Here is a 57,671-nt window from a genome sequence, read left to right as displayed (position 1 = left end):
TAAAAATTATTTAGAAGGCAATCATGAGATTGATTATCTTATATGCCCTGAGCCAAAAAATAAGTTCAATAACATTACATACCAATTTACATCTCATAGTTTTATAGATAAGATAAAATCAAAAATCTATAAAAAATCACATTTAAGTGCACTAGCTGCATTGAGTAAAATAGTGAAAAATGATGGAAAATACATTATTCAAGTAATAGACAATTATAAAATAGTGCCTGATATTGTTTCACTTCTACAAAAATTAAAAATTAGAGAAAATTGTAAGATCCAGTTTTTTTATCATGGTTTTCCACCTTACTTGGATAAAGAAAAGGGATTAGTTTTTTTTCAAAATATTGACGAATTAATTCTACTGACTCAAGATAGTCATAAGGCGCATCTTCGTTATTACTCTGATTTACCTTGTATGGTTTCCATTTTGCCCAATGCAATTGATGCTAATAAATTTTATAAACTCGATACAGTTGAAAAAGAAAATCAAAAGCAAATATTAAATATAACTGGGAAACAAGTTTTTCTTTGGTGTTCACAAGATCGGCCAAAAAAGGGGCTTCAAGTAGCTTTAGATTTATGGAATGCGATTTATGAGCCCAACAGAATTCTCCTAATAATCGGAAGTTCAAGAACCGAACAAATTCCTGGGGTTATTTTTTTAGGCAAAATTCCCAATTCGGAATTGCCAAAATACTATCAAGTTTCAGATGTATATTTATTCCCTACACTTTGTGAAGAGGGTTTTGGATTGAGTTTGATCGAAGCGCTTAGTTGTGGGTGTTATTGTATCGCCTCGGCTTTAGGAGGTGTGCCCGAAGTGTTGCAATATGGAAAATATGGAAAATTGATTAATAATCCATTGGATAGTTCAGAATGGGAATTGGCTATAACAGAATATTGTACTAACCCAATTGCTTTTGAAGAATTGCCAAATAATTTATATACTTTTGAAACTTGGCGAAGTGGCATGAATCGTATAATTAACGAAGCAAAGGTCTTTTAATTTGAAAAATATAGCAATAATACCTGCAAGAGGCGGTTCTAAAAGATTGCCCAACAAGAACATTCTTTCTTTGGGAGGGATTCCATTGTTGGTACATAGCATAAATTATGCTCTTGCAAATAAAGATATTATTGATGCAGTTTTTGTTTCAACAGATGATGCTTTAATTAAAGAAATTGCCTTGAAATATGGAGCGCAAGTAATTGATCGCCCAAGTTCTATTTCTGGGGATTTAGAGCCTACGATTACTACGCTTCAACATGCTTTAAGCGTCTTAAATACAACTGTTGAACATGTTTTTTTGCTGCAACCAACGAATCCGTTGCGGCCAGAAAATTTATTAAAAGATTGTTTTGAAAAATATCTAAGCAATAATTGTGACAGCCTTTTTTCTGTGAGTTCTAATCATCATAAATTAGGTAAAATAGATGCTAATAAATTCATTCCTTTCAATTATCAAATAGGGCAGAGGAGTCAAGATTTAGAGCCGCTTTATTTTGAAAACGGACTTTTATATATATCCAAAGCTTCAATCATTTTAAAAGGTACACTAATAACAGAAAATGCATTTCCGTATTTCGTGGATCATGTTTTTAGTAAAGTAGATATTGATACGAAAGAAGATTTAGATTATGCAGAATATTTATTTCTTAATAGTAAATAACTAGTAATGAATAGTTTTATAGAAATCGCTGGCAGAAAAATAGGTCCAGATTATCCCCCTTTGGTAATTGCCGAAATAGGGATCAATCACGAAGGGTCTCTTGCTGTTGCAAAAGAAATGGTAGACGCTGCCCATCGTGCAGGTGTGGAAGTGGTAAAACACCAAACGCACATTGTTTCCGATGAAATGAGTGGTGCTGCCAAAAAAGTGATCCCAGGCAATGCTACTGTTTCTATTTATGAAATTATGGAGCGTTGTGCATTAAGTGAAGAGGAGGAATTTGAACTTAAAAATTATGTTGAAAGTAAAGGGATGATTTTTATCTCTACACCATTTTCGCGTGCCGCTGCCAATCGATTAAAGAAAATGGATATTCCTGCTTATAAAATTGGTTCGGGAGAATGCAATAATTATCCATTATTGGAACACATTTGCACTTTTGGGAAACCAGTAATTTTAAGTACGGGTATGAATACCATAGAAAGTATAAAAAAAGCTGTTGCCCTATTTGATAAGCACAAAATACCGGTTGCTTTATTACATACCACTAATTTATATCCAACACCAACTCACCTTGTGCGCTATGGTGCGATGATGCAAATGCATGAGGCTTTTCCGGATAAAGTATTTGGTCTTTCTGATCATACATTAAATAACAATGCTTGTCTTGGTGCTGTGGCCCTTGGCGCAAGTATTTTAGAGCGTCATTTTACCGATCATATGCAACGTACCGGACCCGATATAGTGTGTAGCATGGATGAAAAAGCGTGTGCAGAATTGATTGTGTCTTCTAATGAAATTTGGCAAATGCGAGGCGGTGTTAAAGAACCTGCCAAAGAGGAACAGGTCACCATTGACTTTGCTTTTGCAACAGTATGTTCAATTGCTCCAATTCAAAAAGGTGAAAAATTGACTAAAGAAAATATTTGGGTGAAACGTCCTGGAACAGGTAAAATTTTGGCCGAGCATTTTAATGATATACTCGGAAAGACAGCAACTCGAACAATCGAAAATGATGAACAATTAGATTTTGATGATTTTGAATAAAAAGAAAATAGTATTCTTAACAGGCACTCGTGCAGATTTTGGTAAAATAAAATCTCTGATTTCAATTTTGGAAATGAATTCCGAATTTGAAGTTTTTGTTTTTGTTACCGGTATGCATTTGCAAGAAGAATACGGTTTGACTTTAATTGAGATTCAGCGTTGTAATTTCCAAAATGTACATACTTTTCAAAATCACACACACGAAACTACTATGGATTTGACTTTGGCCAAAACTATAGAAGGGTTTTCTACTTATTGCAAACAAGTTCAACCCGATTTAATTGTGGTTCATGGCGATCGAGTAGAAACCCTTGCAGGCGCGATTGTTGGGTCATTAAATAATATTTTAGTAGCGCACATTGAAGGCGGTGAATTATCTGGAACGGTAGATGAGTTGCTGCGTCATAGCGTGAGCAAGCTGAGTCATATTCATTTTGTTTCCAATACAGATGCTGCCAATAGATTGGTTCAAATGGGCGAATTACAGTCTTCCATTTATACCATTGGTTCGCCCGATGTAGATATTATGTTTTCCAAAAACCTACCCGAACTTACTATTGCTAAAGAATACTACCAAATTGATTTTGAAAAATATGCAATCGTAATGTTTCATCCAGTCACTACTGAAGTAGCCGAGATGGAAAAATACGCCAATGATTTTGTTGCCGCTCTTCTTGATGACATGCACAATTACATTGTAATTTATCCAAATAACGATTTAGGAAGTCAACAGATTATCTCTAAATATTCCGAATTAACAAATAATTCCCGTTTTCGAGTTTTTCCATCCCTACGATTTGAATACTTCTTAACACTTTTAAAATATGCTCAATTCATTGTTGGTAACAGTAGTGCTGGTGTTCGTGAGGCGCCTTATTATGGGGTTCCGACAATAAATATTGGAACCCGTCAGCATAATAGAGTTTTAGATTCTGAAATAATAAATGTTGATTATGATTTTGATTCAATTTCAAATTCCTTGAAAATAGTTGATTCTCATGCTCCTCAAAAAGGGAACTTTTCTTTTGGAGAAGGAAACAGTGCTTCATTGTTTTTAAATACTTTATTAGATCCAGCTATTTGGAATACCAATCACCAAAAACAATTTAGAGATAATTAATTCATCCGAATGAATAATGTATGTTAGCACAACCTAATTTAAATTACAACAGTTTTAATTACTTCATTTCCGGTGAGATGAGAAACTGTAAATTTATTTTAGATAACCATACTACAGAAAATTTAAATTCATTTGATATAATAATCGAATTTGAATCTCCAATCATTAGTTTCAGAAATCACGATTACACTTGGGTTGCTATTTCTCAAGACCGAATTGCGAATGATTTTTCACCCAAAGCAATTCGTTTGCAAAACGGAATGTATGTTCAGGCCAATTGCAATTGGGGTATTTGGGAATTAAATGCAAAAAACACAAAGCAATTGCTATGGCGATTTAACCCCGATTTTGCTGCTCCAATTACTCAATATAGTAATGAAAATAATATTAAAAAAATAGTTTCAGCAACGCCTGATTTTAATTTTTCTGATAACTTAGAGTTGTTGATTTCTGATAAGGGAATAGTAGAAATTAGTCGGTCACCAATTCCGTTTTCTGCAATTGCTTGCTTTACTGATCATTGCGATTTTGATACTGCAGAAAATTTAAAGATTCAAAGAGAGTTTTTTAAAGAAAAGAATATTAAAATCACTAAAGGTTTTTTCTTGAATCATTTTTCCAAAAGAGAAGAAAATGCTTCTTTTGAAAGAGATGAACAGGAACTCGAAAAATGGATAGCAGACGGACATGAATTGGCCTACCATTCGTTAACCCAATCCATCCGAAATCAATCTGAGGCAATAACAGAATTTACTGATTTTAAACCGCCATTTTCAAATGTTCCGGTTTGGATTGATCATGGTTTTCAGCCCTATAATTTTTCTTTGTTTCAAAATAACGGCATACCAAAAGAGAAGTATGAAGCCCTACTTGAAGAAAAAAATATTTCGATTCTTTGGAATTACATCGACTCCGGAACTTCAACTAATGAGGTGATTAATCAATTGGATTACAGTCAATTTAATTTAATAAGCTATTATAATTTTTTAAGTGAATTTTCGTTTTCAAAACGAATAGCATCAATTGTAAAAGCCATTATTTTTCATTATGATAACAATGAAAATAGAATCCGAAATTATATTGAAGTAGTTTCCTGCTTAAAGTCAATTTCCAACAAAAAAGACATTTCGGGAATTGTTAAATTAATTAAAAACCTGCTGCTACTTTCCTTGTTGTTATTACGAGTAGTTTTAAAATGGAATTCAGTTAAGAAAGCTACATTTAAGGCTGCCAAATACAGTCCGGTGTTTTTTAAGCATAAAATCAAAAATAAAAATTTCACCATTTTTCAAACTATTGAAATGGTTGATTTTAATTTGGCTTTAGCACCCAAAAATATTGATAATTTGATTGATGCTTCTGGATTGTTTATTGCGCATACCTACTTTTCGGTTAATTCAAAAAAATATTCAGGGAGCCTCTTTAATTCAGATGCAAAAAGCAATCTAATTGCGGCATCAAACTTTAGTTACTTGTCGCAAAAAATTCATAATGATTCTATTTGGAATCCTACATTAAGTCAGTTGCTAGCTTATTACAACAGCTTTCAAAACACCCTTTTTGATATGGATGCCAACGGAATTATTTTTATTAATAACAATAACAATATTCCTTCAAGAAGCGCAATATGATAAGATCTTTTTTTACCAAAGAGCAAAGCTGGCTAGTTGAATGGGATAAGTTTCTTCAATCAACGGAAAGAGGGTTGTTTAATCAAACATCAATTTGGTTGCAATCATATGAAGTGTATGGTTTTGATTTTGAGGTTTTTATAATTACCGAAAATGATTTTATTGTGGGAGGTTGTGCATTAGTGTTTGCAAAATTTTCAATTTTTAAGTTTTTAATTGTTCCTTGCGGGCCCGTTTTAATAGAAGCGCAAGAACATTTAGTTGATTCGGTTATTAATGAACTAAAAGAGTATGCTCTTAAGAACAATTGTTGTTGTTTTCAAATCAACTTACCTTTCATTAAAGACGGCACTACTTTTCATAATTACACTTTAAAAAACATTTCATCGGATAGTGTTTATTTTTCGGGATTAGAAGGAATAAAATTCAAATATGTGATTCCTCTATTGGGCTTTCGATTGATTGATTTATCTAACAAAACCTATGATGAGGTAGCGCAAGATTTTAGTTCCAACCATAAAAGAAATATTAGTAAAGCAAGTTCATATGATTTCAAATTTGAGCAGGCAACTGATGAAAAGTCTATAGCTGAGGCATATGAATGTTTTGTTCAAAATGCTCAAGGCAAGGGGTATTCATTACGTTCCTATGAATCAATGAAAAACACGTTACATGCCTATGTTTCTAAAGATCAAGGGGTAATTGCAACATGTGTATATCAAAATAAGATAATTGGTTCTATTTTTGTGATTAAGTGTGGTCAACGATTGACCTACATCAACGGTGGGACGCTCCAAGACTACCAAGACTTACCAGTTCCATTTTACTTGCATAATGAATTAATTAAATACGCGCTTCAGAATGGCTTTAAAAGTTATGATCTTTCTGTAGGAGGTAGCGATGGAGTTATTCGATTTAAAAAAGGTTTTGGCAGTGAATTATATATTTTTGAAAACACTCGTTATTGGGTATTCAAGTCTTTTCGCTTTAAAATATTTGTTTTGATTGAAAAAAGGTTAAAGCCATACAAACAAACTGTAGCTAAATTATTAACAGTAATTAAAAAGGTTTTTAGGTAGAAATTGATTTAGCAGGATAGTTGAATAGTTTTTATTAATTTTATCGACTACGTTAAAAGTAAACTCATGCAAATTGAAAATAAAGAATTCTGGGAAATCGGAAATGTAATTGAAGTTCAAGACAGGGAAAAAGCAGCAAGTGATCATGAATTATTTTTGTTTGAAAAGGCAAAAGCTGTATTTGGTTCAATAAGTTCTATAGATACCATTAAAATATTTGGTTGTGGAACGGGTAGAGAAATTAATCAAATTGCAAAATTTTTTGAGCCTAGTAAAATAATTGCTTCAGATATTTCCAAAAACATGATTGAGAAATGCAATGAAAATTTGCAAGTTTGGAATATCAATGATATCACAGAAACTTTAGTTGTTGATGCAAAAGATTACACAGAGCCTAAAAATAGTTTTGATTTAGTTACTATTTTAAATAGTATGTTGACTTATGTTTCGGATAAGAAATCTAGAACTCAAATTTTTAGTAATGCGTATCAAATTTTGAAACAAGATGGTGTATTGATTGGAACGGTTCATAATCAAGAAGGGACTTTTTTGAAAACAACATATTTTAAGTTAAAAAGTATGTTTTCTTTTTATTACGGAGAAAAAGTTGGAAATAGAATGACGGGTTATAACGGTTTTAAAGTTCAAGGTTATTATTATTCCAAGAAAGGATTGATGGAAGATATACAATCAGCCAACTTTAAAAACATTGAAATTTATTCTTTAGAAGAATACTATCAATTAATTGATATTAAATATAATAGAAAAAAAGGGTACAATAATTTAATTTTTATTGCTCAGAAATAAATCGATTTTATTTAAAGAAAAAATATGAAAATAGTGTTGTTGGTGCCTGACGGTGTTGCGGTTCGAAACTATATATATTCCGACTTCATAAAAGAGTTGCATCAGGCGCATTTTGAAATTATACTATATCATCAAATTCCTGAACAGGCAATACAAGAAATTCAGAATGTACAAGGAAATAGGATTTCCCAATTTCATGTTATTCCAGGATTTAAAGAAGGTGTTTTGGCTAGAGTGGTTAGAGAGAGCTGTTCTTGCGCTCGAATTAAGTATAATGCCACAGTGCTTCAAAACAAAACTATACCGAAGTTTTGGAATGGAAAATCTACAAATATTAAGCGCTTTTTGTTGTTGCGGATAGCGGAATTAATAGGTTCAATTATCTCAAAAAAGTATTCATTCATTCTAAAATTCGAAAAATGGTACGACTTATTGATTTCGAAGAATTCAATTACTAAATCACTAGAAATAGATCTTTCTAAATTACAACCAGATTACATTTTGAATTTGCATCAGCGTGCAGTAAATACCGCCCCGATTATTGCTGCTGCAAATAAATTATATATAAAAACGGGTACCGTTATTTTCTCATGGGATAACATTCCGAAAGCGAGATTGGTTTCAAGATACGATTCGTATTTTGTTTGGTCCGATTTGATGAAATCAGAGCTAAATACATTATATAAAGAAATTCAATATCCATCTATTCAAATAGTTGGAACTCCTCAATTCGAGTTTTATTTTAATAATAATTTTCAAATAAATAAAGAAGATTTCTTTAAATTTTTTAATTTAAATCCTAATAAAAAAACGGTTTGTTTTTCTGCCAATGATGCCACTTCTCCATATGAAGCAAATTATTTAGAAGATTTGTGTGAGGAGATTAGTAAGATAGATGAAGTGAATCGCCCTCAAATTCTTTTTAGAAGATGTCCGGTAGATTTCTCAAATAGATTTGACAAAGTGATCAATGCATATCCAAATCTTTTGTTTCCTGTAAGTCCCGATTGGCGAATTGCCTCAGTAGATCAGAAAGCTTTTATTGAGATTTTTCCTGGTTTTTCAGATATTAGTTTGTTGGTAAATACAGTTTTGCATAGTGATGTAGTTGTAAATCTAGGAAGTACTATGGCGCATGATTTTGCGGTTTACAATAAACCCTGTTTGTATCTAAATTACGATCCAGTTGAAAACTCTTCGTTTAAAGTATGTGATGTGTTTGCTTTTCAGCATTTTAGAAGTATGGAGAAACTTGATGCTGTTGGATGGATTAATAGTAAAGCGGTTATAATGAACAAAGTCCAACAAGCTTTAGATAGGCCAGAAAGTATTGGTTCTGATCGATTGAAATGGCTTCAGAAGGTTGTGAGACATCCTTTAGAGAATAATAGTCGTACTTTAGCTAATGAAATAATTAATTTATGCACCTCTGTTTAATTACACACGAATATCCTAAGACTGGTTTTGCACATGGCGGAATAGGAAGTTTTTTAAAAACTTTTGCTCCCAAATTGGTTGCGCAGGGGATTAAGGTCACGGTTGTGGGATTAAGTTATGACTATTGTGAAGATTATGAAGAAGATCAGGGTGTTCAAATATTTCGTCTTGGCAGCAAAAATGTAAAAGGATTAAGTTGGTATTATGGAATGCAAGTGATGAATAAAAAAATTGCTCAAATCCATAAAAACAATCCAATTGATGTGATTGAATCTGCCGAATTGGAATTGGCTTTTTTGAATAAGCTTCCCGGAATAAAATATGTAATTAGATTGCATGGAGGGCACCATTTTTTTGCGGAAGCAGAAAAGAGAAAAATCAATTTTTGGAAAGGGTATCAAGAGCGTTTGTCTTTTAAAAAAGCAGATGCTTTTGTTTCCATTTCAGAATATGTTAAATTCCAAACAAACAATGTTTTAGGTTTTTTTAATAAATCCATTACTTTAATTAATTCTCCTATCGATATTGATTTTTTTTCATCAAAAAATAGTGAAATAAAAAAACAAAGTATTGTATTTGTGGGAACTGTTTGTGAAAAAAAAGGAATCCGTCAATTGATTCAAAGTTTCCCATTCGTTAAGGAAAAATATCCTCAGGCCACTCTAGAAATTTATGGTCGTGATTGGAATTATCCAAATGGAAAATCCTACATTGAAATGCTTCAAGAAACTGAAATACCTCAATTAGGTGAGGCATCTCAGGATGTTTATTTTCATGGGCCGGTAAAATATGAGAATATTCCAGAGGTATATGCCCAAGCACAACTATGTGTTTTTCCTTCTCATATGGAAACTCAAGGATTGGTGGCGCCAGAAGCTATGGCGATGGAAAAATTGGTTATTTTCACCAATCAAGGCCCAGGACCTGAAACGATAACTAATTTTGAAAATGGGTTATTATGTAACCCTTTTGACCCAAAAGACATTGCAGAACAAATAATTTGGGTATTTTCAAATGAGGAAAAAGTTGCCGTAATTTGTAAAAATGCGAGGCAAAGTGTAATTCAAAAATATGCTTCAAACAAAATCATTCAAGAAAACATAGATTTTTATAAGAAGTTAATTTCCAAATTAAAGTGAAATTTTTAATAGTAACCCATGTTGTACATACCAAAAAAGGCAATGATTATTCTGCCTATTCACCTTATGTAAATGAGATGAACATCTGGTTGCGTCATGTCGATTCGGTTACTATTATAGCTCCTTTAAGAAAAAAAGATGTACTTGAATTGCAACAAAATTACATTTCGAAATCCATTCATTTTATTCCAGTTCCTCAATTTTCTTTCACCAACTTTTATGAAAGTTTAAGAGCACTAGTTGTAATTCCAATTGTAATTTGGAAGTTATTTAGGACTATGTTTTATGCAGATCACATACACTTGCGTTGCCCGGGAAATATGGGTTTGTTAGGTGCGTTTGTTCAGATTTTTTTTCCGACAAAAAACAAAAGTGCTAAATATGCAGGAAATTGGGATCCAAAATCAACACAACCCTTAAGTTACCAATTGCAAAAAGCAATCTTAAGAAATACCTTTTTCACCAAAAAAATGCAGGTACTAGTTTATGGTAATTGGAATAATTTTACTAAAAATTGCACGTCTTTTTTTACAGCAACCTATTCTAAGACAGAAGCACTTCCCGTAGAAGAGAAAAAATGGGAAGATAAAATCAAGTTTGTTTTTGTAGGCAGTTTAGTGAATGGAAAACAACCAATTAAGGCAATTCAATTGATTGAAAGCTTAATGATGAATTATCCAAATGTAGAGTTATCCATTTATGGCGAAGGACCTGAGTTAGCGAATTTAAATTCATATATAACAAAACATTCGTTGCAGTCTAAGGTTTTATTAAAAGGTATTTTAGATAAAGAAGCCCTGAAAAAAGTATATCAAAACAGTCATTTTTTAATATTGTGTTCTAAAAGTGAAGGTTGGCCCAAAGTGGTTGCTGAAGCAATGTTTTGGGGTTGTTTACCAATTGTGAGTCCAGTTTCTTGTGTGCCAAATATGCTTGATTTAGGTAAAAGAGGAATTGTTTTATCAAATGATATTAACGAGAATAGGAGATTAATTTCCAATTTAATTGAGGATAAAACGGAATATGAAAAACGTCGTGTTGCAGCCCTTAATTGGTCTCGAGAGTATACAATTGAGAAATTCGAAAGTGAAATAATTAATATTTTGAAGCCATGAGAATAGTACAACTTATCGATTCTCTGGATTTAGGGGGTGCAGAAAAAATGGCAGTTACCTATGCCAACTCGTTGGTGGATACTGCTGAATTCTCTGGATTGGTTGTTACTCGAAAAGAGGGTGCTTTAAAAAAAAATATTCACAATGGAGTTTCTTATTTGTTTTTAAATAAAAAGAAATCCCTTGATATAAAAGCGATTTTAAAATTAAAAGAATATTGTAAAACAAATAAAGTGCAATTTATTCAGGCACATTCGAGTTCGTTTTTCTTGGCTTGTTTGGTAAAAATAGTTCATCCAAAAATTCAAATTATTTGGCACGACCATTATGGGAAAATGGTTTCGACAACTCGTGAAAATTCTTATATTATCCGTATTTTTTCTATTTTATTTTCTGGTGTAATTGCAGTCAGTGAAGAGTTGGAGGCGTGGTCTAAGAAGAATTTGTTTTGCAAACACATTCTTTATTTGCAAAATTACATTCCAATTTCTAGCAATACAATTCAAGGAACTAAGTTGCACGGAAAAGAAGGCAAAAGAGTAGTGTATGTGGCTAATTTAAGACCACAAAAAAATCATTTGTTATTATTAGAAGTGATAAATTTAATTCATAATGAATTTCCAGAGTGGACATTTCATTTGGTTGGAAAGGATTTAAATGATGGCTATTCCACTTCAATAAAAGACAGAATCAAGCACTATCAATTGGAGGAGGTGGTATTTATTTATGGCTCAATAGAAGATGTAGAAAATTGTATTTCTCAATCTGAAATAGGAGTTTTCACTTCAATCTCAGAAGGATTGCCAGTGGCATTATTGGAGTTTGGAAAGCAAAGTAAGCCTATAGTTGCTACCAATGTTGGTCAAATACCGCATTTGATAATTCACAATGAATCGGGATTATTATCAGAAAATAATTCGGTTTTGGAATTTGCAAAAAATCTCTCCATTTTGCTTGAAGACGAGCAATTAAGAGTTAAATTTGGAAAAAATCTCCATCAAACTATTGAACAAAGTTATTCAGAATCTATAGTTATACGTAAATATAAATCTTGGCTAATCAATTTAAGTAGGTAATTTAAATGTCAACTAAAAACTATTTAGCGTTTTTAATTTCACATTTTCTTTTTGGAATAGGAGTTTTTTATTTTCCTTTTCTAGCTAAGATTTATAGTTATTTGATAATAATTGTTGGTCTTTTTCTTGTAATTAAAACACAAAATAAGAATAATACCGTACTTTATGTTTGTTCCTACATTGTAGGGAGTGAAGTTTTTTTAAGAATGACAGATGCAGCTCCAAATCACGAATTTGGAAAATATTCCATCATTGTTTTCATGATTATAGGGATGATGTATTCGGGTTTTTCTAAATTGGCGACTCCTTTTTGGATTTTCTTAGCACTATTGATTCCTTCATTAATAATTGCAACTGATACCATTTCTTATGATATGGATTTTAAAAATAAAATAGCTTTTAATATTTCGGGCCCTATATGTTTGGGGGTTGCATCTATTTATACTATTGGGAAAAGAATATCAATTTTGGATGTTGGTAATTTACTATTGCTAGTAGGATTGCCAATTCTGTCAATGGCTGTTTATACCTCACTGTATACCGAAGATATCAAATCGGTTTTAATTGGGACAGGTTCCAATAAAGAATTATCTGGAGGGTTTGGACCAAATCAAGTTGCAACCATTTTTGGCTTGGGTATGTTTGTTTTTTTTGTTAGGAGCGTTATGTATTCTAAATCCATTTTATTATTTTTTATTAATATTTCAATTGCATTTTATTTTAGTTACAGAGGATTTTTAACTTTTTCAAGAGGTGGAATGATGACTGCTTTTGCTATGATAGCTGTATTTATTGGGTTTATATACATTCATTCAAGGTGGAGCGGTAAATTAAAAATCAATATACTATTAATCATTTTTAGTGTGTTATTTTTTATTACCTGGACTTATACTTCTTTCTTGACAGATGGGTTGATAAATAAAAGATATGCGGGTCAAAATGCTTATGGAATTGAAAAGAAAGATAAGTTTTCGGGTAGAACTGAATTGGCTTCTGATGAGATTGATATGTTTTTAGATAGTCCCTTTTTTGGAATTGGAGTTGGGAAAGGAACCGAAATAAGATCCGAAAAAAATGGTTATTTAACGGCATCTCACAATGAAATAACCCGAATGATGGCGGAGCATGGATCACTTGGTATCCTTGGCTTACTTATATTATTCATTACTCCAATTATTTTGTATTTTCATAATCGACAGAATATATTTTTATTTTCATTTATAATTTTTTGGCTACTTACAATTAATCATGCGGCAATGCGAACTGCTGCCCCTAGCTTTATGTATGCTCTAGCTTTGCTAATTATTCGATTTGATGAAAAATAGAAGGATAATATATATTGGGAATAATTTATCTGGAAAGGGTTACTCCGCAACAGTCATGGAAACTTTGGGTAATTTATTAACTACTGAAGGTTATGAAATAATTCAATCCTCATCTAAAAAGAATAGTTTCATCCGCTTATTAGATATGATTTTTACCACGATCTATTATTCTAAAAAGGCAGATTATGTTCTTATTGATACCTACAGCACACTTAATTTTTGGTATGCATTTTTAATCAGTCAAACGTGTCGAATATTAAATTTAAAATACATTCCGATTCTTCATGGAGGTAATTTGCCATCTAGATTGAATGCTAATCCAAGATTATGTGATTTAATATTTAAAAATGCTTATAAAAATGTAGCACCTTCCAAATATTTATTTTCTTTTTTATCTTCAAAATATTCGCACAATTTAATTACTATACCTAATGCGTTAGAAATAGAAAATTATAAATTCACGGCTAGAAATTTTGAAAATCCTAAATTACTTTGGGTTCGATCTTTTTCGCAAATAGCCAATCCTAAAATGGCACTCAAAGTGTTTTTTGAATTAAAAAAAGAGTATCCCAATGCAGAACTTACTATGGTTGGACCAGACAATTCAAATCATATGAAAGAATGTGAAACATTTGCTAAGGAAATAAAATTAAAGGTTAATTTCACAGGATTACTTGAAAAAGAAGAATGGATTTTACTTTCTAAATCACATAATTTTTTTATTAATACATCCAATTTTGATAACATGCCTGTTTCTGTAATTGAAGCAATGGCCCTAGGTTTACCTGTAATTTCTACAAATGTTGGTGGCATTCCTTTTTTATTCGAAGATCAAAAGAATACACTTTTAGTAGAAAAAGAGGATAGTAGTGCAATGGCTAATTCGATTATTGAACTGATGCGTAATTTAGATTTAACAAATAAAATAATTGACCAAGCACGGAAAGACATCGAAAATTTCGATTGGCAAAAAGTTAAATTTCAATGGATTGAGTTGTTAAAATAATTAATTATTAATTAGTATCTTGCTCAAAATTCATAACAACTAATGCTAAAGAGTAAAAAAATACATTTTGAAATCTCAGAACGAAAAATTCTGTTAAAGATTTTTGATGTAATAGTTGTTTTTATAGCACTGCATTTTGTTAATTATTTTTTTGATTTTAATTACTTCAAGTTATCCCAATCCAATTATTATTGGAATTTAGTATTAGCTCTTTACATATATGTGTTTGGTTCGGTATTTGAAATGTATAATTTACAAGTTGCCAGCAGTCAGTTTCAAATAGTTAAAAGCATTATCTTAACTACGTGTACAACAGTTTTGGTTTATTTGTTGACACCTATTTATTCTCCATTCTTACCATCAAATAGGTTGCAAATTGTATTGTTTTTCTTTGCAATATTTTTTTCCTTATTAATTTGGAGATCGTTTTATGTTAAGTTTTTAGCTTCCCATCGTTTCATCAAAAAAGCAATTTTGGTTTGTGATAAAGAACAGGTAGAGGAGCTTATTTCGGGTTTAAAAAATGCCGATCCGCATTATAGAATTATTGGTTATGTAAATTCTGAAGAGGTCCTTTTTAATAATGAAGAAGTTATTGAAAATAATAGTGCAATTTCAATTGATAAATTAGAAGATTTTGCTCATGAAAATCATGTTTCAGAGATTATTATAGCCTCTCAAAAAACCGATTCAATTACCGTAAATTTATACAATCAATTGATTCATTTACTTGAAAGCGGATTTATTATCAAAGAGTATACTCAAGTATACGAAGCCATTACTCATAGAATTCCTGTTCAGTATGTTTCGAGAGATTTTTACAGGTATTTCCCTTTTAGCAGAAACAATCAAAACCATTTTTATTTGTCATTTGTGAGGTTGGCCGAAATTATTGTATCCCTTTTAGGAATAGTTACTGGCTTGTTGTTTCTGCCGTTTATTTTTATTGGAAATTTAATTGGAAACAAAGGTTCATTATTTTATAGTCAAGAACGAATAGGGAAAAACGGAGTGGTTTTTAATATTTATAAATACCGAACAATGATCCAAAATGCAGAAGCCAACGGTGCCGTTTTTACTTCTGTAAATGATTCTCGAGTTACCGCTTTTGGTAAATTTTTACGTAAAACCAGATTGGATGAATTTCCGCAATTTGTAAATATCCTTAAAGGTGATATGGGAATTATTGGCCCTAGACCGGAGCGTCCAATTTTTGTTAATGAAATTGCCGAAGTCATGCCCTTTTATGAAACCCGCCATGTTATGAAACCCGGACTTACAGGATGGGCTCAGGTGAATTATTCGTACGGAGATTCAATAGAGGATAGCTTAATAAAATTGCAATACGACTTGTATTATATAAAACATCGAAGTATCTTTTTAGATATCGATATTATAATAAAAACAATCAGTACTGTTCTGTTTTATAGAGGACAATAACCTATTTGGATTCTATTTTTTTGAAGTTTCCAAAGTAGGTATAAGTTTGCAATTATAAACGGAAGCATTAATAATAAATGCGGTTTTGTTATCATAATTACAATATAAACCCCAGTGATTCCTAAGCAAATTTGAGTAGTTCTTTGCATTTTTTTTCCACTTAAAAACGGAAGTAGAATAAACAACGGATTAAATAACAAGGCATTATAATTCCATAGTACTTCTTTGTGATATGAATAGAGTCCGACTACGGATAAAAACAATCCCAAAATCCCTGCAATAAACAAATAAGTTAAATACACTTTTTTATTATTGGTTACAATCAAAATCAAGAGGAGTAGGGCAATAAAATAAATGCTGTTTAAAAATGAAAACCCCGATTCCAATTCAGCTCCTTTAACTATTGTTTCAGTTTTAGTAACCACCGGTTTTCCATTGATTCTAGCTTTATTTAGACTGTGCATTAATTCTGATGGTAGAAATAATTTAGTAGCTAGATTGTCTGTTTTAGCTCCAAAAATAATGTTGATGCCCAGTTTGTAATAAAAATGATTTTCAAAATAGGGATACAATAATTCTCTATAAGTTATAGTTGTATCGTCTACTTTTTGAATCAAATCTTTCCTCAACATTTTATTGATTTTTTCAACTACCATAGTAGTGCAATTTCGATCAATAAATTTATAAGTATAACTGCGCTCCTCCGAGAATAGGGAGGCATTAAGGAGTTCGAAAAGTTGTTGTTTTTGTGCAAGCGAAAAATCTAAAGTTTGTTCTATAACCTCCCGGTTTTCCATTTGATATTCATAGATAAAATCATCGTAGGAGGAAGCGGTAATGAAATATTGTAAGTCACCTTTAACGAATTTCAAATAAAAATTATCGGTATTAAAATCGAAGGCACCATAATTGTAAACCACATCTAGGTTGGTGCTTTCCTCTTTTATTCGTATTGCAGTATGACCAAAAGTGGTGTACAATTCATTTCCTCTTCCGCAAGTAAAAATGCTAATTTGTGCCTTATCTGTTAATGTATTGTTTTGCGAAAAACTAGTTAAGCTAAATAATAGAAAAAAAATGAAAAGTAATTTTTGCTTCATGGTCATTATTTAAAGATGCTTAAATCAACTTTTAATGAGAAAATATTAGAATATAGAGCTGCACTTTGATCTCCAAGATCGGTTAATGCATAATCTATTTGAATTCCTTTGTATCTAAAACCTAAACCAATATTGGGTTGAAAACCTACTTTTTTGGTATTATCAATTTGTGTTATATTTTGAAAATTCCCCACGCCAGCTCTAACAAAGACTAAATCGGTGTAATTGTACTCCAAACCTAGTGCAGGATCAACACTTACTAAATTAGAATTAATTAAGTCATTAGTTTGAGTAAATTGCATATTTAAATTCCCCGAAGCAAGTAAACTTGTTTCATTATGCAAATCAAATCTTTTTGAAACTCCAAATTGTGCCTTTGGCATTGTAATTTCAGTGCTTTGAGGTAACTCTTGGTTCTGACCAACTACAGCACCTTTAATTTTATTGTATTCTTCTTCGTTGATATTCCACACATTATAAGTCGTTGTGATGTCGCGTAACATTAAGCCAAAATTCCAATCTTCTTGTTTCCATTGAATTCCAACGTCAAAACCAAATCCCCAAGAATTAGCAAAATCCCCAATTACACGACGGATAATTTTTGAATTTACCCCATATTGAAGTCCCGAAAATTTTAATTTTCTAGCATATGAAAATGTAAAACCATAATCGGCAGTAGAAAATTTACTAATTCTGTTGTAATCTACATTTCCGCTGGCATCAATAAGTTGGGTTGTGTTTAAGATATCATCAACTCCAAAACGAATCATAGAAATTCCCCAAGCACTTTCATCATCAATAGGCTTGGCATAGGCTGCATAATCATATTGCGCAATATTGGCAAAATAACTGGCATGCATTGCAGCTACTTGACCGTCTTCAATTCCTATTAAACCCGCCGGATTCCAATATCCAGAGTTGACATCATTGGTATGCGCCACCACTGCACTAGACATTCCCATGGCAGCAGCATCTACACCTATATTCATAAACTCATTAGAATATTTTCTAACGGTTTGGCTGTAGCTTGCAGTACTAATAATAAAGAAAAGGAAAAGAGTTTTCTTCAATTTTTTTGTTTTTTGGAAACGAAATTTAGTTGTTTTATATCCTTCAAAAATAGAAATTATTAACGAGCAAACTTCTATCTATTTGAAAATAATAATGCTTGATAGTTCAAAATAAAAAATCTATTTAAAAACGCACTTACCTTAAAGTTATTGTACTAAATTTGTCGGTATTAAAATTTAAAAAATGGACATCAAAAAACACATTCCTAATTTCTTGACGCTGCTCAATTTGCTATGCGGATGTATTGCAATAATTATGATTGTTGATTTACAGTTTCAAAATACATTTTACTTTGTAGCCTTAGGGATATTTTTTGATTTTTTTGATGGCTATTTCGCACGAAAATTTAATGTTTCCGGGCCTTTGGGCGTTCAATTAGACTCCTTAGCCGATATGGTTACTAGCGGGGTTATTCCTGGTTTAGTTATGTTTATTTTATTAAGTTTTGGTAAATATTCAACTAATACCTTTCTTCCGTATTTAGGATTTATTATCACTTTGGGCGCTTGTTATCGTTTGGCTAATTTTAATATTGATACCCGCCAATCGGATTCATTTATTGGGTTGCCAACTCCAGCAAATACCTTGTTTATTGTTAGTTTACCATTAATTTCTAATGCTACTTTGAGTCCGTATTTGCATAATCAATGGGTGTTGCTTGTAATTACACTTCTAAGTGCTTATATTATGAATGCTGAAATCCCTTTGTTTTCATTGAAAATTAAAAATTTTAGTTTTGAAAAGTACAAGCTTCAAATAGGGTTTTTAATTGCTTCAATTGCTATGATTGTCTTTCTGCAATTTCTGGCGGTGCCGTTAATTATCATTACCTATGTATTGCTTTCGGTGGCAAATAATATTTTGGCAAAAAAGTAGTTTTAGTTATTTTAATTAATGGCCAAATCTACCTCCCGAAAAACTCCAATTCGAAGAAAAACTTCCAAGAAAAAGAAGTCGAGTTTTTCATTTAAATCCATTCTTTTTTTTCTTTTCCTTATCGGAATACTATTCAGTGCTTATCATTATAGAAGTGCCTTAAGTTTTTATTTCAAATCGCAATCCAATAAAAATAATAAAGTTGATAAAGTAGCGCAAGCTCGCATTTTTCAAATTCTAAAAGCCCATAAAGATTTGACTTTTGGTATTGATGTGTCGCAATTTCAGGGTGAAATTAATTGGGATGAAGTAGATTCAATTGAGAATAAATTTCCAATTAAATTTGTTTTTATTCGTGCAAGTGCAGGATCCAACAAAAAAGACCGTCGTTTTGAAGAAAATTGGGAGCAAGCCAAAGAGCATCATTTCATTTGCGGAGCGTACCATTATTATCGTCCCAATGAAAATTCGATTGAGCAGGCAGATAATTTTATTAATGCTGTTTCATTACACAAAGGCGATTTACCACCTGTTTTGGATATTGAAAAACTACCCGAAAATCAATCCATTGATAGTTTGAAAGTGGGACTAAAACGTTGGTTGGATAGGGTAGATGCGCATTATAGCGTGCGTCCAATTATTTATACAGGAGAGAAATATTATACAGATTTCTTAAAAGAAGAGTTTAAAGGCTATACCTTTTGGATTGCGAACTACAATTTTTTTGTAGAAAACATTAAAGACGAATGGTTATTTTGGCAGTTTACTCAAAAAGCCAGAATAAAGGGAGTTGATGAAAATGTAGATGTAAATATTTATAATGGAACACCCAAAATGCTCCAATATCTTACTATTTCCAATTAATTATTTTGCAAATAATAGGATACAGCAACGATCCCAAAAGTAATTATTACTAAAGTAATTATTGAAATTGGATTGGCAAAATTTACAGTCCAGCCCATCCACGGAATTCTTTTTGGAGGAAAAATTCTTTTGTCTTCGGGATTGAAATAAAACATACCCCATATCCAATATTTATCGTCTTTTAACCAATTTTCTTTGGTTTCTTTAGAAGGTTTTTCCATGTTTAAAATTCCAATTTCTTTTTACGTAATTCAAAATTCTGACCTAAATATACTTTACGTACCATTTCATCGGCTGCCAATTCTTCTGGGATTCCTGCTTTAAGAATTCCTCCTTCAAACATTAAGTAGGTTTTATCGGTAATGGCTAAAGTTTCTTGAACGTTATGATCGGTAATAAGGATACCAATGTTTTTGTTTTTTAATTGGGCTACAATTCGTTGGATGTCTTCAACGGCAACCGGGTCAACTCCTGCAAAAGGTTCGTCTAGAAGAATAAATTTAGGGTCTGTGGCCAAACAACGAGCAATTTCTGTTCTTCTTCGTTCTCCACCTGAAAGTAAGTCACCGCGATTGGTGCGAATGTGTTCCAAGCTAAATTCGGCGATTAAACTTTCCATTTTGGCAATTTGTTCTTCTTTGGAAAGTTGGGTTAATTGCAATACACTCAAAATATTATCTTCAATGCTTAATTTTCTAAAAACAGACGCCTCTTGAGCTAGATATCCAATTCCGTTTTGAGCACGCTTGTACATTGGATATTCAGTAATATCAGTATCATCCAAATAGATATGCCCAGAATTTGGTTTTACCAATCCTACAATCATGTAAAATGAAGTTGTTTTTCCGGCTCCGTTTGGCCCAAGTAAACCTACGATTTCTCCTTGATTTACTTCAACGGAAATACCTTTTACAACACTTCTTCCTTTGTAGGTTTTAACTAAATTTTCGGCTCTTAATTTCATATCTAGAGTATCAGATTTTTTGAAAGTTAGATTTTTAGACAAATAAACGAATAAAGAAATAACCTATATCTACCATTTAACAATTATTTAGCCTCTTCTTCAAGAGCTTCCCAAAATTCATAGGCTCTTCTTAAATGCGGAATTACAATGGTTCCGCCTACAAGAGTTGCAATTCCCATTGCTTCCATCATTTCTTCTTTGGTTATTCCTTCTTTGTGTGAAGTTTCCAAATGGTATTTGATACAATCATCACAACGTAATACAGTCGAAGCAACAAGGCCTAAAAGTTCTTTTGTTTTTACATCCAGAGCGCCTTCCGCGTAGGCGTTCGTGTCTAAATTGAAAATACGTTTAACAATTAAATTATTATCAGCCATTAATTTTTCGTTCATCTTAGAACGATAATCATTGAATTCTTTTACAGGATTACTCATTTGTAATTTCTTTTTTAGCTACCATAGCAGCAATTAAAATACTAACTTCATATAAAATGAAAATCGGTATTGCAACGATGATTTGACTCGCAATATCTGGAGGTGTAACTATAGCTGAAAGAGTTAGGATAATTACAATTGCAAATCGTCTGTATTTTCTAAGGAATTGCGGTGTCACTAATCCTAATTTAGCTAAGAAGTATATTATTATAGGTAATTCAAATACGATTCCACTGGCAACGATTGACATTTTAATCATTGAAACATAGGAATCTATAGTGAATAAATTTTCTATGTGTTTACTTACGTTGAATGTAGCAAAGAAATTTATTGATAACGGAGCAATAACATAATAGCCAAATAAGACTCCAATAAAGAATAAAATAGAAGAAATTACAATGAAACTTCCAGCCATTTTGCGTTCTTTTTCATATAAAGCAGGACGAATAAATTTCCAAATTTCCCATAATATATAAGGAAAGCCAATTACAAAACCTGCAGTAATTAGCGTCCATAAATACATAGAAAATTGCCCGCTTACTTCTTGATTTTGAATTTTAAAATTAAATTCTTGAGCGCAAGCATAGGTGTCATCTACACCAAAAAAATGGGTTAATTCACAAAAAAATCGGTACGTAATAAAACTTGGATCTTTAGGGCCGAAGATAATGGTATCAAAGATAAAATCGTCAATAAAATAGCAACCACAAGCAATGGCAATTACTACAAAAGTACTTCTTACTAATAGCCATCTTAGGTCTTCAAGATGGTCCATAAAGGACATTTCTTTGGTCTCTTTTTTAGCCATTATACAATTCCTTCTTTTAATATATCGTGTAAATGGATCACTCCTTTGTATTCGCCGTTATCAACTACCACAAGTTGGGTGATAGAATGATCTTCCATAATATTTAACGCATCAGCAACCATATCGGTTGATTTGATGGTTTTTGGATTCACGGTCATAATGTCTTTAGCCGTAAGTCCAGCTATAGTTTCCGTTTTATTTAGCGTTCTTCTAATGTCACCATCGGTGATAATTCCGACTACAACATCATTTTCAACTACAGCAGTAACTCCCAATCTCTTTTCAGAAATTTCAACGATTACATTTTTTACACTAGAATTTGAAGTTACGCTTGGTTTTCTAGTAGGATCCAACATGTCTTTCACGCGAAGTAGCAATTTTTTTCCCAAAGCACCACCGGGATGGTAAATTGCAAAATCTTCGGCACTAAATTTTTTCATTTCCATTAAACATACCGCAAGGGCATCTCCCATTACCAATTGAGCTGTGGTGCTGTTGGTTGGCGCTAAATTATTTGGGCACGATTCAGTTTCTACAAAAGTATTTAGAGTGTAATGAGCCTCTTTTCCTAAAAATGAAGAAGTGTTTCCGGTGATGGCGATTAGTTTGTTTCCAAATCGTTTTAATAACGGAACCAAAACTTTAATTTCTGGACTGTTTCCACTTTTTGAAATACAAATAACTCCATCTCCTTCTTGAATCATCCCTAAATCACCATGAATTGCCTCAGCAGCATGAAGAAATAGCGCTGGTGTACCGGTGGAATTTAAAGTAGCTACAATTTTTTGAGCAATAATGGCACTTTTGCCAATACCAGTAACCACTAATCGTCCTTTCAAATTGTAAATTAGATCAACTGCTTCAAAAAAGCTATCATTAATATAATCAGTAAGTTTTGCTATTGATTCACTCTCTGAGAGAATAGTATTTTTAGCCGATGCAATTATTTTTTCTTTAGTAATCAAAATAGATTTGTTATAAAGTTTGTATTAGTAAAAGTATTTTGTACATTTAACCTTGCAAATTTATGTAAAAATACTATTAAGTAATAATGAATTCAAATCAAATTGACCTACACAAAGAATTAAAAAGATATTTTGGTTTCAATCAATTTAAAGGATTGCAAGAGCAAGTCATTAAAAGTATTGTAGCGAAAAAGAATACTTTTGTTATCATGCCTACTGGCGGGGGTAAATCCTTGTGTTACCAATTGCCTGCACTTATTCAGGAAGGAACAGCTATTGTGGTTTCTCCATTAATTGCATTGATGAAAAATCAGGTAGATGCTATTCGAAGTGTTTCTTCAGAAGATGGAATTGCCCATGTATTGAATTCCTCTTTAACCAAAACCGAAATCAATCAAGTAAAAAAAGACATAACTTCTGGGGTAACAAAATTACTATATGTTGCGCCGGAGTCCTTAACAAAAGAAGAATACATCGATTTTTTAAAATCGGTGCCCATTTCTTTTATTGCTATTGATGAAGCACATTGTATTTCAGAATGGGGTCATGATTTTAGACCCGAATACAGAAATTTAAGAACGATAATAAAACACTTAGGGGAAGTTCCGGTTATAGGATTAACAGCAACTGCAACACCTAAGGTACAAGAAGATATTCTTAAAAATTTGGACATGTCCGATGCTACGACATTCAAAGCATCATTCAATCGTCCGAATTTATTTTACGAAGTACGCACAAAAACCAAAAATATTGAGTCGGATATTATTCGTTTTATCAAACAACAAAAAGGTAAATCGGGTATTATTTATTGCTTGAGCCGTAAAAAAGTTGAGGCTATTGCAGAAGTATTGCAGGTAAACGGAATTAGCGCTGTGCCATATCATGCCGGTTTAGATGCAAAAACACGAGCCAAACACCAAGACATGTTCTTGATGGAGGATGTTGATGTGGTGGTGGCTACTATTGCATTTGGAATGGGGATTGATAAGCCCGATGTTCGTTTTGTAATTCATCATGATATTCCAAAATCATTAGAAAGCTATTATCAAGAAACAGGTCGTGCGGGTCGTGATGGCGGTGAAGGACATTGTTTGGCTTATTACTCTTATAAAGATGTTGAAAAATTAGAAAAATTCATGTCGGGTAAACCTGTTGCCGAACAAGAAATAGGTTTCGCATTATTGCAGGAAGTAGTTGCTTATGCCGAAACATCCATGTCACGACGTAAATTCTTGTTGCATTATTTCGGAGAAGAATTTGACAGTGAAACTGGAGAAGGAGCAGATATGGATGATAATGTTCGCAATCCGAAAGTGAAAATTGAAGCAAAAAACAACGTCAAAAAACTACTTGAAGTTGTTCGAGACACCAAACATTTATACAAATCTAAAGAAATAGTATTTACCTTAATTGGTAGAGTTAATGCCACCATTAAAGCACATAGAACTGACTCTCAGGACTTTTTTGGATGCGGAAAAGATCAGGAAGAACGCTATTGGATGGCTTTAATCCGACAAGTTTTGGTGGATGGTTTGTTAACCAAAGACATCGAAACCTACGGAATCATTAAGGTTTCTGATAAAGGACATGATTTCATTAAAAATCCAACTTCGTTTATGATGTCGGAAGATCATGAATACAATGAAGCGGAAGATGATGCAATTGTTACTGCTGCTAAGTCTTCAGGAACTGCCGATGAGGCTTTGATGGCAATGTTGCGTGACCTTAGAAAAAAAGTTTCCAAGAAAATTGGAGTACCACCATTTGTGGTTTTTCAGGATCCATCCTTAGAAGATATGGCTTTAAAATATCCAATTACCATTGAAGAATTAATTAATATTCATGGAGTTGGAGAAGGTAAGGCAAAAAAATATGGTAAAGAATTTGTAGAACTAATAAGCCGCTATGTTGAGGATAATGATATTATTAGACCGGATGATTTAGTTGTAAAATCAACAGGTGCTAATTCGGCAAATAAATTGTATATCATTCAAAATATAGACCGTAAGCTTTCTCTTGAAGATATTGCATCCGCTAAAGGAATGAACATGGAAGATTTGCTTAAAGAAATGGAGCAAATTGTGTATTCTGGAACTAAATTAAATATAAAATATTGGATTGATGAAATGCTAGACGATGATCAGCAGGAAGAAATTCATGATTATTTTATGGAATCTGAATCTGATAATATTGAAACTGCCCTGAAAGAATTTGAAGGAGATTATGATATTGAAGAGCTTCGATTGATGCGAATTAAATTCATAAGTGAAGTAGCAAACTAGAATAAAAAAATCCAAATTATTAATTTGGATTTTTTTATGAACTACTCTGTATAAACCTCGCCACGATGCGGTTTTAAAGCATCCCGAACAGGTATCATATCTTCTTTTGTTACTACCATAAAAGCGGTTGCATAAACTTCATTTATTATTTTGTAGCCCGTAATGTTTATTTTAAGTTGTTCAATTTTTATGTATTCTTTTAAATGAATTTCATGATGCTCTGCTATTTTGGCAGCATCGGGTCCTCTAAAATCCCAGATTAGTTTTATTTTATCCATTATTAGTACTCTTGCTGAAAATCAACTATTTATTTTTTTTATTTATATTTGTTTCAAAATTTTTACAAATAAATTACAAATATTATGATAAAAAACTACATTTTAGCTTTAGCAACTCTATTATTTTGTCAATATAGTATTGGGCAATCTAATTATTCAGTTAGCCCAATTCCTTTTCAGCAATATGCCGCTACGTTACCTGTTCAAGGAACTAATGATGACGTAAATTCAAATTTAATTACACTTCCATTTACATTTGATTTTTATGGAGTGAGCTACAATCAAATTGTTGTGAGTACTAATGGTTACATCGATTTTAGAAGTACAACGGCTAATCAATTTTCGCCTTGGTCTTTTAACCTTACGGTACCAAATGCAAATTTTCCTGTTAAAAATGCAATTTTAGGTTGTTATCATGATATGTATGACAACAACGGGCAAGGATATATAAGTTATGGTGTTTATGGTACAGCACCTTACAGAAAATTTGTTGTGGTTTTTAGTAACAATGCACACTTTAACTGTACTGCTGCACACAGTACATTTCAGATGGTTTTGTATGAATCACAAAGTATTATAGATGTTCAAATTGCTGATAAGCAAATTTGTTCAACTTGGAATAGTGGTTATGCTGTAACAGGATTAATTAATCTTGCAGGTACATCTGGTATTACTGCCCCAGGTAGAAATACTGGAGCTTGGACCGCATATCATGAAGGATGGAGATTTACTCGTACAGGATATACTGCTGGTGCTTATAATTTTGTAAAATGCGATGGAAATACCGATGGTATTGAAACGTTTAATTTACAAGTGGTTCAAAATGATTTGACTCCAAGTGGTACTCCAGCATTAAATTTTTATGCAACGTTAACTGATTTGCAAACGCAATCTAACCCAATTTTAGGATCAACTTACACAAATTTAACGAATCCACAAACGATCTATACGATGTTAAATGGAGCAGTGAAATCGGTTGTATTAAACGTTATTGATTGTGGAATAGATTATGATACAGATACGGTTGCTACTAATTTAGAAGATCCAAATAACGACACTAATTTGGCTAATGATGATACCGATATGGATGGATTACCAAATTATTTAGATAATGATGACGATGGTGATTTAGTTTTGACCAATGTGGAATATGTTTTCACAAATAAAAATGCAGCTGCATTAGTCGATACGGATAACGATGGAAAACCAAATTATTTAGATAATGATGATGACGGAGATGGTGTTTTAACTTTCATGGAAGACTATAACGGAGACGGAAATCCAGCAAATGATGATACAAACAATAATGGAGTTGTAGATTATATCGATCCATTTAATATATTATCAGCAGATTCTAACTCATTCGAAAATACAATTAAATTATTCCCTAATCCTGCTTCAGATGTGTTAAATATTGAGAATGCAACTAACTCAATCGTTGCGTCAGTTTCAATTTATTCAATAAGTGGCGCATTGGTAAAAGAAATCAATTCTGAAAATTCAATCCAATCCATATCAGTTTCGGAATTACAAACTGGATTGTATTTTGTTAAAGTTAAGGTTAATGATGAAGTGAAAAATTTCAAATTCATCAAAAAATAATTTACTATTTTACAATTTAAAAAAGGTTTAGTTTAGGCTAAACCTTTTTTTATGCTATAATATTGTCGAAATTAATTTAAGTTTGCAAAAAACCAATTATGCCACGCGAAATACAAACCCAAGTTGCTCCCGAAATAGCTGCTAATGAAACTTTGCTTAAAGATCATGTAGCCAAGTTGTTTCATGTGGCAAACAAGGAAATTCAGAAAGTAGTGGTTGAAAAACGCTCCATTGATGCACGTCAAAAAGCAATCAAAATCAACATTAAAGCATCGGTTTTTTTTAAGGAAGAAGAGTATAAGGAAACCAAAATTGAGCTACCCGATTATAAAAATGTATCACATTCACAAGAAGTAATTGTTATTGGAGCAGGACCTGCCGGACTTTTTGCAGCACTGCAACTAATTGAATTGGGTTTAAAACCAATTGTTTTAGAACGAGGCAAAGAAGTTAGAGCGCGACGAAGAGATTTAAAAGCGCTCAATATTGAACACATTGTAAATGAAGATTCCAATTATTGCTTTGGCGAAGGTGGTGCCGGAACTTATTCAGATGGGAAATTATATACGCGTTCTAAGAAACGTGGTGATGTAGATCGAATATTGAAATTGTTAGTTGGTTTTGGAGCCTCTCCGGATATATTAATTGAAGCTCATCCACACATTGGAACAAATAAGTTACCTCAAATCATTCAGGATATTCGTGAAAAAATTATTGAATGCGGAGGTCAAGTTTTATTTGAAACTCGAGTAACCGATTTTGTTATAAAGAATAATGAAATGCAAGGGGTGGTTACCCAAAATGGCGATACAATATCTGCAAATAATGTGATTTTGGCAACGGGTCATTCCGCTCGAGATATCTTTGAATTATTAGATAGAAAGAAAATATTTATTGAAGCTAAACCTTTTGCTTTAGGAGTTAGAGCAGAGCATTCACAAGAATTAATAGACAGTATTCAGTATTCATGTGATTTTAGAGGCGATTATTTACCTCCGGCTCCTTATTCAATTGTGAAGCAAGTAAACGGTCGCGGTATGTATTCTTTTTGTATGTGTCCGGGTGGTGTAATTGCACCTTGCGCAACAAGTCCGGGTGAAGTGGTTACTAACGGATGGTCTCCATCTAAAAGGGATCAAAAAACAGCCAATTCGGGTATTGTGGTCGAATTAAAATTGGATGATTTTAAACCGTTTGCCAAATTTGGTGCTTTAGCCGGAATGGAATTCCAAAAAGCAATCGAACAAAAAGCATTTCAATTAGCAGGTTCTACCCAAAAAGTGCCAGCCCAACGAATGGTAGATTTTACACAAAATAAAATATCCTCGGATATACCAAAAACTTCATACGTTCCAGGAACTACTTCGGTAGAAATGGGACAAGTATTCCCTGGTTTTTTATCGCAAATTATGCGCGAAGGATTTAAAGAATTTGGAAAATCCATGCCTGGTTATTTGACAAATGAAGCCATTTTACACGCCCCAGAAAGTAGAACTTCATCACCGGTTCGAATTCCTCGCGATAACGATTCATTACAACACTTGCAGATAAAAGGTCTTTATCCATGTGGAGAAGGAGCCGGTTATGCAGGAGGTATTATTTCGGCAGCAATTGATGGTGAAAAATGCGCTTTGAAAATTGCTGAGGTAATAAAAGCTTAATTTTTTGTTCGTTTTAGTCGGTCTTTAAATACCTTTTCAAATTTTTCAATTTTTGGTTGAATTACCATTTGACAATAGGGTTTGTTTCTATTATTTTCATAATAATTCTGATGGTAATCTTCTGCTTTATAGAATTTTTTGAAAGGTTCTAATGTGGTTACAATTTTACTAGAATACACATTAGAAGCATTTAACTCCTCAATAATACTTTGAGCAGCCTTTTTTTGTTCTTCATTTTTATAGAAAATCACCGAACGGTATTGAGTTCCTACATCGGCACCTTGGCGGTTAAGTGTTGTAGGATCGTGAACCGTAAAGAACACTTTGAAAATTTCATCTAAATTTGTAATGGTTTTGTCATAAGTAATCTCAACAACCTCTGCAGCACCTGTTCTTCCGGTGCAAACTTCTTCATAACTCGGATACTCTACCGTTCCTCCGGCAAAACCAGAATACACACTTTTAACACCTTTTAAATTTTCATATACCGCTTCAACACACCAATAACAACCTCCACCTAAAACGATAGTTTCCAAATTGTTATTCGTTTCTGTTGCCATTGTGTCGGGAACAAAATCAAGTGAAATGGCATTCATACAATAGCGTTTTCCAGTCGGCTCAGGACCGTCATCAAATAAATGACCTAAATGGCTGTTGCATCTTCCGCAAAGTGCTTCTGTTCGTCGCATTCCGTAAGAATTATCAGGCTTAAACGTAATACTTTCTTTATTTAATTGCTCAAAAAAACTAGGCCAACCACAGCTGCTGGTGAATTTTTGAGTAGATTTAAATAACTTATACCCACATGCAGCACAATAATAAGTCCCTTTAGCTTCCGAATTCCACATAGTTCCTGTGAAGGCTCTTTCGGTATCTGCTTCACGCGCTACAGCATATAAGTCAGGCGAAAGCACTTTTCTCCATTCGGAATCCGATAGAATTAATTTTGTGGTATCGGTATTAGAATAATATGGATTTTCTGGTTTAGTAATCACATTTTCCATAGCAGTTGTATTGGTTTTGTTTTCAATTTTTTTATACGATTGCCCACATGCATTTAGCACTATAAGCGGAAGTACTATCCAAATTACTATTGCGTATTTCATTTTAGGCTCATTTATTTGAATTACAAATCTACAACAGGAATTTTATTGTAAGAGATTAATAGAGGTATAATATGTTGTATTTAAGTAAAGTTTAACGGTTGTTTAGATTAATAAATTGAAGTACCAATTCTTTTTTTGTATTTTTGACCTGAATCCAATCTTTATGAAAGAAGAACAAGTAATCTTAGTTAACGAAAAGGACGAGCCTATTGGGCTAATGAACAAATTGGAAGCGCATGAAAAAGCAGTATTGCACCGTGCTTTTTCTGTTTTTATTTTGAATAGTAAAAACGAAATCATGCTGCAACAACGCGCGCATCACAAATACCATTCGCCTTTGCTTTGGACCAATACTTGTTGCAGTCACCAACGCGCAGGTGAAACAAATATTGAAGCTGGAACGAGAAGGCTTATGGAAGAAATGGGCTTTGTGGCCGAACTAAAAGAATTGTTTCACTTCATTTACAAAGCGCCTTTTGATAATGGATTGACAGAGCATGAACTGGATCATGTAATGATAGGTTACTATAATGAGGAACCAAAAATAAATCTGGATGAGGTAGAAAGTTGGAAATGGATGGGTATTGAAGATGTGAAAAGCGACATGAAACAAAATCCTGAAATTTATACCGTGTGGTTTAAGATAATATTTGACGAATTTTATCATTACCTTGAAGATCATAAAATTTAAAGAAAAATTGAAACCATGAAAGTAACTGTTTCTAGAAAAGCCCATTTTAATGCTGCCCACCGATTGTATCGAAAAGATTGGACAAATGAAAAAAACGATGCTGTTTTTGGAAAATGTAACAACCCCAATTTTCATGGACATAACTATGAATTAATAGTTTCGGTAACAGGTAATATAGATCCCGAAACCGGTTTTGTAATTGATGTGAAGGTGCTTTCGGATTTAATTAAAGAGCATGTTGAAAATGCATTCGATCATAAAAATCTAAACCTTGACGTGCCTGATTTTGCTGACTTAAATCCAACAGCTGAGAATATTGCTGTTGTAATTTGGAATAAACTTCGGAATCACATTAATACTTCTATGGAATTGGAAGTAGTTTTATATGAAACGCCCCGCAATTTTGTAACCTATAAAGGAAACTAAAATGGCACTAAAAGTTGGAGATGAACTTCCTAATTTTGTCGCTATTGATACCAATGGAGCTGCATTTGATAGCAGTAAATTAATTGGAAAACAACCTGTGGTAATTTATTTTTATCCAAAAGATAATACACCAGGATGCACCGCTCAAGCGTGCAGCTTTCGAGATAATTATCAAATTTTTAAAGATTTAGGAGCAGAAGTGATTGGTATTAGTGCCGATTCGGTTACTTCTCATGTTAAGTTTAAAAGTAAATATCAACTTCCTTTTATTTTACTTTCGGATGCCGATAAAAAGCTAAGAAAGTTATTCGGAGTTCCAAATTCCTTTATTTTTTTACCAGGAAGACAAACCTATGTTGTTGATCATAACGGAATAATTCAAATGGTTTTCAATAGTGTTTCAAGCACCATACATATTGAAAAAGCGATCCAAATATTAAAAAATCTGAATCAGAAATAGTAAATAGTTCGTTCAATCAAGCCGATTTTTTGCATCTTTGTACCATTAATTTTGAATTCATGAATCTATATCCGCTTCAATTCCAACCTATATTAAAAGATAGAATTTGGGGAGGCACCAAACTCAAAACATTATTAAATAAACCCATCTCTTCAGCTATTACTGGAGAAAGTTGGGAAATTTCTACAGTTGAAAACGAGGTGAGTTGCATAGCAAATGGATACTATAAGGGTAAATCATTACTTGAACTTATTCATGAATTTCCACAAGAAGTATTGGGCAACAAAGTGTATCAAATTTTCGGAAAGCAATTCCCATTACTTTTTAAATTCCTGGATGCACGCGAAGATTTATCCATTCAAGTACACCCAAATGATGAATTGGCTGCCAGTCGACACAATTCTTTTGGTAAAACCGAGATGTGGTATGTGATGCAGGCAGATCCTAATTCTAATTTGATTGTGGGATTCAAAGAAAAATCCTCTTCTGAGGAATATTTAAAGAGTTTGGAAAATAAAACGATCCTTTCTTTATTGAATACAAAAGAAGTTCAAAAAGGTGATGTTTTCTTCCTAGAAACAGGAACTGTTCATGCCATTGGCGCCGGAACGGTTATTGCAGAAATCCAACAAACTTCAGATATTACCTATAGAATTTATGATTTTGATCGGGTAGATGCCAATGGAAATACCCGAGAATTGCATGTTGATTTGGCTTTGGATGCGATTAATTATGAAGTAGTTGATGCACAAAAAGAATATTCTAAAACAGCGAATGTTTCCAATACAGTTGTTGATTGTAAATATTTTACAACCAATTTTATTCCGTTAAACGGAGAAATAAAACCTGTAAAAAATGGAGAATCTTTTACAGTTTATATGTGTGTAGCGGGAAGTTTTGAACTTCATTTTCAAAACGAAATTTATCGTTATCAAATAGGGGACACGGTTTTGCTTCCGGCCTCATTAAAGGAATATGAAATAAAGGGAGAAGCCTCTCTTTTAGAAATATACATTTCATAGTAAATATTAGAAAGATTATATGTAATTTTGCCTCGAATTATTAAATAATAGAAAAATGCCAAGTGTTAAAAATTTAAAAAAAGACATCAATTACGTATTAGGAGATATTATTGAAGCAGTTTACATCTGCGAAATGACTTCTGCAGGAAAACCAACAGAAGCTACTAATGCAATTATAGATGAGGCAATTAGCTCATTTGACAGCTTAATTGTTAAAGTAAACGCTAAAAAAGTAGAAAACAAAAAAGCACATTTTAAACAAATCAATGCAGAATTAGAACAAACTGCTAATCAATTGATTGCTAAAATTAACGCGCTTTAATCAATATTTTTATTTAAAAAAGTGTAATTTTTCTTTGGAAAATTAATTTTCAAGATTATATTTGCACCACTCAAGAGTTGCCAGCGTAGCTCAGTTGGCTAGAGCAGCTGATTTGTAATCAGCAGGTCGTGGGTTCGAGTCCCTCCGCCGGCTCTTAGTTTTAAAACCGTTTCATTTGAAACGGTTTTTTTATGCAAAAAAAAATCCGCCTTTACGGGCGGATTAATTAGGGATACTATTTAGTATTATTTTCTTTTAATCACTTTTAGTGATGCCTCCACAATTGCTTGATGGTTTAGCTTGTATTTTTCCATTAATTGTTCTGGAGTTCCGCTCTCGCCAAATGAATCTTGAACCGCAACAAATTCTTGAGGTTTTGGATTATTTAATGCCAAAGTTCTAGAAACGCTTTCTCCCAATCCGCCAAGAATATTGTGTTCTTCAGCAGTTACTACACAACCTGTTTTAGCAACCGATTTTAAAATCGCTTCTTCGTCAAGAGGTTTTATAGTATGTATATTAATCACTTCGGCAGAAATTCCTTTTGCTTCCAATTCTTCGGCAGCAATTAATGCTTCCCATACTAAATGCCCTGTTGCGATAATGGTTACATCGGTCCCTTCGTTAAGCATAATCGCTTTTCCAATTACAAACGGCTCATCGGCAGGCATGAAATTAGGAACTACTGGTCGGCCAAAACGTAAGTAAGCTGGGCCGTGGTGATCTGCAAGAGCTAAGGTAGCCGCTTTAGTTTGGTTGTAATCACAAGTGTTGATAACAGTCATGCCCGGTAGCATTTTCATCAAACCAATATCTTCTAATATTTGGTGCGTTGCTCCGTCTTCTCCAAGAGTTAAACCTGCGTGAGAAGCGCATATTTTTACATTTTTATCAGAATAAGCTACTGATTGACGTATTTGATCGTAAACTCTTCCTGTAGAAAAGTTTGCAAAAGTTCCAGTAAATGGAATTTTTCCACCTATTGTTAATCCTGCTGCAATTCCAATCATGTTGGCTTCAGCAATTCCAACTTGAAAAAAACGCTCTGGGTGATTTTTTTTGAAATCATCAAATTTTAATGAGCCAATTAAATCCGCACAAAGTGCAACTACATTTTCATTTTTTTGTCCTAATTCGGTCATTCCTGCGCCAAATCCCGAACGAGTATCTTTACTTCCTGTGTTTGTATATTTTTTCATTTCGTGTACAAAGATTGAATGAGTAAAAAATTAAGATGATAAAATTCTTAATTTAAAATTCTTAATTATTTAGTAATCGCCTAATGTTTCTGGATTTTGCTCTAAACCTTTTGCTAAAAGTTCGTCATTCGGTGCTTTACCATGCCAAGCATGCGTATGCATCATATAATCTACTCCGTTACCCATTTCGGTATGCAATAAAACACAAACTGGTTTTCCTTTTCCTGTTTTATATTTAGCCGTGCTCATTCCGTTAAGGATAGCTTCTATATCATTTCCTTTAGCAATTTCAATAACTTCCCAATCGAAGGCTTCAAATTTAGCTTTGATGTTGCCCATGTTAAGTACTTCATCTGTAGAACCATCAATTTGTTTTCCGTTTAAATCAACAGTAGCAATAAGGTTGTCTACTTTTTTAGCCGAAGCATACATGATTGCTTCCCAATTTTGACCTTCTTGCAATTCACCATCACCGGTCAAAACATAAACTAAATTAGAATCATTATTTAATTTTTTTGCTTGAGCAGCCCCAATAGCAACTGATAAACCTTGTCCTAATGAACCAGAAGCCATACGAACACCTGGTAAATTATCATGTGTAGTTGGATGACCTTGTAAACGGGAATTTATTTTTCTGAACGTTGCTAAGTCAGCCACCGGAAAATAACCGCTTCTAGCTAAAACACTGTAAAATACAGGAGAAATATGACCGTTAGATAAGAAGAATACATCTTCTCCAATACCGTCCATATTAAATTCCGATTTACGGTTAAGAATGTCTTGGTATAATGCCACTAAAAATTCAGCACATCCCAAAGAACCTCCTGGGTGACCTGAATTTACAGCATGTACCATTCGAAGTATGTCTCTTCGTACTTGTGTTGTAAAATCTTGTAGTTGTTTAATGTCAGACATTTGTTGTAGTTAATTAATTTAATGTTTCAAAGATACTACATAGAAAATAGCTGATAAAAAAATAATTATACGACTTTTCAAAAGTTATTAAGATATTAAAAAAAAGCCCTAAAAAATTTAGAGCTTTCATATTATAAAGATTTATTTAGGTTGTTATCCTATGAATTTAGCAATTCCAAAGGCGGCTGCAGCTGCAATAAGTCCAATTGCAGTAACTTTTAATGCACCTTTAATAGGAGGTTGGCCGGTAACTTTACTTTTAAAGTAACCAAAAACAAAAAGACAAAGTGTTGTTATGCCTGCCGAAACTAGCAATCCTTCCTGTGGGTTAGTAGTAAAAAAATAAGCTGATAAAGGTAAAAAACCACCAACAATGTAGGCTGAACCAATTGTTAAGGCACTATTTCGGGCTCTTTTTGGGTGTGGTTCCTCTAATCCAAGTTCGAATTTCATCATAAAATCGACCCATTTTTTCTTGTCTTTTGCCAATTGATTCGCCAATAGTGTTTGTCCCTCTTCGTCAATTCCGTATTCGTCAAATATTTCTTTTACTTCATCAATCTCTTTTTGACGGTAATTATCTACCTCAAAATATTCTCTTTTTAACTCGCTTTCATAATGTTCTTGCTCGGTTTTTCCAGCAAGATAGCCTCCCAATCCCATGGCAATACAACCCGCAACAATTTCAGCTATTCCCGCCGTTATCACAATTGCATTGTTATCTACAGCGCCACTCAATCCAGCTGCTAATGCAAAAGGAACGGTTAGTCCATCACTCATTCCAATGACAATATCGGTGATGAATTCGGAGCTTTTTAAATGTTGTTCTTGGTAAATTACTTCATTACTCATCAGTTTTGTTTTTTAGTTTCATTAATAATGTATATGCTCCTTTGGTTACTATAGATTCATTAATTATTGGCTCAGCATCTAAAATTTCAATAAATCCATTTTCAGAATTTCCGGTTTTTATTTCGATCATTTGAAATTGATTTTTCTTAACTACAACAAAAATATATTCTTTACCTTCGAAATTAACAATAGCATCTTTTGGAAGCGCCAAACTATTTTCGCTTTTTATATTAATATCTGCATTCATATACATACCTGGTAATAATGTCTTATCGTAGTTCTCAAAATGGCAATGTACATCTGCAGTATGTTCATCAATAGACAAATCTTTACTTATCAATAAGATCTCACAAGGATGTTTTTTATCTGGCTGGTTATTGGTATAGGCTACTAATTTTTGACCAATGGATAATTTAGTTATGTCTTTTTCAAAGATTTTTAAATTTAAATGAATATCTAAAGGATTAATTAGTTCAAATAATACATCAGAGGGGTTTACGTATTTTCCAATATTAACATTCACTTTCGAAACAAAACCAGTAATCGGCGCATAAATATTTACGCTTTTAGAAATGTTTTTTTCTGATAGCGAACTCGGGTTCACATTGATCAATCTCAGTTTTTCTGCTAAAGCACTTAAGTTAATTCTTAAGGTTTTATATTCGTTATCTGATTGTTGAAAAACCTTGTCGCTGCTTGCCTGGTTTTGATTTAGTTCTTTTTGGCGTTGGTATTCTTTTTCGGCAAAAAACAATTTAGATTTTGTCGTCAAATAGTCTTGTTGTAATTGCACATATTGCTGGTCCTCCATTGTAGCAATAATTTCACCTTTGGCAATATGTAGCCCTGGCAATAATTTGGTTGAGGTTAAATATCCTCCAAGTGGCATACTAATCGAAATCATATTTTGAGGAGGGACATCAATTTTACCAGTTACTTTTAACACTGTAGAAATACTTCTTTTTTCGAGTTGTCCCGTTTCTAAGGTGGTATTTTTTAGTTGTGCATCGGTAATTGAAACTAAATTTGTAGTTGTAGTAGTTTTTATGGTTTTTTCTTCTTTCTTAGAATTGCATCCAATAAGAAATACTATAAGACATGAAATTATTAATAATTTTTTCATTTTTATTGTTTTGAAGTAAGGTAATTAAGTTGAATAATTAAGTTGTTATGGTGAATCACAGTATCAATATAATTACTTTTAATTGTGATGCTTTGATTAGTAAGAAGAACCCAATCAAGATAGTTAATTTCACCATTATAAAACTGTTTTTTTGCAGTTTCAATAATTGTTTGTGCATTTGAAAGTGCTATTTTTTCAAAATAATCTAATTTTTCTAGATCTTTTTGATATTGCAAAAGTGCATTTTGATAGTGCATTTTGAGTTCTAATTTTCCTCTTTGGAATTCATTTTCAGAAATGCTTTCCTGTATTTTAGCTGCCGTTATTTTAGCTTTTTGAGAACCTCCAAATAATGGAATTCCAAGACCTATTTGACCCGATTGAAATCGAGTTGATTTATCATAAACTATATCGTTAGCACCAGTTCCAGTTATTGAAGTATTATTATATCCAAAGTTCAGGCTTGGTAATAATTTCGATTTTTCTAATTTAGTTGAAGCCAAACTTATTTTTTTTTGTTGCTCTAAAACTTTAAGATTTGGATGTTGCGCAACCAAAGTGCTATCAATAGTTTTATCTAAAATTAATTTCAAATTTGTTGCTTTCGGAATAAAATCGGTTTCGGAATTTAATAGTAATTGAAACTGACTTTTTACTATTTCTTTTTCTTGTTGCAACTGAATTAATTGGAGAAGAATACTGCCGTGTTGGTTTTCAGCTGTAGTTTTTTCCAGGATATTACTTTCTCCTTTTTGAAATCGCAAATTGGATTTCTTTTGAAATTCTAAAAATAAAGTGTCACTTTTTTGCAAAAGCTTTTCTTTTTCATTCAAATATACCAAGGTGAAAAAACTTTCCGAAACTGCTTTTTTAAGCTCGGCTTCTTTCATAGCCACTAATAAATTTGCTGATTGTCCTTCTTCTTTAAACAGTTTTTTTTGTCGACTATAAACTGTAGGAAAATTAAAAGTTTGCGAAATTCCGAAACGATTGTCATTGTAAAAGCTATTAATTTGCCCATAATCAGCAACGATATTTGTTGTAGGAAGATTGACTGCTGATTTAATTAATTTCTCTTGATAATTGGCTTTTAATCGTTCGTTTTTAATACTTAAATTATTTTTCAAAGCAGTTTCTATTGCTGTTTGTAAAGTAATAGGCGTTTGCGCATTTGTATTAGAAAAGGAAAGGGAAACCAGAAGAATAACTAGTGCAGTATTTTTTTTGAATTGATTAAAATTAACCCCTATTTCAAAAATCACATATAGTATTGGTAGCACAAACAGAGTTAAAAAAGTGGCTATCATTAACCCGCCAATTACTACTGTTGCTAACGGCCGTTGTACTTCCGCACCAGCACCATTACTTACTGCCATTGGTAAGAACCCTAAGGATGCTACAAATGCAGTCATTAATACAGGACGCAAACGCACTTTGGTTCCCATCAGAACAATTCGATGTAAATCGGTCATACCCTCAGATTTTAATTGGTTAAACTCTGTAATTAATACAATTCCATTTAATACTGCAACTCCAAATAAGGCAATAAACCCAACTCCTGCGCTAATGCTAAAAGGCATTCCGCGTAACGCCAATAAGAAAATCCCTCCTATAGCAGAAAGTGGTATTGCAGAATAAATTAGTAATCCGTGTTTTACCGAATTGAAAGCAAAAAACAACAATAAAAATATTAGGAATAATGATACAGGAACTGCAATCATGAGGCGGTCTTTAGCTTTGTTTAAATTTTCAAAAGCACCGCCATAGGTAGTGAAATATCCTGCCGGATATTTAATTTGTTTTTCGGCTTTTTGTTGTAATTCGTTGACAATGCTTTGCACATCGCGACCTCTTACATTGAAACCAACAACAATTCTACGTTTGGCATCTTCTCGTTGTATTTGATTTGGGCCATTTTTAATTTCTACATTAGCCAATTGCGATAGCGGTATTTGAGTTCCTTGTGGTGTTGGAATTAGTAAATTCTTTACATCTTCAATATCTTTTCGCTGGTTATTGTTAAGCCGAACCATTAAATCAAATCGTTTTTCCCCTTCAAAAACTAAGCCTGTACTTTGACCTGCAAAGGCGGTATTAACTACTTTATTTATGTCTTCAATTGTTAATTGATATTGTGCAATTATGTTCCGGTTGTATTCAATAATAACTTGAGGCATTCCTGTAACGGGTTCAATATATAGGTTTTGAGTGCCTTTTACAGTGTTTGCTATTTTACCTAATTTTTGAGCATATAAAGCTAAAGTATCTAGGTTTTCACCAAATATTTTACAAACTACATCTTGTCTTGCTCCTGTCATTAACTCGTTGAAACGCATCTGCACCGGATATTGAAAACCAGTAGTAATTCCGGGAACATTTTCTAAGGCTTTACCCATTTTGGCTGCCATTTCATCAAAAGTTTTTGCTGATGTCCATTCTTCTTTATCTTTCATTACTACAATCATATCGCTGGCATCCATCGCCATAGGGTCTGTTGGAACTTCCCCGCTACCTATTTTTGTAACTACTTTTTCAACCTCAGGAAATTGTGTTTTTAATATATGAGCTGCTTTTTGTGTACTTTTAATAGTGGTATTTAAATTACTTCCTGTAAGTACCCTAGTTTCTACAGCAAAATCTCCTTCTTCTAATGCAGGAATAAATTCTCCACCTAAAGAAGTTATTATAATCACTGCTAAAAAGAATAGAGTTACAACTGTTGAGATTACAATTTTAGGATAATTTAATATTTTTTGAAGTAAATGTTGGTATTTCATTTCTACTTTTATCATTATTTTGTCTGAAAGATTTGGCTCGTGTTTTACTTTTTTACTTAAAAATAGTGCACTCATCATTGGGATGTAAGTAAGTGATAGAATGAAAGCTCCTAATAATGCAAAAGCAACAGTTTGCGCCATTGGTTTAAACATCTTTCCTTCAATACCTTGTAAAGTAAAGATTGGAAGGTATACGATCAAGATAATGATTTGACCAAAAACCGCACTGTTCATCATCTTGCTGGCCGAAGTTTGCACTTCTTTATCCATTTTCTTTTGAGATAACTCACTTTCATTTTTGAGTTTTTTACTGTGAGTTAATTGGTGCATAACGGCCTCTACAATAATCACAGCACCATCAACAATTAATCCAAAATCTAACGCTCCAAGGCTCATAAGGTTACCGCTAACGCCAAAAAGATTCATCATTATTATGGCAAATAACATTGCTAACGGAATCACGGAGGCCACTAATAATCCTGCTCTAAAATTTCCAAGGAAAACAACCAAAACAAAGATTACAATTAACGCCCCTTCTAGTAAGTTTTTTTCTACGGTTCCTATTGCGTTATTTACCATTTTTGTTCTGTCTAGAAATGGTTCTATAATTACACCTTCGGGTAAAGTTTTTTGGATTAAAGCTACTCTTTCTTTTACATTTTTAACAACATCACTGCTGTTTGCTCCTTTTAGCATCATAACAACGGCACCAGAAACTTCTCCTTGATCGTTATAGGTCATCGCTCCGTACCTTGTGGCAAAACCAATTTTAACATCGGCAACATCTCTAATAAAAAGAGGAGTTCCACTTGAATTAGATTTGATAGCGATATTTCCAATATCTTCTATATTACCAATAAGCCCTTCACTTCTAATAAATAAAGAGGTGGCACCTTTTTCAATATACGATCCACCAGTATTTTGGTTATTTTTTTCTACTGCATTAAATACATCACTTATGGTTAAGCCATATGATTGCAATTTATTTGGATTTACAGCAATTTCATATTGTTTTAACTTACCTCCAAAACTACTTACTTCGGCAACTCCTTTTACTCCAAGTAATTGCCTTCTAACGATCCAATCTTGAATAGTTCGTAATTCAGTTTCATTATATTTTTTTTCATAACCTTCTTTAGGTCGAATAACATATTGATAAATTTCTCCTAGGCCTGTTGATACTGGGCCTAGTTCAGGAGTGCCTATTCCTTGAGGAATTTGACTTTGAACTTTTTGAAGTCGTTCGGCAACTTGTTGTCTAGCCCAGTAAATATCGGTTTCATCATCAAAAACCATCGTGACTAAAGATAATCCAAACCGTGAGAAGCTTCTAATTTCTTTTAATCCGGATATATTATTGTTTGCTTGTTCTATAGGAAAAGTTACCAACCGTTCAATATCGGTTGCACCAAATGAAGGGGCGATGGTAATTACCTGAACTTGATTATTAGTAATGTCTGGAACAGCATCTATGGGAAGTTTTGAAACTTGGTAGATTCCATAAAAAAACAATACAAAAGTGAATAATCCTATTAGGAGTTTATTCTTAATAGAAAATTCAATTATTTTATTAAGCATAATATTTAATTGATTTATTAATTAATTAATAGATAGATTTCAAATAGTACTATTTGAAATAATTAATTCGATAGGAAATAAGGATCAACTAAATTTTGGGGGTTGCCAAATATAATTTGAAAATGTAGAATTACTAAAATGAGGATAATATTTAATTAGTTTCTTTTTATCTGAGTTTATCAAAATAGTATTGAAACAAAATTTTAATTCGTTTAAAATGATTACTTGATTGGAATTACTGTTTGTATCAATAGTTTTAAAAGGTAGCTTAGAGTCTTTTTCGAAATCTCCATCATTTATGGTTTCAGAGGAATAGTGCATGCATAAAAACTTCCAAAGGGTTATTTTCGTGTCTTTTTCATGATGCTCAGAAAAATGTTCTACCAAGATAGGTAATTTCAATAGCTGTTTTACTTCAGTTAATGAAATAAGGAAAAAAGTTAAAAATGTCAAGGCAATAATCCTTTTCATATTATATTTACTGTTAATGAAATATATAAAGCAAATTTACTCAAAAATTAAATATAATTAGTTGTATTTATTCATTATTAATTCATTCTTAAGATTATTTAATGAGGTTATCTTATTTTTGATTTATCTGTTAAATTAAAGTTTAAAACCCAAAACCTAAAATCTAAATAAATTATATTTGCCAATTGAAAATGCCTATATGAAATTCGATTTATTACAAAAAGACCCAAATTCTAAAGCTCGAGCGGGAAAGATAACTACCGATCACGGTGTTATTGAAACTCCAATATTCATGCCTGTGGGAACCGTTGCTTCGGTGAAAGGGGTGCATCAAAGAGAACTTAAAGAGGAAATCAATCCCGATATTATCTTAGGTAACACCTACCATTTATACCTTCGTCCGCAAACTGAAATTCTTGAAAAGGCAGGTGGTTTGCACAAGTTTATGAATTGGGATCGTAATATTTTAACCGATTCGGGTGGATATCAAGTGTATTCGCTTTCGGCAAATAGAAAAATAAAAGAAGAAGGCGTAAAGTTTAAATCACATATTGACGGTTCCTATCATTTTTTTACACCCGAAAATGTGATGGAAATTCAAAGAACCATTGGTGCCGATATTATCATGGCTTTTGACGAATGTACGCCCTATCCATGTGATTATCGCTATGCACAGCGTTCCATGAAAATGACACACCGATGGTTGGATCGTTGTATCAATCATTTGGAAAAAGTACCAACTAAATATGGTTACGATCAAACTTTCTTTCCAATTGTGCAAGGAAGTACCTACAAAGATTTAAGAATGCAATCGGCCGAATATATTGCCAATTCCAATCAACAAGGAAATGCTATTGGCGGATTATCTGTTGGAGAACCAGCCGAAGAAATGTATGCTATGACTGAGGTTGTTTGTGATATCTTACCCGAAGACAAACCGCGTTATTTAATGGGTGTTGGAACTCCAATTAATATATTAGAAAATATTGCGCTAGGGGTAGACATGTTTGATTGTGTGATGCCAACGCGTAATGCCAGAAACGGAATGTTATTTACAGCTAACGGAACCATAAATATTAAGAATAAAAAATGGGAAGCCGATTTTTCACCATTAGATGAAATGGGAATTACATTTGTAGATACCGAATATACCAAAGCGTATCTTCGTCATTTATTTGCTTCAAATGAATATTTAGGAAAACAAATTGCAACCATTCATAATCTTGGTTTTTATATGTGGTTAGTGCGTGAAGCAAGAAAACATATCTTAGCGGGAGATTTTAGAGTATGGAAAGAGATGATGGTAAAACAAATGAGCCAAAGACTGTAACGGATTTGCATGTTAACAATATTAGATAAATACATACTAAAGCGCTATTTAAGCAATTTTTCAGTGATGATATTGTTGTTTATTCCTATTGGGATAACCATTGATGTGTCTGAAAAGATTAATAAAATGATTGAAAATCATGTGCCATTCTCTGCTATCGCTCAGTATTATCTAGATTTTACAATTTATTTTGCCAATTTATTATTTCCGATATTTTTGTTTTTGTCGATTATTTGGTTCACTTCCAAACTGGCAAATAACACCGAAATTATTGCCATATTAAGTTCCGGAATTTCTTTTACACGATTTTTACGTCCTTATATTATTGGGGCAACCATCGTTTCGGTATTTGCTTTGTTAATGGGTTTTTTCTTGGTTCCCAAGGCAAGTGAAGGGTTTAATAATTTCAGGTATACCTATTTAATTGGGAATGGCCAAAATGAAATGCGAGACAATTCCGATGTATATCGTCAAATAAATAAGGAAGAATATATTTATGTAAGTAATTATAATTCGGATTCTAAAATGGCTTTCAATTTTTCGATGGAACGATTTGAAAAAAACAAATTGATTTATAAAGTCACCGCCGATAGAATTACCTACAATCCAAAAAAAAGAAATTACACCTTATTTAATTATACCAAAAGAAAAGTAGGGCCTTTAGGAGATTTTATCCAATCGGGTAGTGTAAAAGACACAGTTTTTAAATTTGATCTTGAAGATTTAACTCCTGTAGTTTATATTGCAGAAACGCTAACCTACAATAAATTAATACATTTTATTGATAAAGAAAGAGAACGAGGTTCTTCAAATATCAATGTTTATTTGGTGGTTTTATATAAAAAATACAGTATTCCAATTTCAGCTTTTATTCTAACAATTATTGCCGTCGCAGTATCTGCAATGAAGCGAAGAGGAGGTATGGGAATGAACTTAGCAATCGGGATTTTATTGGCTTTTGCTTTTGTTTTCTTAGATAAAGTATTTGGAGTTTTGGCCGAAAAATCATCTGCCCCACCAATTATTGCCGTGTGGATACCTAATTTAGTTTTTGGTATCTTAGCATTATTTTTACTTCGAAATGCTAAGCGATAACACAAAAAGTTATATAAAATTAAACTGGATAGTTTTTATCTGGGGATTCACCGCTATTTTAGGGAGACTCATTACTCTTGATGCATTACCATTGGTATGGTATCGCATGCTTTTTGCAGTTTTTTTTATTTTTTTGTATAATAAGTATACCAAAACTTCGCTAAAGTTTCCTAAAAAAGTAATTTTAAAGTTTTTAGTCGCCGGATTGGTAATTGCACTGCATTGGTTTACTTTTTTTAGAGCCATTAAAGTATCCAATGTATCCATAACCTTAGCATGTTTGTCAACGGGTGCCTTTTTTGCATCCATAATTGAACCTATATTTTTTAAGAAAAAGATAATATGGTATGAAATCTTCTTCGGCTTACTGGTTGTTGTGGGTCTTTCTATTATATTTAATGTGGAAGGCAAATATTCTGAAGGGATAATTCTTGCTCTAATTTCGGCTTTTCTATCTGCCTCCTTCGCTGTAATCAATAGTAGATTTGTTGTGAATTATGAACCTAAAGTAATTTCGTTTTATGAACTTTTAGGAGGTGTACTATTCTTTTCACTGTTTTTATTGGGTAGCTCGAGTTTTAATGCTTCCTTCTTTCAAATTACCCTCAATGATTTTATGTATTTATTGATATTGAGCTCGGTTTGCACGGCCTATGCGTTTATTGCATCAACTTCGGTTATGAAATATCTAAGCCCTTATACCGTGATGCTAACCATCAATTTAGAGCCTATTTACGGAATACTTTTAGCCGTTCTAATATTTAAAGATAAAGAACACATGAGTCCTACTTTTTATCTTGGGGCATTTATTATTTTACTTACTGTAATCTTAAATGCAGTTGTAAAAGCAAAATACAAAACCACTTAAAAGATTTGTTTACAACTTATACTTAAAAATTGCTTTTAGAGTAGATTTAAAATTTTATATTTGTACTTCAAATTTAATTAAACGCAGCAAAACTATGGAATACTTAGATTTTGAGCTTCCTATAAAAGAATTAGAAGACCAATTAGATAAATGTGAAATTATTGGTTTGGAATCCGATGTAGATGTTACCAACACCTGCAAACAGATAGAGAAGAAACTAGAAGAAACCAAGAAAAATATATATAAAAATCTAACGGCTTGGCAACGAGTTCAATTGTCTCGTCACCCAAATAGACCGTATACTTTAGATTATATTAACGCTATTTGTGGCGATACATTTTTAGAACTTTTTGGAGATAGAGGTTTTAAAGATGATAAAGCCATGATTGGTGGATTGGGTAAAATTGATGGTCAATCATTTATGATTATTGGTCAACAAAAAGGGTATAATACTAAAACCCGTCAATACCGTAACTTCGGAATGGCAAATCCTGAGGGTTATAGAAAGGCTTTGAGATTGATGAAAATGGCCGAAAAATTCGGTGTTCCTGTAGTTACTTTTATTGATACTCCAGGTGCTTATCCAGGATTGGAAGCCGAAGAAAGAGGGCAAGGGGAAGCTATTGCAAGAAATATTCTTGAAATGTGCCGACTTAAAGTGCCAATCATCTGCGTAATTGTAGGAGAAGGAGCTTCAGGTGGTGCTTTAGGAATAGGTGTTGGAGATCGTGTTTTAATGATGGAAAACACTTGGTATTCTGTTATTTCCCCTGAATCATGTTCTTCGATTCTATGGAAAAGTTGGGAGTATAAAGAGCAAGCAGCGGAGGCGTTAAAACTAACTTCTGCCGATATGAAAAAACAAAAATTAGTAGACGATATTATTCCGGAGCCTCTAGGAGGAGCACATTATGATAGAGAAACTACTTTTAAAACAGTACAGCAATACATAACCAAATTTTATAAAGACCTAAAAGATTTATCAACAACGGAGCTAGTAGCTCAAAGAATGGATAAATACAGTAAAATGGGTGAGTATAAGGAGTAATTTTCCTATAAAAGATTAAAATCCGGAGCCCTTTGGTTTCGGATTTTTTTTTGGTTGTTAACAAAAATCGTTTAGTTATCAACAAGACAAGGTAATAACTAAACTTTAATAAAAACTAAGAATTGGTTACTTTCGCTATATGGAAAATATCAAAAATTTAAATCCTTTACGAGTAGAAAAAACTCCGATTATCAGTCTAGAAAAAGGCAAGCTACCTCCACAAGCACTCGAGCTTGAGGAAGCAGTTTTGGGTGCGATGATGATTGATAAAAAAGGGGTGGATGAGGTTATTGATATTTTACAATCAGAGGCGTTTTATAAAGACGCACACAAACACATCTTTGAAGCCATTTTTCAGTTATTCACAGATTCTCAGCCTATTGACTTATTAACGGTTTCTTCTCAGTTAAAAAAGAATGCCAAATTAGAATTAGCAGGTGGTGATTATTACTTAATTCAGCTTACGCAAAAGATTTCCTCTTCGGCGCATATTGAATTCCACTCGAGAATTATTCTACAAAAATACATTCAGCGCAGCTTGATTCGAATTTCAAATGAAATTATTGAAGAATCATATGATGAAACTACCGATGTTTTTGATTTGTTAGACAAAGCCGAAAGCAGATTGTACGAAGTGACACAAGGAAATATCAAACGAAGTTCCGAAACGGCACAAAGTTTAGTTATTCAGGCGAAAAAGCGAATTGAAGAAATTGCCAATAAAGAAGGTCTATCCGGAATTGCAACTGGTTTTGAAAAACTTGATAAAGTAACCTCGGGGTGGCAACCTTCCGATTTGGTTATTATTGCTGCTAGACCTGGTATGGGTAAAACGGCATTCGTACTTTCTATGGCGCGAAATATCGCCATTGATTTTGGCCACCCTGTTGCATTATTTTCACTTGAGATGTCATCGGTTCAGTTGATTACCCGTTTAATTTCTTCTGAAACCGGTTTATCTTCGGAGAAATTGCGTACCGGAAAATTAGAAAAACACGAATGGGAGCAACTTTCTGTGAAAGTAAAAGACCTTGAAAAAGCGCCTTTATTTATTGATGATACTCCATCATTATCTATATTTGATTTACGAGCCAAAGCGCGTCGATTGACTTCTCAGCACGGAATCAAGTTAATTATTGTGGATTACTTACAATTAATGACTGCCGGCGGAAACGGTAAAGGTGGCGGTAATCGTGAGCAAGAAATTTCAACAATCTCTCGTAACTTAAAAGCCTTGGCTAAAGAGTTGGAAGTGCCAGTGATCGCGCTGTCGCAATTATCGCGTGCGGTAGAAACTCGTGGATCGAGCAAAAGACCATTGCTTTCCGACCTTCGTGAATCGGGAGCGATTGAGCAAGATGCCGATATCGTTTCGTTCATTTACCGTCCGGAATACTACAAAATTGAAGAGTGGGATGATGATGAGCAATCACCAACAGAAGGTCAGGCAGAATTTATTATTGCAAAACACCGTAATGGTTCTTTAGAAAACATCCGATTGAAATTCATTGGAAACCTTGGTAAATTTGATAATTTAGAAGAATACGGTTCTGCTTTTAATGATTTGCCTTCTAAAATGAACCTGGATGATAATCCGTTTTTCACCAAAAACTTACCATCCCCAAATGAAGCGTTTGGAAGTAATTTAAATTCAAATGACGACGACAGTGATGTTCCGTTTTAGAATAAAAATTTAGCTTTTTCTTTACAGTTTTATCTACTATCTTTGAGAAATCGATTCCGTTTTGGGATTGAATAAATTTTTGATGAAATGCTTTTCAAAAAACAGTATTTAATTTTTCTTTTGTTGATTTCCTTTTCTATGAAGGCAAATTTTATTTTGCTTCCAATGGATGAAACTTCGCAAAAAAATCACTTAAAAGCCTACGGAATTACTTATTGGTGCTTGGATAAAAAATATAAAGCGAGTTGGTTGCTAAACTATCGTGGAGGTTCTTTTTTATTACCCGATGCTCCAGAAATTAGAAAGGAATGTCAAATTCGTGGCGTGAGTTTTGAGATTTTATCCGATGCAGAAGAAGAATCCATATTGGCAGATATTTCGTCTCCTTCTCAAAATATGGAAACCGTAATATTAGAAAAAGCACCCAAAATTGCGGTTTATACACCCAAAGGAAAGCAACCTTGGGATGATGCGGTAACGATGGTTCTGACTTATGCTGAAATTCCGTTTACACCAATTTATGATGAAGAAGTACTATCGGATCAATTGATATTATACGATTGGTTGCATTTGCACCACGAAGATTTTACAGGTCAATACGGAAAATTTTATGGAGCTTATAGAAATGCCCCTTGGTATATAGACCAAAAGAAAGAAGCAGAGGCCTTGGCAGCCAAACTTGGTTATGGAAAAGTATCAGAAGAGAAACTGGCTGTTGCCAAAAAAATACGCGATTTTGTAATTGGCGGTGGCTTTATGTTTGCCATGTGTTCTGCTACGGATAGTTTTGATATTGCACTTTCAGCTGAAGGAGTTGATATTTGTGAACCCATGTTTGATGGTGATGACAGTTCTCCTAATTATCAAGCGTTAATTGATTACAATAAAACCTTTGCTTTTAAGAATTTTATCTTAGATAGAAAGCCAGATCATTATGAGTTTTCGGATATTGATATGACTGAAAAAAGAAAAATTCCAATGGAAAAAGATTATTTTACTTTGATGGATTTTTCGGCTAAATGGGATGTGATTCCGAGTATGCTGTGTCAAAATCACACCTCATTAGTGAAAGGATTTATGGGACAATCTACTGCTTTTGATAGTGAGTTGATTAAATCGAATGTATTAATTCTTGGACAAAATGAATTAAATAGCGAAGCGCGCTACATTCACGGACAAAAAGGTAAAGGCTTTTTCACTTTTTATGGTGGACATGATCCTGAGGATTATCAGCATCGAGTAGGTGATGCGCCAACAGTATTGGATTTGCATCCCAATTCACCAGGATTCCGATTAATTCTAAACAATATTTTATTCCCTGCGGCTAAGAAGAAAAAGCAAAAAACATAATAAATATCTTAAAATAAAAAATCCCAAACTCTTTAGTTTGGGATTTTTTTTAGCCCTGATAGTAGTGAAAATCCTTTTATTTTTTCTGAAAAAATGAAAGATTGTAACGAATAGCAGGAATAGCTTCTAAAATGATTACTTATTGTTTTCTATAATGTAATTCAATACTTTGGTCATCAAGTGCACGCGATCTTTACCAAAAACATTGTGTTTTGCCATTGGATAAGGGAAAAAGTCAACTTGTTTTTGAGCCTCGATGAACTTTTTCACTAATGCCAAGTTGTGTTGCATCACTACGGTATCATCACTGGTTCCGTGAATTAATAATAGTTTGCCTTTTAAATTATTTACATAATTTAGGGTGTTTGCCTCATCGAAACCTTTTTGGTTTTCTGCAGGGGTATCCATATAGCGCTCTCCATACATCACTTCATACCATTTCCAATCGGTTACAGGGCCACCCGCAACACCAACTTTAAAAGTGTCTGGTTTTCTCAACATTAATGAAGTGGTCATGAATCCACCAAAACTCCATCCGTGAACGGCAAGACGGTTTCCATCAACATAAGGTAATGATTTTAAGTATTCAACCCCTTTCAGTTGGTCTTCCATTTCGTTTACACCCAATCTTCCGTGGATTACGCTTTCAAAAGCAAAACCTCTATTGTCTGAACCTCTGTTGTCTACTGTGAATACTAAATAGCCTTGTTCTGCCATCCAGTACATCCAAAGATTAGCACCATCTAAAAAGGAATTGGTAATCATTTGCGCATGCGGACCTCCGTATACATAAACTAAAACAGGGTATTTTTTGGTTGCATCAAAGTTGCTAGGTTTGATTAAACGGGTGTATAAATCGGTTGTTCCATCAGCAGCTTTAATGGTTTTAATTTCGGAAGTTCCAATTTGGTATCCGTCGTATTTGTTTTTGCTAACCAATAGGGTAGTGGCATTTAACTTAGCATCATATAACAATGATTTTGATGGTGTAGAATGATTAGAAAATTCATCAAAAAAACATTTTCCATCGGTAGACACAGCAACGGTGTGTACTCCTTCCTCTTTTGTAATTAAGGTTTGTTTACCGCTAAGAGTTACTTTGTATACTAACATGTTGGTTGCATTGGCTCCGGTTGCTTTGAAATAAATCTCAGTTCCTGTAGGATTTGTTCCAATGATTTCTCTTGCAGGGAATTTATTGTTGGTTAATTGTTTAATTAATTTGCCTTCAATAGTATAGTAATACAGGTTTTGAAATCCCTCTTTTTCACTAAACCATACAAAGTTATTGGAGTTGGCATTTGGGAAAAAAGCCTCATGTTCTGGCTCTACCCAAGCATTATTTTTTTCATTTAATATCGTTCTTATAAAAGCACCTGAATTGGCATCGTATACATTTAAATACATGTCGTTTTGCTCACGGTTTAACTCGGCAATCAAAACGTATTTTTCATCAGGAGTCCATGAAAGGTTGGTTAGGTAGTCGTTTGCATTTCCGCTTTTAGGAGCAATAAATACGGTTTTGCCTGTTGCTAGATTGTAAATACCTACTCTTGGTTTTTCTGATTTTTGTCCGATCATCGGGTATTTTAAATTTTCTAATTTACCCGGAGTTTCATTAATGTCCAATAAAGGATAATCGGCCACTTCACTTTGGTCTTTTTGATAAAAGGCCAAATAAGATGATTTTGGAGACCAAAAAATACCGTTTTTTATTCCAAATTCATTTCGAGAAATAGATTGTCCTGAAACAATTCCTTTATTTGTCTCATTGGTTACCGTTATTTTTTCTTTGTTTTTATTGTAGAAATACAAATTGTTATCTACTGTAAACGCTAGATTATTTTTAGCAGCATCAAATGTTTGGTTTTCTTCCGAATCGGAACTTACTTGAATGTTTTTTCCTGTTTTAGAAGTAATGGAATAAATGTAGTATTTTCCATTTTCAGAAATTAAAAACGAAGAAGCATCAATCCATTCCAATCCTGCAAAGCTTTTTAATTTAGTTCCTAAAGCAGAGTTGATTTCAGTCAATGTAACCAATTCTTTTGCTTTACTATCTGCAGCTGAGGCTTGCATCATTTTTGAATTGGCGTCAGTGTAATACACATAGTTCGTGGTGTTTGGAATCCATTGGAAACCAACCAATTTATCTGCTCTAAAGGCTCTTGCCTGTTGCATTACTGCTTCGTCTAGCGTAAATGTTTTTAATTGTGCTTGTGATGTGAAAGCTGCAAACAAACTTAAAGCTAGTATTAATTTTTTTAACATGGTCTTAAATTTTTTAATTGTAAATGTGTTAGTACACTTTAATTATACTTTGTTACAAATGATTAATCTTCCTCTATTTCAAATTCGGCGTCTTTTTCCCAAATCTCCATTTCACAGGGCTTGCAGTTGAATTTTAATTTGTATTCCAATTCTCCTTGCTTTAATACTAATGGCTCTTTTACTTTTACGCCAAGGGTGTCTTTATGGTATTTAGGACATTTTTCTAATTCGTATTTGATGCAATATTTGGTTGTCATCACCCTCGATTTACCTGGATCCCATTGCAATTCGAATGCCTTTTCGATTTCGGTAACGCCATGTCGTTCGTAAAACTTACGCGCCAATTTATTGGAAACATTGTACATAAAATCCAATTTTGTTTCCGGATAGGGATGCGATGTTTTTACGATTGGTTGTTCTTCAACGTGGTAGTTTTCTAATCGAATTTCGGTTAATTTCTCAAAAACCAATCTTCGCATTTCGTTAATTTTTGAAATAGGAAGAAACCAATTCTCCGAAAACTGAATTGTAATTTCATCTGCTGTATAAGGTGTAAATCCAGTTTTTGCTAAATTTATTTTGAAATTTTCCTCAATCGATTCGTTGTTTTTTGTCGGCTCTTTAGGGTGTTCTATATTTACAGAACTTACATTTCCATCTTCATCGGTAGCTGTTAATTCAAATCCATTTTCTGACTCCGTGAGTAGTAATTTAGTGCTTATTTTTCGAATGGCACTGTCTTCTCTTTCAACAATTTTAATGAATGCAGCATCGTTATTTCGGTAAATAAAGGTACCGCCCTTAATTTCTTTCAATACATTTGGGTAAACAAAACCATTTTCAGCTCGGTTTACATAAATTCCTTCCGCTTCATTATCATCATTAATGTAGCACAATCCGTCTCCATTATTTAATAAGTTTCCGTTTTCAATTTCATAGGAATTTCCAACGGTTCGAATTAGTTTTCCAATATATTGTCCTTTCGATTTTGGGCTTTCCCAAGAACCGATGGATTGGTGTCTTTCGTTAACAAAATAATCTGTATACCCTCTGTTAAAAGTTCGGTTTAAAGACGAATCAAAAGTATAAGTACATTTTCCTGAAGACGCTTTGGTGTACTTTTCATTACCTTCTAAAAATGAATCTAATTTTTGTCTCAAATACGATACATTATTCTTTACATAAACTACATCTTTTAAACGGCCTTCAATTTTAAAGGAGCAAATTCCAGCTTCAATTAAATTCGGAATTTGATCGGATACATCCAAATCTTTTATGGAAAGAAGGTGGCTGTTTTTAATTAAAGTATCCCCATTTCCATCAATTAAATTATATGGTAAGCGACAGTTTTGGGCGCAAGACCCTCTATTTGCAGATCTTTCGCCATTGGCAACACTCATATAACAGTTTCCACTAAAAGAAACGCACAAGGCACCGGTTACAAAGAATTCTAGCTCCACATCGGCTGTGTCACTAATTTCTTTTATTTGATGCAAATTCAATTCACGTGCCAATACCACTCGTTTTATTCCGGCATCTTTTAAGAATTTAATTTTATCGGCATCTCTATTGTTAGATTGCGTACTGGCATGAAGTACAATAGGCGGTAAGTCCATTTCAAAGATAGCCATGTCCTGAATGATAAGGGCATCGACTTTAATTTCGTATAAATCCCAAATCATCTTACGACACGTTTCTAACTCATTATCATATAGAATCGTATTAATTACAACAAATACCTGAGCATTAAATAAGTGGGCGTATTTCACCAATTCGGCAATATCTTCAATAGAATTGGTGGCATTTGATCGTGCTCCAAATTGGGGTGCTCCAATATAAAGTGCATCGGCACCACTATTGATGGCTGCTATGCCTTGTATTAAATTTTTAGCTGGAGCTAATATTTCTATTTTCTTTTTCATTAGAAGGGGTTTTTATAACTTAGTTTGTACCAAGTTTTAAAGCCCACAAAGTTCTAATTTTTTGTTGGAGTTATCTAATGGAATTTTGGATTTTTATAAAAAAAAATAATCTATTGGAGATATTTTTATCTTATGAATAAATGAGCTCTTTGTTGTTATTTAAGTTTAACGAGAAAAATCCTTTTACCTTTTTGTTAGGTACATACACAATTATTACAATGAATTGATTTTCATTTTCTGTAGTCAATAAAATATGTTCAAATGTTTCGGTGGTATCTCGGTAAACTTTGTAAACTAAATTACTTTCATCTATTCTTTTTGAAACAATTTTAAATCTTTTTAAATCATTTACAAAAGGCCAAATGTTGAACATATTTTTTCTTGGATCAACAATTTCAACCATATTTGTTGTTCTGGTTGATTTGAATTTTTCTAAAGTCAGTTCTTTAGGCGCTTTCTTTGAACGTAATTTAATTATAATAGCTATTAAAACAAGAACAGTTGCAATAACTAATAAAAAGGTAAAGTGCAGGTGAAAATGATTATGAATAGTCATGTTAATATGTTTTAATTCACTGCAATTTAAGAAATATATAAATCTTCAAATACGATAATTATCATGTATATAAAAAAAAATCCCAATCGTTAGATTGGGATTTTAAATAAGTAAGTTGAATAAGTTGTACAAACGTTTTTTATTTCACTTTTTTCACGATAGCTTTAAAAGCTTCTGGGTGATTCATTGCTAAATCAGCAAGAACTTTACGGTTCAATTCGATACCGTTAGCTTTTACTTTCCCCATGAATTGAGAGTAACTCATTCCTTCTAATCTAGCACCAGCGTTAATACGCATAATCCATAGAGCACGGAAGTTTCTCTTGTTTTGTTTTCTATCGCGATAAGCGTAAACCATCGCTTTTTCAACTGCGTTTTTAGCAACAGTCCAAACGTTTTTACGACGACCAAAGAAACCTTTGGCTTGCTTCATTATCTTTTTTCTTCTTGCTCTTTTAGCAACTGAATTTACTGATCTTGGCATAATTTTCTTGTTTTTTTTGTAGCAGGCGTCCCGAATTTAATCAAGGGAACTTAAGGCCATACTCCAAGGTTATTAAATTTGTTTTAACCTAAAGAATTTTTTAGTTATAAGTAAATAGTGATTAGTGATTTGCAAATATGCTAATTACTAAAAGCTAATTACTAGTTACTAATTATATAATTCTTAATTGTTGTTTAATGCTTTTCATGTCTGTACTGTGAACCAATGCAGCATGTGTTAAAGCTAATTTACGCTTTTTAGATTTCTTGGTCAAAATGTGACTTTTGAAAGCGTGTTTTCTTTTAATCTTTCCAGAGCCAGTAACTTTAAAACGTTTCTTAGCACTAGATTTTGTTTTCATTTTAGGCATAATTTCCCTAATTTATTTAAATTCAACTTACTTACTTATTTTTCGTTCAAGGTTTAATTTTAATAAAACCTGAGACTATTTTTTCTTTTTAGGAGCAATGTACATGATCATTCTCTTTCCTTCTAAAACTGGTAAAGCTTCTACTTTTCCAAAATCTTCAAGGTCTTGAGCCAATCGTAATAATAATATTTGACCTTGCTCTTTATAGATGATTGATCTTCCTTTAAAGAATACAAACGCTTTTAATTTTGCTCCTTCTTTAAGGAATTTTTCGGCATTCTTTCTTTTAAAGTCGTAATCGTGCTCATCTGTTTGAGGACCAAAACGAATTTCTTTAACTACAATTTGTGTCGACTTAGCTTTTAATTCTTTGTCTCGTTTCTTCTGCATGTAAACGAACTTTTTATAGTCCATTATTTTACATACAGGTGGCTCAGCATTAGGAGAGATTTCAACCAAGTCTAATTCTAATTCATCGGCTAGACGCAAAGCATCCGCTGTTTTAAAAATTCCTGGTTCTACATTGTCTCCTACAAGACGTACTTCGGGAACACGAATAAAATTATTTATTCTGTGTTCATCTTTTTTTTCTACTCGAGGTTGATACCCCTTGTTGTTTCTAATTGCTATGGCTTTATAATTTTAGTTAAACTTCAAATGTTTTTAAGGTTTTGGCAACTTCTTCATTAATAATTGCAACAAAATCTTCTATTTTGACTGTAATATTTCCTTTTCCTTCTTGTCCGTGTTTTCTAACAGAGACCGTTCCGTTTTTCTCTTCTTCCTCACCAACAATCAGCATAAACGGCATTTTTTGAACTTCCGCATCTCTAATTTTTTTACCAATTGTCTCGTTGCGGTTGTCAATTAGGGCGCGAATTTCGTTATTTTCTAGCAGATTTAAAACTTTTTCTGCATATTTTTCATATTTCTCACTCAAAGACAGGATAATAGCTTGCTCTGGCATTAACCAAAGTGGGAAATTTCCTGCGGTATGTTCAAGCAAAATTGCTATAAAACGTTCCATCGATCCAAACGGTGCTCGGTGAATCATCACAGGTCTGTGTAGCTTGTCATCAGCGCCTTTATAGTTCAATTCAAAGCGCTCCGGTAAGTTGTAATCCACCTGAATTGTTCCTAATTGCCATTGTCTTCCCAATGCGTCTTTCACCATGAAATCCAATTTCGGACCATAAAAAGCAGCTTCTCCATATTCAACAACGGTATTCAATCCTTTGTCTCGAGCGGCATTGATAATTGCATTTTCAGCTTTCTCCCAATTTTCATCGCTTCCAATGTATTTATCTCTATTTTCTTGATCGCGTAACGAAATTTGTGCAGTGAAGTTTTCAAATCCAAGCGAACTAAATACATAAAGTACCAAGTCGATTACTTTTTTGAACTCACTATCTAACTGATCCGGAGTACAAAAAATATGCGCATCATCTTGAGTAAACCCTCTTACACGTGTTAATCCATGTAATTCGCCACTTTGTTCGTATCTGTAAACCGTTCCAAATTCAGCATAGCGTTTTGGTAAATCTTTGTATGACCAAGGTTTAGTATTGTAAATTTCGCAGTGGTGCGGACAGTTCATAGGTTTTAATAAAAACTCTTCACCTTCGGCTGGAGTATTTATAGGTTGAAAGCTATCTGCTCCATATTTTGCATAATGACCAGAAGTCACATACAATTCTTTTTGTCCAATATGCGGAGTAACCACTTGTTCGTATCCTGCTTTTTTCTGAGCTCTTTTCAAAAACTGCTCCAATCTATCGCGCAAAGCAGCTCCTTTTGGTAGCCACAATGGCAACCCCTGACCAACTTTAGTTGAAAAAGCAAACAAATCCAATTCTTTACCTAATTTTCTATGGTCTCTTCGTTTTGCCTCTTCTAGTAATTCTAAATAATCAGTTAAATCCTTTTGCTTAGGGAATGATATTCCGTAAACTCGAGTTAGCTGTTTATTTTTCTCGTCACCACGCCAATAAGCACCAGCAACACTCATTACTTTCATAGCTTTAATGATTCCTGTATTCGGAATATGACCTCCACGACACAAATCAAAAAAGTTAGCATGGTCACAAAAAGTTATTGTTCCATCCTCCAAATTAGAAATTAACTCGGTCTTGTATTCGTTGTTTTTATATACTTCCAATGCTTCCGCTTTACTCACCGGACGCATTTTAAACTCATGTTTTTCTCTAGAAATTTCTAAAACGCGATCTTCAATAGCTTTAAAATCGGCATCCGAAATTTTGTTATCACCAAAATCAACATCATAATAAAACCCATTTTCAATAGCAGGTCCTAAGGTTAATTTGATTCCCTTAAATTTTTCTTCCAATACTTGCGCCATAACATGCGAAGTAGAATGCCAGAACGCTTTTTTACCCTCTTTATCATTCCAAGTGTACAATACCAAAGAACCATCGGTGGTTAATTCCGTCGAAGTTTCTATAGTGGTACCATTAAAAGATGCCGAAATTACATTTCGAGCCAATCCTTCACTTATGCTTTTCGCAATATCCATAGGAGTTGAGCCATTTTCAAACTCCTTTACCGAACCATCTGGTAGCGTAATCTTTATCATTCCTAAAATTTTATGGACTGCAAATATAGAAGATTAACGAAACACATACAATATATATAGGTAGAATATGTTAAACTATTTTTTTTCAGGAGCGAATCCTGGTGCTTTTTTGCAAAGATAGTTCCTGCTTTCGTCTATAGTCTTGCTTGAGTCAAGCAAGCGCAACCGTCTCAATCAGGGCTAGGAGAGAGATTTCGAAACTATTTTTTGTTTTTAAAAGAAAAAAGTTAGGATAACAACCTTCATAGAATCAAGGGGTTAAAAAGTAGAAAAGCAAGAGTTGCATAAAAAAGCGTTATTTTTTTTGATTTTCTGTAGTAAAATAGTTGCAGGATATAAATAAAAGCTTACCTTTGCC

At 33.1% G+C, this 57,671-nt stretch carries 52 protein-coding genes and 1 tRNA gene (1 of these 53 running past the window's edge); 31 read left to right on the top strand and 22 right to left on the bottom strand.

Translation table 11 applies throughout. The features are described from left to right. From ACKOWY_RS08575 to ACKOWY_RS08510, 14 genes are all read left to right on the top strand, one after another. A protein-coding gene (locus tag ACKOWY_RS08575) for a glycosyltransferase family 4 protein (protein ID WP_408941022.1) crosses the window boundary here: on the top strand, positions 1-1,009 show its 3' portion. 71 nt of this gene lie to the left of the window's left edge; the window shows 1,009 of its 1,080 coding nt (coding positions 72-1,080); its start codon lies beyond the left edge, outside the window; its stop codon occupies positions 1,007-1,009. Position 1,010: 1 nt separating this feature from the next. Further along, positions 1,011-1,673, top strand: coding sequence for a cytidylyltransferase domain-containing protein (locus ACKOWY_RS08570; RefSeq protein ID WP_408941021.1), 663 nt, complete (start codon positions 1,011-1,013; stop codon positions 1,671-1,673). A gap of 6 nt (positions 1,674-1,679) precedes the next feature. Then, entirely contained in the window at positions 1,680-2,720 is a 1,041-nt protein-coding gene (locus ACKOWY_RS08565) for an N-acetylneuraminate synthase family protein (RefSeq protein ID WP_408941020.1), read from the top strand. Continuing rightward, positions 2,707-3,840: a UDP-N-acetylglucosamine 2-epimerase gene (gene neuC, locus ACKOWY_RS08560; RefSeq protein ID WP_408941019.1), complete on the top strand. Its 1,134-nt coding sequence runs from the start codon at positions 2,707-2,709 to the stop codon at positions 3,838-3,840. Before ACKOWY_RS08565 ends, neuC begins: the two co-directional genes overlap by 14 nt. 77 nt (positions 3,841-3,917) lie before the next feature. Further along, entirely contained in the window at positions 3,918-5,471 is a 1,554-nt protein-coding gene (locus ACKOWY_RS08555) for a hypothetical protein (RefSeq protein WP_408941018.1), read from the top strand. After that, positions 5,468-6,550, top strand: a complete 1,083-nt coding sequence (locus tag ACKOWY_RS08550) for a lipid II:glycine glycyltransferase FemX (protein WP_408941017.1) — start codon at positions 5,468-5,470, stop codon at positions 6,548-6,550. The genes ACKOWY_RS08555 and ACKOWY_RS08550 overlap by 4 nt, the downstream gene beginning before the upstream one ends. A 66-nt stretch (positions 6,551-6,616) precedes the next feature. Then, positions 6,617-7,357, top strand: a complete 741-nt coding sequence (locus ACKOWY_RS08545) for a class I SAM-dependent methyltransferase (protein ID WP_408941016.1) — start codon at positions 6,617-6,619, stop codon at positions 7,355-7,357. Positions 7,358-7,381: 24 nt separating this feature from the next. Beyond that, positions 7,382-8,794, top strand: coding sequence for a hypothetical protein (locus ACKOWY_RS08540; protein WP_408941015.1), 1,413 nt, complete (start codon positions 7,382-7,384; stop codon positions 8,792-8,794). Then, positions 8,779-9,933, top strand: coding sequence for a glycosyltransferase family 4 protein (locus ACKOWY_RS08535; protein WP_408941014.1), 1,155 nt, complete (start codon positions 8,779-8,781; stop codon positions 9,931-9,933). Before ACKOWY_RS08540 ends, ACKOWY_RS08535 begins: the two co-directional genes overlap by 16 nt. Continuing rightward, positions 9,930-11,048, top strand: coding sequence for a glycosyltransferase family 4 protein (locus ACKOWY_RS08530; protein WP_408941013.1), 1,119 nt, complete (start codon positions 9,930-9,932; stop codon positions 11,046-11,048). Before ACKOWY_RS08535 ends, ACKOWY_RS08530 begins: the two co-directional genes overlap by 4 nt. Further along, entirely contained in the window at positions 11,045-12,124 is a 1,080-nt protein-coding gene (locus ACKOWY_RS08525; protein ID WP_408941012.1) for a glycosyltransferase, read from the top strand. Before ACKOWY_RS08530 ends, ACKOWY_RS08525 begins: the two co-directional genes overlap by 4 nt. Before the next feature lie 5 nt (positions 12,125-12,129). After that, positions 12,130-13,449, top strand: coding sequence for an O-antigen ligase family protein (locus ACKOWY_RS08520; protein WP_408941011.1), 1,320 nt, complete (start codon positions 12,130-12,132; stop codon positions 13,447-13,449). Continuing rightward, positions 13,439-14,455 (top strand): glycosyltransferase family 4 protein, encoded by a 1,017-nt coding sequence (locus ACKOWY_RS08515; RefSeq protein ID WP_408941010.1) that lies wholly within the window; start codon positions 13,439-13,441, stop codon positions 14,453-14,455. Before ACKOWY_RS08520 ends, ACKOWY_RS08515 begins: the two co-directional genes overlap by 11 nt. A 42-nt stretch (positions 14,456-14,497) precedes the next feature. Next, positions 14,498-15,895, top strand: a complete 1,398-nt coding sequence (locus ACKOWY_RS08510; RefSeq protein ID WP_408941009.1) for an exopolysaccharide biosynthesis polyprenyl glycosylphosphotransferase — start codon at positions 14,498-14,500, stop codon at positions 15,893-15,895. Here the strand turns inward: ACKOWY_RS08510 and ACKOWY_RS08505 are convergent. Together ACKOWY_RS08505 and ACKOWY_RS08500 are read right to left on the bottom strand one after the other, a co-directional pair. Further along, positions 15,880-16,995 (bottom strand): DUF4105 domain-containing protein, encoded by a 1,116-nt coding sequence (locus ACKOWY_RS08505; protein ID WP_408941008.1) that lies wholly within the window; start codon positions 16,993-16,995, stop codon positions 15,880-15,882. The two genes, ACKOWY_RS08510 and ACKOWY_RS08505, sit on opposite strands and share 16 nt — an antisense overlap. A 5-nt stretch (positions 16,996-17,000) precedes the next feature. Then, the gene (locus ACKOWY_RS08500; protein ID WP_408941035.1) at positions 17,001-17,984 is read right to left on the bottom strand and encodes a PorV/PorQ family protein; all 984 of its coding nucleotides are present in this window, start codon (positions 17,982-17,984) and stop codon (positions 17,001-17,003) included. A 265-nt stretch (positions 17,985-18,249) separates the two neighbouring features. Here ACKOWY_RS08500 and ACKOWY_RS08495 point away from each other — a divergent pair, with 265 nt between their 5' ends. Further along, the gene (locus tag ACKOWY_RS08495) at positions 18,250-18,942 is read left to right on the top strand and encodes a CDP-alcohol phosphatidyltransferase family protein (RefSeq protein WP_408941007.1); all 693 of its coding nucleotides are present in this window, start codon (positions 18,250-18,252) and stop codon (positions 18,940-18,942) included. A gap of 18 nt (positions 18,943-18,960) precedes the next feature. Further along, entirely contained in the window at positions 18,961-19,806 is an 846-nt protein-coding gene (locus ACKOWY_RS08490; protein ID WP_408941006.1) for a GH25 family lysozyme, read from the top strand. Here the strand turns inward: ACKOWY_RS08490 and ACKOWY_RS08485 are convergent. The 5 genes from ACKOWY_RS08485 to ACKOWY_RS08465 all read right to left on the bottom strand — a co-directional run bounded on the left by ACKOWY_RS08485 (position 19,803) and on the right by ACKOWY_RS08465 (position 22,977). Next, positions 19,803-20,027 (bottom strand): DUF5808 domain-containing protein, encoded by a 225-nt coding sequence (locus ACKOWY_RS08485; protein WP_408941005.1) that lies wholly within the window; start codon positions 20,025-20,027, stop codon positions 19,803-19,805. The two genes, ACKOWY_RS08490 and ACKOWY_RS08485, sit on opposite strands and share 4 nt — an antisense overlap. A 2-nt stretch (positions 20,028-20,029) precedes the next feature. Then, positions 20,030-20,770 (bottom strand): LPS export ABC transporter ATP-binding protein, encoded by a 741-nt coding sequence (lptB, locus tag ACKOWY_RS08480; RefSeq protein WP_408941004.1) that lies wholly within the window; start codon positions 20,768-20,770, stop codon positions 20,030-20,032. An 83-nt stretch (positions 20,771-20,853) separates the two neighbouring features. After that, complete coding sequence (locus tag ACKOWY_RS08475; protein WP_408941003.1) at positions 20,854-21,204, bottom strand: carboxymuconolactone decarboxylase family protein; 351 nt, start codon at positions 21,202-21,204, stop codon at positions 20,854-20,856. Then, complete coding sequence (gene tatC, locus ACKOWY_RS08470; protein ID WP_408941002.1) at positions 21,197-22,012, bottom strand: twin-arginine translocase subunit TatC; 816 nt, start codon at positions 22,010-22,012, stop codon at positions 21,197-21,199. Before tatC ends, ACKOWY_RS08475 begins: the two co-directional genes overlap by 8 nt. Then, positions 22,012-22,977, bottom strand: coding sequence for an SIS domain-containing protein (locus ACKOWY_RS08465; RefSeq protein ID WP_408941001.1), 966 nt, complete (start codon positions 22,975-22,977; stop codon positions 22,012-22,014). The genes tatC and ACKOWY_RS08465 overlap by 1 nt, the downstream gene beginning before the upstream one ends. Positions 22,978-23,063: 86 nt before the next feature. On the opposite strand from ACKOWY_RS08465, the gene recQ reads away from it, so the two are divergent. Next, positions 23,064-25,259, top strand: coding sequence for a DNA helicase RecQ (recQ, locus tag ACKOWY_RS08460; protein WP_408941000.1), 2,196 nt, complete (start codon positions 23,064-23,066; stop codon positions 25,257-25,259). A gap of 41 nt (positions 25,260-25,300) precedes the next feature. Here recQ and ACKOWY_RS08455 read toward each other — a convergent pair whose 3' ends face one another. Beyond that, positions 25,301-25,540, bottom strand: a complete 240-nt coding sequence (locus ACKOWY_RS08455; RefSeq protein WP_408941034.1) for a hypothetical protein — start codon at positions 25,538-25,540, stop codon at positions 25,301-25,303. Positions 25,541-25,621: 81 nt separating this feature from the next. Here ACKOWY_RS08455 and ACKOWY_RS08450 point away from each other — a divergent pair, with 81 nt between their 5' ends. Both ACKOWY_RS08450 and ACKOWY_RS08445 read left to right on the top strand, forming a co-directional pair. Continuing rightward, on the top strand, positions 25,622-27,139 hold the full coding sequence (locus ACKOWY_RS08450; RefSeq protein ID WP_408940999.1) for a T9SS type A sorting domain-containing protein: 1,518 nt from the start codon (positions 25,622-25,624) through the stop codon (positions 27,137-27,139). A gap of 98 nt (positions 27,140-27,237) precedes the next feature. Continuing rightward, positions 27,238-28,800 (top strand): NAD(P)/FAD-dependent oxidoreductase, encoded by a 1,563-nt coding sequence (locus ACKOWY_RS08445; protein ID WP_408940998.1) that lies wholly within the window; start codon positions 27,238-27,240, stop codon positions 28,798-28,800. On the opposite strand, the gene ACKOWY_RS08440 is transcribed toward ACKOWY_RS08445, so the two are convergent. Further along, positions 28,797-29,906 carry a bifunctional methionine sulfoxide reductase B/A protein gene (locus tag ACKOWY_RS08440; RefSeq protein WP_408940997.1) on the bottom strand — a complete coding sequence of 370 codons (1,110 nt, stop codon included), beginning with the start codon at positions 29,904-29,906 and terminating at the stop codon, positions 28,797-28,799. The two genes, ACKOWY_RS08445 and ACKOWY_RS08440, sit on opposite strands and share 4 nt — an antisense overlap. Before the next feature lie 163 nt (positions 29,907-30,069). Here ACKOWY_RS08440 and idi point away from each other — a divergent pair, with 163 nt between their 5' ends. From idi to ACKOWY_RS08410, 6 genes are all read left to right on the top strand, one after another. Beyond that, on the top strand, positions 30,070-30,597 hold the full coding sequence (idi, locus tag ACKOWY_RS08435; protein ID WP_408940996.1) for an isopentenyl-diphosphate Delta-isomerase: 528 nt from the start codon (positions 30,070-30,072) through the stop codon (positions 30,595-30,597). Positions 30,598-30,612: 15 nt separating this feature from the next. Beyond that, entirely contained in the window at positions 30,613-31,023 is a 411-nt protein-coding gene (locus ACKOWY_RS08430; protein ID WP_408940995.1) for a 6-pyruvoyl trahydropterin synthase family protein, read from the top strand. 1 nt (position 31,024) lies between these two features. Next, positions 31,025-31,483, top strand: a complete 459-nt coding sequence (locus tag ACKOWY_RS08425; protein WP_408940994.1) for a peroxiredoxin — start codon at positions 31,025-31,027, stop codon at positions 31,481-31,483. A gap of 59 nt (positions 31,484-31,542) precedes the next feature. Then, complete coding sequence (locus tag ACKOWY_RS08420; RefSeq protein ID WP_408940993.1) at positions 31,543-32,505, top strand: type I phosphomannose isomerase catalytic subunit; 963 nt, start codon at positions 31,543-31,545, stop codon at positions 32,503-32,505. A gap of 55 nt (positions 32,506-32,560) precedes the next feature. Further along, positions 32,561-32,827, top strand: coding sequence for a hypothetical protein (locus tag ACKOWY_RS08415; RefSeq protein WP_353085389.1), 267 nt, complete (start codon positions 32,561-32,563; stop codon positions 32,825-32,827). A gap of 79 nt (positions 32,828-32,906) precedes the next feature. Next, positions 32,907-32,980: transfer RNA gene (locus ACKOWY_RS08410), tRNA-Thr, on the top strand. Positions 32,981-33,072: 92 nt separating this feature from the next. On the opposite strand, the gene ACKOWY_RS08405 is transcribed toward ACKOWY_RS08410, so the two are convergent. The 6 genes from ACKOWY_RS08405 to ACKOWY_RS08380 form a co-directional block, all read right to left on the bottom strand. After that, a complete protein-coding gene (locus tag ACKOWY_RS08405; protein ID WP_408940992.1) occupies positions 33,073-34,026 on the bottom strand; it encodes a transketolase family protein in 954 nt (317 codons plus the stop codon). 69 nt (positions 34,027-34,095) lie between these two features. Continuing rightward, positions 34,096-34,941, bottom strand: a complete 846-nt coding sequence (locus ACKOWY_RS08400; protein WP_408940991.1) for a transketolase — start codon at positions 34,939-34,941, stop codon at positions 34,096-34,098. 153 nt (positions 34,942-35,094) lie between these two features. After that, positions 35,095-35,793, bottom strand: coding sequence for a VIT1/CCC1 transporter family protein (locus ACKOWY_RS08395; RefSeq protein WP_408940990.1), 699 nt, complete (start codon positions 35,791-35,793; stop codon positions 35,095-35,097). After that, the gene (locus ACKOWY_RS08390) at positions 35,786-36,916 is read right to left on the bottom strand and encodes an efflux RND transporter periplasmic adaptor subunit (protein WP_408940989.1); all 1,131 of its coding nucleotides are present in this window, start codon (positions 36,914-36,916) and stop codon (positions 35,786-35,788) included. The genes ACKOWY_RS08395 and ACKOWY_RS08390 overlap by 8 nt, the downstream gene beginning before the upstream one ends. A gap of 2 nt (positions 36,917-36,918) precedes the next feature. Then, complete coding sequence (locus ACKOWY_RS08385) at positions 36,919-41,271, bottom strand: CusA/CzcA family heavy metal efflux RND transporter (RefSeq protein WP_408940988.1); 4,353 nt, start codon at positions 41,269-41,271, stop codon at positions 36,919-36,921. A gap of 84 nt (positions 41,272-41,355) precedes the next feature. Continuing rightward, entirely contained in the window at positions 41,356-41,742 is a 387-nt protein-coding gene (locus tag ACKOWY_RS08380) for a hypothetical protein (protein WP_408940987.1), read from the bottom strand. 199 nt (positions 41,743-41,941) lie between these two features. On the opposite strand from ACKOWY_RS08380, the gene tgt reads away from it, so the two are divergent. From tgt to ACKOWY_RS08350, 6 genes are all read left to right on the top strand, one after another. Beyond that, a complete protein-coding gene (gene tgt / locus ACKOWY_RS08375; protein WP_408940986.1) occupies positions 41,942-43,072 on the top strand; it encodes a tRNA guanosine(34) transglycosylase Tgt in 1,131 nt (376 codons plus the stop codon). Between the two features lie 9 nt (positions 43,073-43,081). After that, positions 43,082-44,167: an LptF/LptG family permease gene (locus ACKOWY_RS08370; protein ID WP_408940985.1), complete on the top strand. Its 1,086-nt coding sequence runs from the start codon at positions 43,082-43,084 to the stop codon at positions 44,165-44,167. Next, positions 44,154-45,035 carry a DMT family transporter gene (locus ACKOWY_RS08365; RefSeq protein WP_408940984.1) on the top strand — a complete coding sequence of 294 codons (882 nt, stop codon included), beginning with the start codon at positions 44,154-44,156 and terminating at the stop codon, positions 45,033-45,035. The genes ACKOWY_RS08370 and ACKOWY_RS08365 overlap by 14 nt, the downstream gene beginning before the upstream one ends. Positions 45,036-45,129: 94 nt before the next feature. Further along, positions 45,130-46,083 carry an acetyl-CoA carboxylase carboxyltransferase subunit alpha gene (locus tag ACKOWY_RS08360; protein ID WP_408940983.1) on the top strand — a complete coding sequence of 318 codons (954 nt, stop codon included), beginning with the start codon at positions 45,130-45,132 and terminating at the stop codon, positions 46,081-46,083. 139 nt (positions 46,084-46,222) lie between these two features. After that, positions 46,223-47,767 carry a replicative DNA helicase gene (gene dnaB / locus ACKOWY_RS08355; RefSeq protein ID WP_408940982.1) on the top strand — a complete coding sequence of 515 codons (1,545 nt, stop codon included), beginning with the start codon at positions 46,223-46,225 and terminating at the stop codon, positions 47,765-47,767. Between the two features lie 138 nt (positions 47,768-47,905). Then, positions 47,906-49,117, top strand: coding sequence for an asparagine synthetase B (locus tag ACKOWY_RS08350; protein WP_408940981.1), 1,212 nt, complete (start codon positions 47,906-47,908; stop codon positions 49,115-49,117). A gap of 135 nt (positions 49,118-49,252) precedes the next feature. Here the strand turns inward: ACKOWY_RS08350 and ACKOWY_RS08345 are convergent, their stop codons facing one another. The 7 genes from ACKOWY_RS08345 to thrS all read right to left on the bottom strand — a co-directional run bounded on the left by ACKOWY_RS08345 (position 49,253) and on the right by thrS (position 57,313). Then, positions 49,253-51,388, bottom strand: coding sequence for a DPP IV N-terminal domain-containing protein (locus tag ACKOWY_RS08345; RefSeq protein WP_408940980.1), 2,136 nt, complete (start codon positions 51,386-51,388; stop codon positions 49,253-49,255). 62 nt (positions 51,389-51,450) lie between these two features. Further along, on the bottom strand, positions 51,451-53,310 hold the full coding sequence (locus tag ACKOWY_RS08340) for a peptidase U32 family protein (RefSeq protein WP_408940979.1): 1,860 nt from the start codon (positions 53,308-53,310) through the stop codon (positions 51,451-51,453). 130 nt (positions 53,311-53,440) lie between these two features. After that, the gene (locus ACKOWY_RS08335; protein ID WP_408940978.1) at positions 53,441-53,866 is read right to left on the bottom strand and encodes a hypothetical protein; all 426 of its coding nucleotides are present in this window, start codon (positions 53,864-53,866) and stop codon (positions 53,441-53,443) included. A gap of 139 nt (positions 53,867-54,005) precedes the next feature. Further along, complete coding sequence (gene rplT / locus ACKOWY_RS08330) at positions 54,006-54,350, bottom strand: 50S ribosomal protein L20 (protein ID WP_408940977.1); 345 nt, start codon at positions 54,348-54,350, stop codon at positions 54,006-54,008. A gap of 172 nt (positions 54,351-54,522) precedes the next feature. Beyond that, positions 54,523-54,720, bottom strand: coding sequence for a 50S ribosomal protein L35 (rpmI, locus tag ACKOWY_RS08325; RefSeq protein ID WP_408940976.1), 198 nt, complete (start codon positions 54,718-54,720; stop codon positions 54,523-54,525). A gap of 75 nt (positions 54,721-54,795) precedes the next feature. Then, complete coding sequence (infC, locus tag ACKOWY_RS08320; RefSeq protein ID WP_408941033.1) at positions 54,796-55,350, bottom strand: translation initiation factor IF-3; 555 nt, start codon at positions 55,348-55,350, stop codon at positions 54,796-54,798. Positions 55,351-55,366: 16 nt separating this feature from the next. Then, positions 55,367-57,313, bottom strand: coding sequence for a threonine--tRNA ligase (gene thrS / locus ACKOWY_RS08315; RefSeq protein WP_408940975.1), 1,947 nt, complete (start codon positions 57,311-57,313; stop codon positions 55,367-55,369). Positions 57,314-57,671: the final 358 nt, after the last annotated feature.

Origin of the sequence: Flavobacterium sp. (assembly GCF_046073885.1) — a bacterium.
Lineage (GTDB): Bacteria > Bacteroidota > Bacteroidia > Flavobacteriales > Flavobacteriaceae > Flavobacterium.
This window is presented reverse-complemented; position numbering and strand designations above follow the sequence as displayed.

What these genes read in the sequence shown, in the direction of transcription:
- ACKOWY_RS08475 (WP_408941003.1), bottom strand. Translation starts at nt 21,204, where the DNA reads ATGAGTAATCCTGTAAAAGAATTCAATGATTATCGTTCTAAGATGAAC.
- ACKOWY_RS08370 (WP_408940985.1), top strand. Translation starts at nt 43,082, where the DNA reads ATGTTAACAATATTAGATAAATACATACTAAAGCGCTATTTAAGCAAT.
- ACKOWY_RS08350 (WP_408940981.1), top strand. Translation starts at nt 47,906, where the DNA reads ATGAAGGCAAATTTTATTTTGCTTCCAATGGATGAAACTTCGCAAAAA.
- ACKOWY_RS08405 (WP_408940992.1), bottom strand. Translation starts at nt 34,026, where the DNA reads ATGAAAAAATATACAAACACAGGAAGTAAAGATACTCGTTCGGGATTT.
- rplT (WP_408940977.1), bottom strand. Translation starts at nt 54,350, where the DNA reads ATGCCAAGATCAGTAAATTCAGTTGCTAAAAGAGCAAGAAGAAAAAAG.
- idi (WP_408940996.1), top strand. Translation starts at nt 30,070, where the DNA reads ATGAAAGAAGAACAAGTAATCTTAGTTAACGAAAAGGACGAGCCTATT.
- ACKOWY_RS08545 (WP_408941016.1), top strand. Translation starts at nt 6,617, where the DNA reads ATGCAAATTGAAAATAAAGAATTCTGGGAAATCGGAAATGTAATTGAA.
- tatC (WP_408941002.1), bottom strand. Translation starts at nt 22,012, where the DNA reads ATGGCTAAAAAAGAGACCAAAGAAATGTCCTTTATGGACCATCTTGAA.
- ACKOWY_RS08400 (WP_408940991.1), bottom strand. Translation starts at nt 34,941, where the DNA reads ATGTCTGACATTAAACAACTACAAGATTTTACAACACAAGTACGAAGA.
- ACKOWY_RS08520 (WP_408941011.1), top strand. Translation starts at nt 12,130, where the DNA reads ATGTCAACTAAAAACTATTTAGCGTTTTTAATTTCACATTTTCTTTTT.
- ACKOWY_RS08390 (WP_408940989.1), bottom strand. Translation starts at nt 36,916, where the DNA reads ATGAAAAAATTATTAATAATTTCATGTCTTATAGTATTTCTTATTGGA.
- ACKOWY_RS08440 (WP_408940997.1), bottom strand. Translation starts at nt 29,906, where the DNA reads ATGAAATACGCAATAGTAATTTGGATAGTACTTCCGCTTATAGTGCTA.
- ACKOWY_RS08495 (WP_408941007.1), top strand. Translation starts at nt 18,250, where the DNA reads ATGGACATCAAAAAACACATTCCTAATTTCTTGACGCTGCTCAATTTG.
- ACKOWY_RS08365 (WP_408940984.1), top strand. Translation starts at nt 44,154, where the DNA reads ATGCTAAGCGATAACACAAAAAGTTATATAAAATTAAACTGGATAGTT.
- ACKOWY_RS08450 (WP_408940999.1), top strand. Translation starts at nt 25,622, where the DNA reads ATGATAAAAAACTACATTTTAGCTTTAGCAACTCTATTATTTTGTCAA.
- ACKOWY_RS08525 (WP_408941012.1), top strand. Translation starts at nt 11,045, where the DNA reads ATGAGAATAGTACAACTTATCGATTCTCTGGATTTAGGGGGTGCAGAA.
- ACKOWY_RS08550 (WP_408941017.1), top strand. Translation starts at nt 5,468, where the DNA reads ATGATAAGATCTTTTTTTACCAAAGAGCAAAGCTGGCTAGTTGAATGG.
- ACKOWY_RS08535 (WP_408941014.1), top strand. Translation starts at nt 8,779, where the DNA reads ATGCACCTCTGTTTAATTACACACGAATATCCTAAGACTGGTTTTGCA.
- neuC (WP_408941019.1), top strand. Translation starts at nt 2,707, where the DNA reads ATGATTTTGAATAAAAAGAAAATAGTATTCTTAACAGGCACTCGTGCA.
- ACKOWY_RS08490 (WP_408941006.1), top strand. Translation starts at nt 18,961, where the DNA reads ATGGCCAAATCTACCTCCCGAAAAACTCCAATTCGAAGAAAAACTTCC.
- ACKOWY_RS08500 (WP_408941035.1), bottom strand. Translation starts at nt 17,984, where the DNA reads ATGAATATAGGTGTAGATGCTGCTGCCATGGGAATGTCTAGTGCAGTG.
- ACKOWY_RS08515 (WP_408941010.1), top strand. Translation starts at nt 13,439, where the DNA reads ATGAAAAATAGAAGGATAATATATATTGGGAATAATTTATCTGGAAAG.
- ACKOWY_RS08340 (WP_408940979.1), bottom strand. Translation starts at nt 53,310, where the DNA reads ATGAAAAAGAAAATAGAAATATTAGCTCCAGCTAAAAATTTAATACAA.
- ACKOWY_RS08335 (WP_408940978.1), bottom strand. Translation starts at nt 53,866, where the DNA reads ATGACTATTCATAATCATTTTCACCTGCACTTTACCTTTTTATTAGTT.
- ACKOWY_RS08445 (WP_408940998.1), top strand. Translation starts at nt 27,238, where the DNA reads ATGCCACGCGAAATACAAACCCAAGTTGCTCCCGAAATAGCTGCTAAT.
- ACKOWY_RS08345 (WP_408940980.1), bottom strand. Translation starts at nt 51,388, where the DNA reads ATGTTAAAAAAATTAATACTAGCTTTAAGTTTGTTTGCAGCTTTCACA.
- tgt (WP_408940986.1), top strand. Translation starts at nt 41,942, where the DNA reads ATGAAATTCGATTTATTACAAAAAGACCCAAATTCTAAAGCTCGAGCG.
- ACKOWY_RS08415 (WP_353085389.1), top strand. Translation starts at nt 32,561, where the DNA reads ATGCCAAGTGTTAAAAATTTAAAAAAAGACATCAATTACGTATTAGGA.
- dnaB (WP_408940982.1), top strand. Translation starts at nt 46,223, where the DNA reads ATGGAAAATATCAAAAATTTAAATCCTTTACGAGTAGAAAAAACTCCG.
- ACKOWY_RS08510 (WP_408941009.1), top strand. Translation starts at nt 14,498, where the DNA reads ATGCTAAAGAGTAAAAAAATACATTTTGAAATCTCAGAACGAAAAATT.
- ACKOWY_RS08430 (WP_408940995.1), top strand. Translation starts at nt 30,613, where the DNA reads ATGAAAGTAACTGTTTCTAGAAAAGCCCATTTTAATGCTGCCCACCGA.
- ACKOWY_RS08420 (WP_408940993.1), top strand. Translation starts at nt 31,543, where the DNA reads ATGAATCTATATCCGCTTCAATTCCAACCTATATTAAAAGATAGAATT.
- ACKOWY_RS08425 (WP_408940994.1), top strand. Translation starts at nt 31,025, where the DNA reads ATGGCACTAAAAGTTGGAGATGAACTTCCTAATTTTGTCGCTATTGAT.
- ACKOWY_RS08485 (WP_408941005.1), bottom strand. Translation starts at nt 20,027, where the DNA reads ATGGAAAAACCTTCTAAAGAAACCAAAGAAAATTGGTTAAAAGACGAT.
- ACKOWY_RS08505 (WP_408941008.1), bottom strand. Translation starts at nt 16,995, where the DNA reads ATGAAGCAAAAATTACTTTTCATTTTTTTTCTATTATTTAGCTTAACT.
- thrS (WP_408940975.1), bottom strand. Translation starts at nt 57,313, where the DNA reads ATGATAAAGATTACGCTACCAGATGGTTCGGTAAAGGAGTTTGAAAAT.
- ACKOWY_RS08395 (WP_408940990.1), bottom strand. Translation starts at nt 35,793, where the DNA reads ATGAGTAATGAAGTAATTTACCAAGAACAACATTTAAAAAGCTCCGAA.
- rpmI (WP_408940976.1), bottom strand. Translation starts at nt 54,720, where the DNA reads ATGCCTAAAATGAAAACAAAATCTAGTGCTAAGAAACGTTTTAAAGTT.
- recQ (WP_408941000.1), top strand. Translation starts at nt 23,064, where the DNA reads ATGAATTCAAATCAAATTGACCTACACAAAGAATTAAAAAGATATTTT.
- lptB (WP_408941004.1), bottom strand. Translation starts at nt 20,770, where the DNA reads ATGAAATTAAGAGCCGAAAATTTAGTTAAAACCTACAAAGGAAGAAGT.
- ACKOWY_RS08360 (WP_408940983.1), top strand. Translation starts at nt 45,130, where the DNA reads ATGGAATACTTAGATTTTGAGCTTCCTATAAAAGAATTAGAAGACCAA.
- ACKOWY_RS08385 (WP_408940988.1), bottom strand. Translation starts at nt 41,271, where the DNA reads ATGCTTAATAAAATAATTGAATTTTCTATTAAGAATAAACTCCTAATA.
- ACKOWY_RS08380 (WP_408940987.1), bottom strand. Translation starts at nt 41,742, where the DNA reads ATGAAAAGGATTATTGCCTTGACATTTTTAACTTTTTTCCTTATTTCA.
- ACKOWY_RS08540 (WP_408941015.1), top strand. Translation starts at nt 7,382, where the DNA reads ATGAAAATAGTGTTGTTGGTGCCTGACGGTGTTGCGGTTCGAAACTAT.
- ACKOWY_RS08555 (WP_408941018.1), top strand. Translation starts at nt 3,918, where the DNA reads ATGAGAAACTGTAAATTTATTTTAGATAACCATACTACAGAAAATTTA.
- ACKOWY_RS08565 (WP_408941020.1), top strand. Translation starts at nt 1,680, where the DNA reads ATGAATAGTTTTATAGAAATCGCTGGCAGAAAAATAGGTCCAGATTAT.